The organism is Paenibacillus typhae (genome assembly GCF_900099765.1).
Lineage (GTDB): Bacteria > Bacillota > Bacilli > Paenibacillales > Paenibacillaceae > Paenibacillus_AQ > Paenibacillus_AQ typhae.
The window spans coordinates 57,672-115,342 of record NZ_FNDX01000007.1 but is presented as its reverse complement, the minus strand read 5'-3'; the positions used below and the strand labels follow the sequence as shown (position 1 = coordinate 115,342).

Annotated in this window: 48 protein-coding genes and 1 pseudogene (2 of these 49 cut by a window edge); 34 read left to right on the top strand and 15 right to left on the bottom strand. The window is 52.6% G+C overall.

Features of this window, described 5'->3' with window-relative positions; all coding sequences use genetic code 11:
* From BLR64_RS08735 to melA, 6 genes are all read left to right on the top strand, one after another.
* A protein-coding gene (locus BLR64_RS08735; protein WP_090713747.1) for a sugar ABC transporter substrate-binding protein crosses the window boundary here: on the top strand, positions 1-1,197 show its 3' portion. The gene continues 129 nt to the left of window position 1, outside the view; the window shows 1,197 of its 1,326 coding nt (coding positions 130-1,326); the start codon falls outside the window, past its left edge; it ends in the stop codon at positions 1,195-1,197.
* A gap of 116 nt (positions 1,198-1,313) precedes the next feature.
* A complete protein-coding gene (locus BLR64_RS08730) occupies positions 1,314-2,627 on the top strand; it encodes a sugar ABC transporter permease (protein ID WP_090713746.1) in 1,314 nt (437 codons plus the stop codon).
* Positions 2,624-3,469 carry a sugar ABC transporter permease gene (locus BLR64_RS08725; RefSeq protein WP_198536436.1) on the top strand — a complete coding sequence of 282 codons (846 nt, stop codon included), beginning with the start codon at positions 2,624-2,626 and terminating at the stop codon, positions 3,467-3,469. The genes BLR64_RS08730 and BLR64_RS08725 overlap by 4 nt, the downstream gene beginning before the upstream one ends.
* Positions 3,470-3,568: 99 nt before the next feature.
* Positions 3,569-5,623 (top strand): methyl-accepting chemotaxis protein, encoded by a 2,055-nt coding sequence (locus BLR64_RS08720; protein WP_090713745.1) that lies wholly within the window; start codon positions 3,569-3,571, stop codon positions 5,621-5,623.
* Positions 5,624-5,820: 197 nt separating this feature from the next.
* Complete coding sequence (locus BLR64_RS08715; protein ID WP_090713744.1) at positions 5,821-6,747, top strand: AraC family transcriptional regulator; 927 nt, start codon at positions 5,821-5,823, stop codon at positions 6,745-6,747.
* Positions 6,748-6,855: 108 nt separating this feature from the next.
* Complete coding sequence (gene melA / locus BLR64_RS08710; RefSeq protein WP_090713743.1) at positions 6,856-8,361, top strand: alpha-glucosidase/alpha-galactosidase; 1,506 nt, start codon at positions 6,856-6,858, stop codon at positions 8,359-8,361.
* A 69-nt stretch (positions 8,362-8,430) separates the two neighbouring features.
* Here melA and BLR64_RS08705 read toward each other — a convergent pair whose 3' ends face one another.
* From BLR64_RS08705 to BLR64_RS08680, 6 genes are all read right to left on the bottom strand, one after another.
* On the bottom strand, positions 8,431-9,012 hold the full coding sequence (locus BLR64_RS08705) for a DUF2812 domain-containing protein (RefSeq protein ID WP_090713742.1): 582 nt from the start codon (positions 9,010-9,012) through the stop codon (positions 8,431-8,433).
* Entirely contained in the window at positions 9,009-9,338 is a 330-nt protein-coding gene (locus tag BLR64_RS08700; protein WP_090713741.1) for a PadR family transcriptional regulator, read from the bottom strand. The genes BLR64_RS08705 and BLR64_RS08700 overlap by 4 nt, the downstream gene beginning before the upstream one ends.
* Before the next feature lie 150 nt (positions 9,339-9,488).
* Positions 9,489-10,649 (bottom strand): sporulation protein YhbH, encoded by a 1,161-nt coding sequence (gene yhbH / locus BLR64_RS08695; RefSeq protein WP_090713838.1) that lies wholly within the window; start codon positions 10,647-10,649, stop codon positions 9,489-9,491.
* Positions 10,650-10,758: 109 nt separating this feature from the next.
* On the bottom strand, positions 10,759-12,444 hold the full coding sequence (locus BLR64_RS08690; RefSeq protein WP_090713740.1) for a COG1361 family protein: 1,686 nt from the start codon (positions 12,442-12,444) through the stop codon (positions 10,759-10,761).
* Entirely contained in the window at positions 12,441-19,169 is a 6,729-nt protein-coding gene (locus BLR64_RS08685; protein WP_244157645.1) for a DUF7507 domain-containing protein, read from the bottom strand. The genes BLR64_RS08690 and BLR64_RS08685 overlap by 4 nt, the downstream gene beginning before the upstream one ends.
* Positions 19,170-19,342: 173 nt before the next feature.
* On the bottom strand, positions 19,343-19,987 hold the full coding sequence (locus BLR64_RS08680; protein WP_090713739.1) for a methyltransferase domain-containing protein: 645 nt from the start codon (positions 19,985-19,987) through the stop codon (positions 19,343-19,345).
* Positions 19,988-20,152: 165 nt separating this feature from the next.
* On the opposite strand from BLR64_RS08680, the gene BLR64_RS08675 reads away from it, so the two are divergent.
* Both BLR64_RS08675 and BLR64_RS08670 read left to right on the top strand, forming a co-directional pair.
* A complete protein-coding gene (locus BLR64_RS08675) occupies positions 20,153-21,745 on the top strand; it encodes an amidohydrolase (RefSeq protein ID WP_090713738.1) in 1,593 nt (530 codons plus the stop codon).
* 126 nt (positions 21,746-21,871) lie between these two features.
* Positions 21,872-22,762 carry a hypothetical protein gene (locus BLR64_RS08670; RefSeq protein WP_090713737.1) on the top strand — a complete coding sequence of 297 codons (891 nt, stop codon included), beginning with the start codon at positions 21,872-21,874 and terminating at the stop codon, positions 22,760-22,762.
* Between the two features lie 95 nt (positions 22,763-22,857).
* Here the strand turns inward: BLR64_RS08670 and BLR64_RS08665 are convergent, their stop codons facing one another.
* Positions 22,858-23,319: a hypothetical protein gene (locus BLR64_RS08665; protein WP_090713736.1), complete on the bottom strand. Its 462-nt coding sequence runs from the start codon at positions 23,317-23,319 to the stop codon at positions 22,858-22,860.
* Between the two features lie 173 nt (positions 23,320-23,492).
* Between BLR64_RS08665 and BLR64_RS08660 the strand changes: the two genes are divergently transcribed.
* Complete coding sequence (locus tag BLR64_RS08660) at positions 23,493-23,870, top strand: DUF423 domain-containing protein (protein WP_090713735.1); 378 nt, start codon at positions 23,493-23,495, stop codon at positions 23,868-23,870.
* Between the two features lie 74 nt (positions 23,871-23,944).
* Here BLR64_RS08660 and BLR64_RS08655 read toward each other — a convergent pair whose 3' ends face one another.
* Positions 23,945-24,481, bottom strand: coding sequence for a hypothetical protein (locus tag BLR64_RS08655; protein ID WP_090713734.1), 537 nt, complete (start codon positions 24,479-24,481; stop codon positions 23,945-23,947).
* Positions 24,482-24,687: 206 nt separating this feature from the next.
* Between BLR64_RS08655 and BLR64_RS08650 the strand changes: the two genes are divergently transcribed.
* From BLR64_RS08650 to BLR64_RS08605, 10 genes are all read left to right on the top strand, one after another.
* Positions 24,688-24,990 carry a YunC family protein gene (locus BLR64_RS08650; RefSeq protein WP_090713733.1) on the top strand — a complete coding sequence of 101 codons (303 nt, stop codon included), beginning with the start codon at positions 24,688-24,690 and terminating at the stop codon, positions 24,988-24,990.
* 263 nt (positions 24,991-25,253) lie between these two features.
* Complete coding sequence (locus tag BLR64_RS08645) at positions 25,254-25,718, top strand: Dps family protein (RefSeq protein ID WP_090713732.1); 465 nt, start codon at positions 25,254-25,256, stop codon at positions 25,716-25,718.
* Between the two features lie 253 nt (positions 25,719-25,971).
* Complete coding sequence (locus BLR64_RS08640) at positions 25,972-26,547, top strand: DUF1802 family protein (protein ID WP_090713731.1); 576 nt, start codon at positions 25,972-25,974, stop codon at positions 26,545-26,547.
* Between the two features lie 232 nt (positions 26,548-26,779).
* Positions 26,780-27,562 carry a Fe-S cluster assembly ATPase SufC gene (sufC, locus tag BLR64_RS08635; RefSeq protein ID WP_090713730.1) on the top strand — a complete coding sequence of 261 codons (783 nt, stop codon included), beginning with the start codon at positions 26,780-26,782 and terminating at the stop codon, positions 27,560-27,562.
* A 30-nt stretch (positions 27,563-27,592) separates the two neighbouring features.
* Positions 27,593-28,894, top strand: a complete 1,302-nt coding sequence (sufD, locus tag BLR64_RS08630; protein WP_090713729.1) for a Fe-S cluster assembly protein SufD — start codon at positions 27,593-27,595, stop codon at positions 28,892-28,894.
* Positions 28,891-30,117 (top strand): cysteine desulfurase, encoded by a 1,227-nt coding sequence (locus BLR64_RS08625; protein ID WP_139171933.1) that lies wholly within the window; start codon positions 28,891-28,893, stop codon positions 30,115-30,117. The genes sufD and BLR64_RS08625 overlap by 4 nt, the downstream gene beginning before the upstream one ends.
* Positions 30,104-30,541 carry a Fe-S cluster assembly sulfur transfer protein SufU gene (gene sufU / locus BLR64_RS08620; protein ID WP_090713728.1) on the top strand — a complete coding sequence of 146 codons (438 nt, stop codon included), beginning with the start codon at positions 30,104-30,106 and terminating at the stop codon, positions 30,539-30,541. The genes BLR64_RS08625 and sufU overlap by 14 nt, the downstream gene beginning before the upstream one ends.
* Positions 30,542-30,559: 18 nt before the next feature.
* The gene (gene sufB / locus BLR64_RS08615) at positions 30,560-31,957 is read left to right on the top strand and encodes a Fe-S cluster assembly protein SufB (RefSeq protein WP_068720503.1); all 1,398 of its coding nucleotides are present in this window, start codon (positions 30,560-30,562) and stop codon (positions 31,955-31,957) included.
* Between the two features lie 775 nt (positions 31,958-32,732).
* Entirely contained in the window at positions 32,733-34,508 is a 1,776-nt protein-coding gene (locus BLR64_RS08610; protein ID WP_090713727.1) for an ABC transporter ATP-binding protein, read from the top strand.
* A complete protein-coding gene (locus tag BLR64_RS08605) occupies positions 34,498-36,372 on the top strand; it encodes an ABC transporter ATP-binding protein (protein WP_090713726.1) in 1,875 nt (624 codons plus the stop codon). The genes BLR64_RS08610 and BLR64_RS08605 overlap by 11 nt, the downstream gene beginning before the upstream one ends.
* Before the next feature lie 222 nt (positions 36,373-36,594).
* Here the strand turns inward: BLR64_RS08605 and BLR64_RS08600 are convergent, their stop codons facing one another.
* The 3 genes from BLR64_RS08600 to BLR64_RS08590 form a co-directional block, all read right to left on the bottom strand.
* Entirely contained in the window at positions 36,595-36,843 is a 249-nt protein-coding gene (locus tag BLR64_RS08600) for a DUF7667 family protein (protein ID WP_090713725.1), read from the bottom strand.
* 208 nt (positions 36,844-37,051) lie between these two features.
* Entirely contained in the window at positions 37,052-38,092 is a 1,041-nt protein-coding gene (locus tag BLR64_RS08595) for an HD-GYP domain-containing protein (RefSeq protein ID WP_090713724.1), read from the bottom strand.
* Between the two features lie 89 nt (positions 38,093-38,181).
* On the bottom strand, positions 38,182-38,895 hold the full coding sequence (locus BLR64_RS08590) for a molybdenum cofactor biosynthesis protein (RefSeq protein WP_090713723.1): 714 nt from the start codon (positions 38,893-38,895) through the stop codon (positions 38,182-38,184).
* Between the two features lie 137 nt (positions 38,896-39,032).
* Between BLR64_RS08590 and BLR64_RS08585 the strand changes: the two genes are divergently transcribed.
* The 9 genes from BLR64_RS08585 (at position 39,033) to BLR64_RS08545 (ending at position 47,627) form a co-directional block, all read left to right on the top strand.
* On the top strand, positions 39,033-40,475 hold the full coding sequence (locus BLR64_RS08585) for a bifunctional metallophosphatase/5'-nucleotidase (RefSeq protein WP_090713835.1): 1,443 nt from the start codon (positions 39,033-39,035) through the stop codon (positions 40,473-40,475).
* Positions 40,476-40,550: 75 nt separating this feature from the next.
* Positions 40,551-41,378: an undecaprenyl-diphosphate phosphatase gene (locus BLR64_RS08580; RefSeq protein WP_068720489.1), complete on the top strand. Its 828-nt coding sequence runs from the start codon at positions 40,551-40,553 to the stop codon at positions 41,376-41,378.
* 96 nt (positions 41,379-41,474) lie between these two features.
* Entirely contained in the window at positions 41,475-42,575 is a 1,101-nt protein-coding gene (locus tag BLR64_RS08575; protein WP_090713722.1) for an HD-GYP domain-containing protein, read from the top strand.
* Between the two features lie 272 nt (positions 42,576-42,847).
* Positions 42,848-43,984 carry a radical SAM/CxCxxxxC motif protein YfkAB gene (gene yfkAB / locus BLR64_RS08570; protein ID WP_090713721.1) on the top strand — a complete coding sequence of 379 codons (1,137 nt, stop codon included), beginning with the start codon at positions 42,848-42,850 and terminating at the stop codon, positions 43,982-43,984.
* A gap of 18 nt (positions 43,985-44,002) precedes the next feature.
* On the top strand, positions 44,003-45,361 hold the full coding sequence (locus BLR64_RS08565) for a hemolysin family protein (RefSeq protein ID WP_090713720.1): 1,359 nt from the start codon (positions 44,003-44,005) through the stop codon (positions 45,359-45,361).
* Positions 45,362-45,547: 186 nt separating this feature from the next.
* Entirely contained in the window at positions 45,548-45,772 is a 225-nt protein-coding gene (locus BLR64_RS08560; RefSeq protein ID WP_244157644.1) for a spore coat associated protein CotJA, read from the top strand.
* A 4-nt stretch (positions 45,773-45,776) separates the two neighbouring features.
* On the top strand, positions 45,777-46,046 hold the full coding sequence (locus BLR64_RS08555) for a spore coat protein CotJB (RefSeq protein ID WP_090713718.1): 270 nt from the start codon (positions 45,777-45,779) through the stop codon (positions 46,044-46,046).
* 33 nt (positions 46,047-46,079) lie between these two features.
* Positions 46,080-46,649 (top strand): manganese catalase family protein, encoded by a 570-nt coding sequence (locus BLR64_RS08550; protein ID WP_068720477.1) that lies wholly within the window; start codon positions 46,080-46,082, stop codon positions 46,647-46,649.
* Positions 46,650-46,796: 147 nt separating this feature from the next.
* Positions 46,797-47,627 (top strand): serine/threonine protein kinase, encoded by an 831-nt coding sequence (locus BLR64_RS08545; RefSeq protein WP_090713717.1) that lies wholly within the window; start codon positions 46,797-46,799, stop codon positions 47,625-47,627.
* A 61-nt stretch (positions 47,628-47,688) separates the two neighbouring features.
* Here BLR64_RS08545 and BLR64_RS08540 read toward each other — a convergent pair whose 3' ends face one another.
* Complete coding sequence (locus BLR64_RS08540) at positions 47,689-47,904, bottom strand: hypothetical protein (RefSeq protein ID WP_425262168.1); 216 nt, start codon at positions 47,902-47,904, stop codon at positions 47,689-47,691.
* 184 nt (positions 47,905-48,088) lie between these two features.
* Positions 48,089-48,631: pseudogene (locus BLR64_RS08535) on the bottom strand (NADPH-dependent FMN reductase).
* 330 nt (positions 48,632-48,961) lie between these two features.
* Here BLR64_RS08535 and BLR64_RS08530 point away from each other — a divergent pair.
* The 4 genes from BLR64_RS08530 to BLR64_RS08515 all read left to right on the top strand — a co-directional run bounded on the left by BLR64_RS08530 (position 48,962) and on the right by BLR64_RS08515 (position 52,889).
* The gene (locus BLR64_RS08530) at positions 48,962-49,900 is read left to right on the top strand and encodes an aldo/keto reductase family protein (protein WP_090713715.1); all 939 of its coding nucleotides are present in this window, start codon (positions 48,962-48,964) and stop codon (positions 49,898-49,900) included.
* 20 nt (positions 49,901-49,920) lie between these two features.
* Entirely contained in the window at positions 49,921-50,943 is a 1,023-nt protein-coding gene (locus tag BLR64_RS08525) for an SDR family oxidoreductase (RefSeq protein ID WP_090713714.1), read from the top strand.
* A 72-nt stretch (positions 50,944-51,015) separates the two neighbouring features.
* Positions 51,016-51,681, top strand: a complete 666-nt coding sequence (locus tag BLR64_RS08520) for a class I SAM-dependent methyltransferase (protein ID WP_090713713.1) — start codon at positions 51,016-51,018, stop codon at positions 51,679-51,681.
* A 209-nt stretch (positions 51,682-51,890) separates the two neighbouring features.
* Positions 51,891-52,889, top strand: a complete 999-nt coding sequence (locus BLR64_RS08515) for a CapA family protein (protein WP_415841043.1) — start codon at positions 51,891-51,893, stop codon at positions 52,887-52,889.
* 570 nt (positions 52,890-53,459) lie between these two features.
* Here the strand turns inward: BLR64_RS08515 and BLR64_RS08510 are convergent.
* Both BLR64_RS08510 and BLR64_RS08505 read right to left on the bottom strand, forming a co-directional pair.
* Entirely contained in the window at positions 53,460-54,293 is an 834-nt protein-coding gene (locus tag BLR64_RS08510; protein WP_090713711.1) for a carbohydrate ABC transporter permease, read from the bottom strand.
* Positions 54,293-55,183 (bottom strand): carbohydrate ABC transporter permease, encoded by an 891-nt coding sequence (locus BLR64_RS08505; protein ID WP_068720454.1) that lies wholly within the window; start codon positions 55,181-55,183, stop codon positions 54,293-54,295. The genes BLR64_RS08510 and BLR64_RS08505 overlap by 1 nt, the downstream gene beginning before the upstream one ends.
* Before the next feature lie 297 nt (positions 55,184-55,480).
* Here BLR64_RS08505 and BLR64_RS08500 point away from each other — a divergent pair, with 297 nt between their 5' ends.
* Entirely contained in the window at positions 55,481-57,229 is a 1,749-nt protein-coding gene (locus BLR64_RS08500) for a sensor histidine kinase (RefSeq protein ID WP_244157643.1), read from the top strand.
* A 4-nt stretch (positions 57,230-57,233) separates the two neighbouring features.
* Positions 57,234-57,671, top strand: the beginning of a protein-coding gene (locus BLR64_RS08495; RefSeq protein ID WP_090713709.1) for a response regulator transcription factor. It continues 1,209 nt past the right edge of the window; the window shows 438 of its 1,647 coding nt (coding positions 1-438); its start codon is at positions 57,234-57,236; the stop codon falls past the right edge of the window.

Genomic DNA, 57,671 nt, shown 5'->3' with positions numbered 1-57,671 from the left:
GCCACTAACGCACCTGCTACAAACAGCAGCGAGGCTGTAACTGACGAGGTATTACCTGAAGAAGGCGCATCGCTGGTTGTATGGGAAAGTAAAGAAGAGAGAGTATTCGCTGAAGAGATCGCCAAGCAATTTACCGAGAAATACAATGTCCCGGTTAAGATTGAAGAGATTCCGCCGCCAGACCAGGTGGGCAAGCTGACTCAGGACGGACCTTCCGGACTGGCTGCAGACGTTATCCTGATTCCGCATGATAACCTTGGTAAAGCTGCAAGCGCGAGCCTGCTGCTGCCAAATGATATTTTTGCCGAGCAGACCAAAGCTGAAAATACCGAAGCTTCCATCGTAGGCTCTTCCTATGACGGTGAACTGTACGGATACCCTAGAGCGGCTGAAACTTATGCCCTCTACTACAATAAGACACTGTTGCCTGAAGCACCGAAATCCTTTGATGACGTTCTGGCCTTCAGCAAAACCTTCACAAACAAAGACCAGAATAAATATGGCATCATGTGGGAAGTCGGCAACATGTACTATGGCTATACCTTCATTGCAACTACCGGCGGCTACCTGTTCGGTAAAGACGGCACTGACAAGGATGACATCGGCCTGAACAACGAAGGTGCTATCGAAGGTCTGACTGCATTCGCCAAGATCAAAGAAGCACTGCCGGTCAAGAGCGGTGATATCAGCGCCGACATCAAGCGTGCCCTGTTCACCAGCGGCGACGTAGCGATGGACATCACAGGTCCTTGGGAACTCGCAGCGTACAAAGAAGCACTTGGCGATAACCTTGGTGTTGCTCCGGTTCCGACTATTAACGGCAAACAGGCGATTACTTTCTCCGGTATCAAAATTTTCGGGGTTAACGCTTATACGCAATATCCGAACGCAGCCAAGCTCTATGCACACTTTGCTTCCAGTAAAGATGCACAGCTGACCCTGAACAAGATGGTCGGTTCCATTCCTACCAACAACGAAGCACTGGCAGATCCGCAGATCACAGGCGACCCTTATTTATCCGCCTTTGCTGAGCAGGCCAAGAGCTCGCAGCCAATGCCGTCCATCCCTGAAATGGGTAATGTATGGGCTCCTGTAAACGCAGCGCTTCCGGAAATTTGGGATAACAACGCTGATCCAAAAACAGCAATGGACAAAGCCGTACAGCAGATTAAAGATCTTAACAACGGTGCCCAGTAATACCCTGAATTCGTAACAGTGAACAACCAATAGCAAACTGTGGAATGAATCGCCCGCCGAAACTTCACCGGCGGGCAGTTTCCTGAATTCCGCGCGGAGAGGAGAACGGAAGGGAAATGCAGCGACACCGTACGAGAGCCGCAATACTGTCGACCATATTTATGGGATTGGGACAAATATACAACCGCCAATTCATCAAGGGTCTTATCTTCTTAGTAATAGAGGCGTTAGGCCTAATCTATTTTATCAATAATCTTGGAAGAGCTATTTGGGGCATTACCACACTGGGAGATACTCCAAACCGTCTTGAAAAAGTAAATGGAATTGCCAAAATGGTCGCAGGTGACCACTCCATCTTCATTATGATTGAGAGTCTGATTACTCTCCTGTTTTTCATCATTATTCTGTTTGCCTGGTTTATAAACATTAGAGATGCTTATAAGATCGGAGCGGCACGTGATGCCGGTCTTGAGTCCAATACATTCAAGCAAACGGTCAGATATATTCTGGATTATAAGTTTGCCCAGACGTTTCTGATTCTGCCCAGCGTAGGCATATTGTTCTTTACGATTATGCCGATTATCTTTATGATCATGCTGGCGTTCACCAACTTTGCTGCACCGGATCATATTCCGCCTGCCAAGCTGGTTGACTGGGTCGGTTTTGAAACCTTCCGCAATCTGCTGTTCCTGAAAACATGGAGCGAAACCTTCTATGGCGTATTAACATGGACGATCATCTGGGCGGTGCTCTCGACGGTTACTACATACTTCGGCGGCGTGCTTGTGGCGCTGCTGGTTAACCAGAAGGGGATACGCTTCAAAGGCTTTTGGAGAATTATTCTGATTGTACCGTATGCCGTTCCGCAGATGATCTCGCTCCTGCTTATGCGCAACCTGTTCAACGGGCAGTTCGGTCCGATCAACCAGTATCTGGGATATTTCGGACTTGGCGGGCTGCCGTGGCTGACTGACCCGTTCTGGGCAAAAGTGACGGTCATCCTCGTTAACATGTGGGTAGGGATACCAGTTTCAATGCTGCTGGTTATGGGTGTGCTGACTACCATTCCGCGTGATATGTATGAAGCTGCTGAAGTAGACGGTGCAACAAACTATCAGAAATTCCGGATCATTACCCTACCGATGATTCTGTTCTCAACCGCACCTACACTGATCATGCAGTTTGCGGGCAATATCAATAACTTTAACGCCATTTACCTGCTGACAGGCGGTGCCCCGGTTAACGGTAACTACCAATATGCCGGCTCAACCGACTTGCTGGTTACCTGGCTCTATAAATTAACGGCTGACCAGAACAAAAATAATATGGCTTCCGCAATCGGGATTATCATCTTTATCATTGTGGCCGGATTCTCCCTGTACAATTACCGCCGGACCAAGTCATTTAAAGAGGAGGATATGATCCAATGATCGGACGCAAATTCGCGAATATCGTACGCCTGGCTGCAAGCTATATCATTCTGATTGTTATGGCGGTTGTAGCGTTGTATCCGGCTCTGTGGATTCTTCTGGCCTCTTTCCGGCCCGGTAAATCCCTGTACAGCAAGACGCTGATCCCTGAGCAGTTCACTCTTTCTCATTACAAAGAGCTGTTTACTTCAGATGTTTACATGTTTGGTACCTGGTACACCAATACACTGAAGATTGCCGTATTTTCCATGCTGATTGGTGTTCTGCTGACGCTGCTAACAAGCTACGCTCTGTCAAGATTCCGGTTCAAAAGCCGCAAGACCACGATGTCAACACTGCTGATTCTCGGGATGTTCCCGGGTTTCATGAGTATGATTGCCATCTACCTGCTGCTGAAGCAATTCGATCTGCTTGATACGCATCTGGCTCTGATTATTGTGTATGCGGCGGGAGCGCCGCTGGGCGGAACGCTGATTGCCAAGGGCTTCCTGGATACCATACCGCGTTCGCTGGATGAAGCGGCACGTATTGACGGTGCGAGCAATTTCGGGATCTTTATCCGGATTATCCTGCCGTTATCCCGTCCGATGATCACTTATATGGCGCTGACCCAGTTTGTCGGCCCGTGGGTGGACTTCATCTTCGCCAAGCTTGTTCTGCGGACCAAGGAGAACTGGACCGTTGCTGTAGGTATGTGGGATATGGTCAACAGCCAGCAGAATTCGAACTTTACACTGTTCGCTGCGGGCGCTGTAATGATCTCCGTTCCGATTATGATCCTGTTCGGCTTCCTGCAACGGCTGCTGGTTGACGGTCTGACCGCCGGTGCCAGCAAAGGATAAATTCAGCAATTTAGAGCATTCCATGAAAACAGGGTACACCTTTATGCGGTTTAGTAAGGGGGTACCCTGTTTATTTCTGTTATGAGGAGAGGGAGCTCGATGAAACGGCCGCGAAATGTGCAATTGAAATCGGTAGGCGTAAAATTGTTTGTTATTCTCTTCGGTACCATTGTCCTGCTGTCTTCGATGCTTGGACTTACCTCTTATTATGCAGCCAAAGGCATTATTACGGATGAAGTAGCAGCAGCCTCCTCGCAGTCCATTGTTCAGGCAGCGGACAAGCTGGATTTTTTGTTTGCAGAATATGAAGCACTCTCAAGACAGTTTGCAGTTGATTCTACGCTGAAGGCCGATATGGAGCTTGTTAATGATCCGGCGGCCGGAACGGTAGCCAAAGTAGCAGCCGAGGACCGCATACGCCGCAAGCTTGATTCGGTAAAAGGCTCAGACGACCGGCTGATCGCCATACGGCTTGTATCCAGAAGCCTGGTGGATGCGCAGTCCTACAAATCGGCCGGAGTAAGTGCTGTTCGTGACGGTGAGGATATTCAATCAAGAATCAAAAAGATTGACGAAGGTAAGGGTCAGCCCGTCTGGTTCCCGGTACTGGATAAAGGGTTCTTCGGAATGTATAGCGAGTCATCCATGACGATGGGCCGCCTGCTGCGCAATATCCAGAACCCGGCTGCCGAATATTATATGCTCATTGAGATTAAGGGAAGCGCCTTGACGGATGTGCTGTCCAACCTTCATATCGGCCAGTCCGGAGAAATCCGTATACTGGACCCGCAGGGCAGCATTGTTTATGGAAGAGACAATGCGCTGCTTGGACAGGCCTCATACATACAGGCTGCCGCTGAACCACAGGACGGGCAGGAACAATCCTTTACAGCCAAAGATGAGCAGGGCAAGTCCCAGCTTGTAGTCTTCCAGCCGCTGGCTACCGGAGGATGGACCCTTCTCGGCTATGCCCCGGTCAGCGATTTCACCAAATCCGCTGATAAGCTGCTCTATATTACCTTGGCTGTAGTGCTGGCAGCAGCTCTGATTGCACTGCTGATCGGTTATATCCTTGTTCGCCTGATCGGCCGCCCGCTCGGCAAGCTGGCCAGGCTGATGGAAGAAGGGGAGCGGGGCAACCTGCAGGTCCGGACGAATTTCAAAGGCCAGGATGAGATTGGGCGTCTGGGCCACAGCTTCAATAAGATGATGGAACAGATCTCCCTTCTGGCCGGCCAGAGCAGCAGATCGGCAGCAGAAGTGCTGGCAACCTCGGAGCAGCTGGTGAGAGCATCCGGCGCAACCTCCAACCATGCAAAAGAGGTTGCGGAAGCAACCGGGGAAATTGCGCAGGGGGCAGCCAGCCTGGCAGCTGAAGCTGAAGCCAACAACCGGAATGTGGAGCTGATGGGCGCCAAGATGCAGGAGGTAGCCGGAATAAATTCCATTATGGACAGTACGGCTGAGCGGGTATTGACGGTCAGTGACCAGGGAGCCGGGCTGATGCGGACGCTGGTCAAGCAGAGTGAATCCACGGTCCAGATGATGAATCTGATTCAGGAGAACTCTGCTATGCTGCAGGAGAGCACCCATCTGATCCGCAGTATCCTGAGCCCGATGATAGCCGTCAACAAGCAGACGAATATTCTTGCGCTGAACGCTTCAATTGAAGCGGTCCGAGCAGGGGCGGCAGGTAAAGGGTTTATTGTCATTGCCGATGAGATCAGGGGCCTGGCGAATCAGTCCAATCAATCCATCCAGTCGGTCTCCAGAATAACAGAAGAGATCAGCCGTCATATTGAAAATACAGTAAAGGTCGTAAGCGAGGCAGGCCCGCTGTTCCGGGAGCAGATTACATCCGTTCGGGAATCTTCTATTATATTTGAGAGTGTCCGGACGGAAATGGAAGCATTCTTAGAACTGATCGGCCAATCCTCTGCCTCCGTCGCCGAGCTGGGCAGATTCCAGCGCCAATTCGGTGAGTCGATGGCCAGCGTAACTTCAGTTGTGCAGCAGACCAGCGCATCCACAGAGGAGGTGGCTTCGATGTCGTCGCAGCAATTTATCGTCAGCGAGGAGCTGGTTGCCCTTTCGGCGAAGCTGGAGGAACTGGCAGAGAATCTGAAGCAGTCACTGGTTTCTTTTGAAGGCTGACTATAGTAGAGCCGAGATCCGCTCCACCAGCTGCAGATAAACCTTGCAGCTAAAATACAACAAGCCTTTGTCGCCGTTACTGTTACGGAGACAGAGGCTTGTTTGCTGACTAAGGGTTATTGTATTGTACAAAGTACAGCTTAGTTTAGCGGTATATCCGCAAGGACCGGCTGCAAAGATGGAAAGGAGTGAACAGCATGAATGAGCTTAGCGGGAGTCTGTTTCAGCAGTCTCTGCTGGAGAAGGAGTACAGCCCGTATTTTTTTGCTTACTATTATAAGCAGTGGGATCAATATACAATGCCATTTCATCAGCATAATTCAACTGAAATAATGTATGTTATTTCGGGAAGCTGCGCGGTCGATGTCCGGAGTGCTGCAGGTCATGAGGAGCGGTTCAGATTGAAGCGCAGTGAGCTGATTATGCTTGACGCCAACGTCCCGCACCGGCTGATCGTTGAACCGGGCAGCGCCTGCCGGATGCTGAATGTCGAGTTTGGCTTTGTCGAGCACAAGGGAGTTGCACCGTCACTCAGCAGGCTGGCCCGGGAGGAAGGAGAACTGGCCGATTTTTTGCGAAAACCGTTCATCAGCCTTGTGCTGTCTGATCCGGAGGAAGTCTTTCATGTGCTGAAAGCGCTGGTGCTGGAACTGGACCAGTATGGCAAGGAGGGAGGCAGCCTCGTTCAGCTGCTGTTTGCTGAGCTGCTGCTCCGGCTCTCCAGGCTGCACCGCGAACGGCTGATAGCCAGCCAGCAACCCTCCCAGCTCTATGTACGGCGGGCCATTGAATTCCTGCACCAGAATTATGACCGCAGCATTCAGGTCAAGGAGGTCGCGGCGGCCGTCAATGTACATCCCGGTTATCTGCACCGCATTTTCAAGGCGCAGACAGGTAAGACACTGACGGATTATCTCAACCTGCTGCGGATGGAGAAGGCCAAAATGCTGCTTGGACAGAGTGAAATTCCGGTGGCCGAAATTGCCGATTATGTCGGAATCAGCAGCAGGCAGTATTTTCATCTGCTGTTCAAAAAGTATGCCGGCGTCACTCCGGTTGAATACCGTAACTCCATCGAACGTTATTCCTGGAGTGATATCAGCTCGTTTACAGATGAAAGGTGAGAATTGTTGACAGTCTAAAAGTAAACTGGTCATGATATTGGTTACGCTTCCGTTAGTCTCCTTGCTACAATGGACAGGTAGAATAACCTTTAACGGAGGATGATAACGATGTCTTTTAAAGTGACCTTTATCGGGGCAGGCAGTATCGGATTTACCCGCGGACTGCTGCGCGACCTGCTTACTGTAGCGGAATTCCGCAATATTGAAGTATCATTTACGGATATTAACGAACACAATCTGCAAATGGTGACCGAGCTATGCCAGCGGGATATCACAGAGAACGGCCTGTCGATCCGGATCAAGCCCACCACTGACCGCAGAGAGGCGCTGAAGGATGCCAAGTACGTATTTTGTACAATCCGTATGGGCGGACTTGAGGCTTTTGCCACCGATGTGGATATTCCGCTGAAGTATGGTGTTGACCAATGTGTGGGCGATACGCTGTGTGCCGGCGGCATTATGTACGGGCAGCGCGGAATTGCCGAAATGCTGGAGATCTGCCGTGACATCCGTGAAGTGGCTTCGCCGGATGTGCTGCTGCTCAATTACTCCAACCCGATGGCCATGCTGACCTGGGCCTGCAACAAATACGGCGGCGTCCGGACGATTGGCCTGTGCCACGGTGTACAGCACGGACATCACCAGATTGCCGAGGTCTACGGGCTGGAGAAATCAGATGTGGACATTATCTGTGCCGGCATCAATCACCAGACCTGGTATATCTCGGCGAAGCATAAGGGCAAGGATCTGACAGCAGGCCTGCTGGAAGCATTCGAGAGTCATCCGGAATACAGCCGGACAGAGAAGGTGCGGATTGATATGCTGCGCCGGTTCGGTTACTACAGCACGGAATCCAACGGCCACTTAAGCGAATATGTCCCATGGTACCGCAAACGCAGCGGCGAAATCATGGACTGGATTGATCTCGGCAGCTGGATTAACGGCGAAACAGGAGGTTATCTGCGGGTATGCACGGAAGGGCGTAACTGGTTCGAGACGGATTTTCCGAACTGGATGAAGGACCCTGCACTTGCGTATACACCGGAGAACCGGGGGGAGGAGCACGGCTCCTATATTATTGAAGGGCTTGAGACAGGCCGGGTCTACCGGGGCCACTTCAATGTTGTGAACAATGGCGTAATCGCCAATCTGCCTGCAGATGCTATTATCGAAGCTCCGGGGTATGTGGACCATAACGGCATCTCGATGCCGCTGGTCGGGGATCTGCCGCTTGGTCCGGCTGCGGTCTGCAATGTCAGCATATCGGTACAGCGTCTGGCGGTTGAAGCAGCGGTGCACGGGGATGATCAGCTGCTGCGCCAGGCGTTCATGATGGACCCGCTGGTCGGGGCAGTCTGCAATCCCAAGGAAATCTGGCAGATGGTCGATGAGATGCTAGTTGCCGGGGAGCAGTGGCTGCCGCAGTACAAGACGGCGATTGCCGCAGCGAAGGAACGCCTGGCTTCAGGCAACCTGATCCCTACCCGTACAGACAACGAAGGAGCAGCACGCCTGAAAGTGAAAACAGTAGAGGAAATGCAGCAGGACCGCGATGCCGCCAATAAAAATGCCGGTGAATCCGACAAGGGCAAGGACCGCGAGAAGGTGCATTAAATCAAATAGAAGGCCGGGAGCAGGGGGAAAGTCTGCTTTCGGCCTTTTTTACATGAGAGAATTGAAGTCTTACTCCCGGATCAGCTGGTCACTTTGCAGTCTGGAAATCTTTTTGCGGATAGATCTGCCCATCGAAATAAAGAATAAGGACAGAACGATGAGCAGCAGGCCCATGACAAAGTTGATTCTGTTAAGGGCAGTGGGGTTGTTCACGAACATCAAAGCGATATTGAAAAAGCCGATAATCAGCTCCATCACCGCTAGCGACATCCACAGGCTGTGAATCCGTTTATAATGTTTGATTTTGGAGTCAATATCGGAATATATGGTGAAGGCGCCTTCGGATGCTTTTCTCCGGAAGATAACCCAGCGCAGGTTGCTGTAGTTTAATGTGCCCCATAACCATTTCCCCGTAGGTACAAGCTCTGCCCCTGTCTCTTTCATAAACTGCAGGTATTCGGCAGCCTCCGGCGCCTTCGGATCTTCCTTCAGCATTTCGATGCGGTAAATATACTCTCCCTTGCCGCTTTCCTCGAAGGTGTACCTTGCCCAGGAGTATTCGCTAAGCGCGAGCCCATTGGCAGCCATCTCGTTCAGCCATTCCTCTTCCTTTTCAAAATCACTGAAAAATCTGCGTTTTACGAGACTCATTCCGGGTCCCCTCCTATAAGCTTTCTGCCGTTCGCCAGCAGTTCGTCAAGTCTGGCCATTTCAGTCCGGACAGCAGTCCGGCCGTCCTCCGTGATTCGGTACTCCTTCTTGCGGGAATCCTGCTCCCCCTGAAGCAGCTCGATCCAGCCACGCTCCACCAATGTGCTCAGCGCCCCGTATAATGTGCCTGCGCCCAGCTCAACCCGCTCATTGCTCAGGAGCTTCACGTTCTGCATGATGCCATAGCCGTGCATCGGGGTGAGCAAAGATAAAAGTATATAATATACGCCTTCTGTTAAAGCCCCGTAATCTTTATTGTCCGGCACTCCGGATCACCTCTTTCCTGATATACCGTCAAACGTTATATCGTCAACCGATATAAATACTGTATCGTCTGCCGATATAGATGTCAACAGGCAATAGCACAGCAAAAAAACCTCATCCCTGGAGGGAAGAGGTTTCAGGTATGCCTAAGCTTACTTTACCGGGCTTCTTTTACCAAAAAAGGTCTTGAGCGCCTGGTACACTTCTTTCTTATCCTTGATGACATAATGCATGAACTGCTCCTGCTTCAGATGGCGGTAGGCGGACATCAGTGTGCTGCTGCGGTTATACTGGTTCACTTCGCCGTAACCGAACATGTTGCTGCGCTTCAGCAGCTCGCCGATCAGCTTGACGCAGCGCTCATTATCGGAGGTCAGGTTATCCCCGTCAGAGAAGTGAAAAGGATAGATGTTATATTTGGCCGGCGGGTACCGGCTGTCGATAATCTCAATCGCCTTCTGGTAGGCCGACGAACAGATTGTACCGCCGCTCTCGCCCCGGGTGAAGAAATCATGCTCACTGACTTCCTTGGCTTCGGTATGATGAGCCAGGAAGACAATATCGACCTTCTCGTACTGGCGGCGCAGGAAGCGGGTCATCCAGAAGAAAAAGCTGCGGGCGCAGTACTTCTCGAAGGTGCCCATCGAGCCCGAAGTGTCCATCATTGCAATAATAACGGCATTGGAGTGAGGGACCGTGACATCATCCCACGTTTTATAGCGCAGGTCATCGGGGCTGATGCTGTGGATGCCCGGCCGGCCGCTGCTGGCATTGCGCCGCAGATTCTCCAGCAGGGTGCGCTTCTTGTCGATGTTCGACATCATGCCCTTCTTGCGGATATCGTTGAACACAATCGACTTGACCTCAATTTCTTCCTTATCCTTAGGGGCAAGATGCGGAAGCTCGAGATCCTGAAACAGAATGTCCTCCAGATCCTCCAGATTGACCTCCGCTTCAATGGTGTCCTGGCCCGGCTGATCCCCGGCCTTGTCACCCTTGCCCGGCTGGGGGGACTGGGAGTCACGGCCGAGGACATCCCCCACCTGGCTGTCTCCGTCCCCCTGGCCGACATGTTTCTGCTTGCGGAAGTTATAGATAATCCGGTATTCATCCAGACTGCGGATCGGCACCTTTACAATCTGCTTGCCGTCAGACATGATAATGTTCTCTTCGGTAACGAGGTCGGGCAGATTATCCTTGATGGCTTCCCTTACCTTCTGCTGGTGACGCTCCTGATCCTGGTGGCCCTTACGGTGAAGGGACCAGTCTTCTTTTGAGACAACAAATGCATACGGCTCCGGTGATTGCGGCAGGATGACCACCTCCCATGAAATATAAATCAGTCCCTTCACAAGCCTTAGTTCCGCTGAAAGGGTTGTAACTAAAGTATATTCATGGGGATGGGGGATATGTGAACTGTCTTTATTCACTGATCTCCTCAATGATAAGACGGTAGCTGTTGGATATGGCTTCGCCTGAATAGCGGCGGTCCTCAATGGTATACACATACAGCGCGGTCGAATTGCCCTGAAGCGTATTGCCCATATAATCGATATTGATTTTGACCCTATAGGTCAGATGAACCGTCTGCCCCGGCTCAAGGACTCCCAGCTGCACAGTGCCGCTATAGGAATTGCCCGGTACCGTGACCGAGCTGACAGTGACAATATCCGGATCAATGACCGTGCCCTGCGGCACAATCCGGATCACTGTTACTTCAGCAGGATAATTGCCGCTGTTGGTTACATGAATGCTGAATTCGGCAATGCTTCCGTGCTCGACAACCGGCGGATCACCGCTCATTTGAATCGAAATGATCGGCGCATAAAGCAATGTAGTGACTGCATTGGACCGGGAATTCTGTCTGACGCTCCTCCCGTCCGGAAGCGTGTAGGTATACGTGGCATTTCCCTGGTTCCGGATGGCCGGCAGCTCCCGGATATCGGTGGCAGCAGGTACAGCTGCGAGAAATGCTACATGAACGGCTGCTCCCGGTCTTACCGTACCGAGCAGAACGCCATCCCCAGGCCGCACTCCCGGACGGGGAACTCCGTTTACCTGTATACTGTCCCAGATAAACAGGGTGCCAGCGGGTATGGTATCGGTTAGCACGGCTTCCACTGCAAGATTGCCGCTGTTCCGGACCGTAAATTCATAGCGGAGATTGTCGCCCGGAGTTGCGCTATGCCGGTCTACCTTCAGGCTCACATGGATTCCTGCCTGCACAATTGTAACCGTTACTGTGTTGCTCACCGCTTGTTCCTCAACATCATTCACGATATAAGAGAGCGTTGCGGGGGTAACAAGGACAGAGCCGGGCGGCACTGCACTGACCCGTACCCGGAAGGAAATCTCCGCCGCGGCTCCAACGCCGAGTGTACCCAGCGGTATTCCGGCAGCCGGGTCCGCCTCGGGAGAGTATACTCCACCTGCAACTACGCTTCCGGGAATAAACACCGCTCCCTCCGGGACTGGAATGACTGCGGTAATACCACCAAGTGACAGTGTCCCCTCGTTTCTCAGCAGCAGGGTATACGTAAACACATCCCCCACGAAGGTGGTCGTGGTGCTTGCAGTAAGCAGGACGGAGAGCTGGTAGGATAGCAGCGGTACCGCAACAATATTGGAGCGGATCTCCCCCTGCACCATTCTGCCGCCCGGGGTGGAGAAGGAATATGTGCCGGTTGCGGCATTCTGCAGCTCAAGGGAAGGCGGAAGCGAAACCACGATAACCTGAAAAGCGACCGTAACCTGGCTTTGCGGTGCAACCTTATCAAGCGGAATTCCGCCCTCTGGAGATACGCCGGGCAGCGGGACGCCGTCTCTTATGACACTGTTGGCAATAAATGATACTCCAGCGGGCAGGGCGTCCAGAACGGTAACCAGAGCAGGGAGATTGCCGCTGTTCCTCGCCGTGATAGTATAAACCAGTGTTTCCCCAAGGGAAACACTGGTTTTGTCTGCACTTTTGACCAGTGAGAGAACAGGACCAACAACCTGTGTATTGACGGTATTGGAGAAGGTGATCCCGTCATTCCCTGCTGCTGAGCTGAACAGCACCATGGATTGATTCGTCACGACGGGCTGCAGATTCGGGCCTGGTGTCATACCTCAATTACCTGTACCTGGAAGGTAACGGTCACTGAAGCGCCTGCGGCAATCGTACCGATTACAATACCGGCTGCAGGGTTGGCATTTGGACGTTGAACACCGTCGACGGCCACGCTGCCTATTACAAACTGGCTGCCGGCCGGAATCGGGTCAACCAGCACGACATTATTTACGGCGACAATGCCGTTGTTGGTTACCACAATGGTGTAGGTGATAAGGTCACCGACTACCGCATCAATTGCCGGAGTACTCTTAACTGCTGTAACATCCGGAGAAGAGACCGGAATGACGAGCACGTTGGAGAGCGAGGAACCGGAGAGCAGACGTCCGTCCGGCGGAGTAAAGGTGAAGCTGGCGGCTGCCTGGTTGACGAGCTGCTGCGGTGACGGCAGGGAGGCAACTGTTACCTGTAGAGTTACAGTTACAGTAACGGTAGCTCCGGGTGCAACTGTACCCAGCGGAATTCCCGAGGTAGGGTCAATTCCCGGCTGCGGTACGCCGTTGATCAGGACACTGTTCGGCACAAGTGCAGCTCCCGGCGGAATGGCGTCGGTTACGGTAACATCAGCCGGCAGGTTGCCTGTGTTGCTCACATTCAGGAAGTAAGTGACTGTATCGCCGACAGTTGCGTTAGCTGTATCTGCACTCTTAACGACATTGATGAACGGCTGGAACACCGGTGTGATCAGGTTATTGGAATAGGAAGCACCGGAGAAAGCACCGGAGGTGAAGCTTACCGAAGCCTGGTTGTTCAGAACAGTGCTGGCAGGCAGGGCATTTACCAGAATGTTAAAGGTAACGGTGGCCGTTGCTCCCGGTGCAATGGTGCCGATGGCAACACCATTGGCCGGATTGGCTCCCGGCACCGGAGTGCCGTCTACGACTACGCTGCCGGTAATAAAGGAAGCGCCTGCCGGTATCGGGTCACTAAGCACAACGTTGTTGATCGGCGCGATCCCGTTATTGGTGACAGCGACCGTGTAAGGGACGGTGTCGCCGATGACGGCATCAATGACGCTGGTGCTTTTGACAACGGCAACGTTGGGAGATGATACTGAAATCAGATTAATGTTTGAAGAAGCGGTCTGGTTAAAGGTACGGCCGTCAGGCAGCGTATAAGCTAGAGAAATAACAGCCTGGTTGCTGAGCTGCTGGCTCGGCGGCAGCGTATCAATCAGCACGGAGAAGGTGACGGTCAGCGCTGCTCCGGCAGCAATGGTTCCGAGCGGAACGCCTGTGGCCGGATCGCTGCCCGGCACCGGCAGGCCATTGATCAGCACACTATTGGCAACAAGTACAGTGCCGGCAGGTATCGTATCCGTCAGGGTGCCCGTTGCCGGGTAATTCCCTGAATTATTGACGGTAACCGTATAGGTGATGGTATCACCGACCGTTGCATTGGTGACGTTGGAGGATTTGACGGCAGCGACGATCGGCTGATAGACCGGTGTAGTGACGATATTGGAGAAGGCGACATTGGCAATCGCTCCGGAAGTGAAGCTGACGGAGGACTGGTTGTTCAGCACTCCCCCCGCCGGAAGCGAGGTGACGTTGACCGTGAAGGCGACCGTGACCGAAGCGCCTGGAGCAATGCTGCCGATGGTAACCCCGGTAGCCGGTGAGGCACCCGGACGCGGTACTCCGTCCACCAGCACACTGCCTGCTGCAAAGGTCGTGCCTGCCGGAAGCGCGTCAGTAAAGACGACATTGTTAACCGCAGCGATGCCGTTATTGGTCAGCACCACTGTATAAGTAATAGAATCGCCGACTGTGGTAGCAGTAGTAGTTGTGCTCTTGACCACGCCAAGATTCGGATTGGATACCGGAATGGTGAAGGTATTCGACAGGGCCGACCCGCTGAGTGTCCGCCCGTCCGGCAGGGTAAAGGTGTAGGACGCTGTCCCCTGATTGACAAGAAGCTGCGGCGACGGCAGTGAGGTGATAACAACCGAGAACTGCACCTGTACGCTTCCGGCCGCAGGAACGGTTCCGGCGGCGATGCCGGTGGAAGGATCGGCCTGCGGCAGCGGCAGGCCGTTCACCAGCACGCTGTTAGGAACAAAGGTTGTGCCGGCCGGGATATTATCGGTCACGGTCAGAACAGCCGGATAGTTGCCTGTGTTGCTTACAGTCAGGGAGTAGGTCACCGTATCGCCGACTGTAGCATTGGTGGTACTGGCACCCTTGACGATAGCGATATTCGGCTGAAAGACGGGTACGGCCACAGGATTGGAAAACGTCGAGCCCGAGAACACCCCTGATGTGTAGGTTACAGTTGCCTGATTATCAATGGAAGCATCAGCCGGTACGGAAGTCACCAGTACATTGTAGGTCACTGTTGATGAGGCGCCGGCCGCCAGTGTGCCGATGGACACGCCTGTTGCCGGATTGGCATTCGGGAAAGGCACTCCGTTAACAGCCACGCTTCCGACAACAAAAACAGTGCCGTCCGGCGTCGGGTCATTAAGCTGCACACTGTTGACCGGATCGATCCCGTTATTAGTAATGGTTACTGTATAAGGAATAGTGTCCCCGAGTGCGGCAGCGGTGAAGGTTGTGCTTTTTACGACTGCGAGGTTAGGTGCAGTTACAGCAATGGTTACTGTATTGGATGCTGCCGTACCGGTCAGCAGGCGCCCGTCAGGCGGTGTGAAGGTGAAGGTGGAGCTGGCCTGGTTAACTAGCTGCTGCGGGGTTGGCAGGGAGACGATAAAGACCGTGAAGCTGACCGTTACACTGGTACCGGGAGCGACGGTGCCGACCGCGATCCCGGTATCCGGTGCGGAGCCCGGCTGCGGGAAGCCGCCGACAATGACGCTGTTCGGGTCAAAGGTAGTCCCTGCAGGGATATTGTCGGTCAGGGTCACGTTTGCTGCCAGATTACCGGTATTACTGACGACGATGGTATATATAATTGTATCGCCGACTGTTGCATTTAGGTCGTTTGCGCTTTTTACTAGTGAGATCTGCGGCTGTATGACCGGGGTAGTGGTCACATTGGAGCTGGATGAACCGGAAAAGACCCCGGAGGTAAAGCTGACGGTTGACTGGTTATTAATCTGTGAAGGAATCGGCATTGTAATCCTCACCTCGAATGTTACGGCAACTGATGCCCCTGGGGCCAGACTGCCGATTGGAATGCCGGTGGACGGAACTGATAGCGGCTGGGAGACGCCGCCCACAATTACGGTTCCGGGGATGAAGGCTGCATTCTCAGGCAGGGGATCGCTGAGAATGATGTTATTGACGGCGGCGATACTTGTGTTGGTCAGCACGGAGGTGAAGGTCAGGATGTCGCCTGTAACGGCATCAATGGCATTGACGCTTTTAACGACATTGATATTTGGTGCAGAGACAGGAACGGCGAGTGTGTTCGATGCGGTATTTCCTCCAAGCTGCCGCCCGTCCGGCAGGGTGAAGGTATACGAGGCTGCTGCGGTATTCAGCAGCTGCTGGTTCGGAGGCAGAGCTGTAACGGTGACCAGGAAGCTCACCGTAACGCTGTCGCCGGGGGCGAGCGGACCTACCGGCACTCCGCTCACCAGATTATAGCCTGGCAGCGGTGTACCGCCGACGATGACGCTGTTAGGCTCGAAGGTCACCTGAGGCGGAAGGCTGTCTGTCAGGTTCAGGGTAGCAGCGATATTTCCGGTGTTACTGGCCAGAATGGAGAAAGACAGGGTGCTGCCTACCGAAGCCTGAACGGCATTGGCGCTTTTGATAAGGCTGATTACCGGTATAAAGACCGGTGTATTGACCGTATTTGACAACGCGGTACCGCTGAATGAGCCGGCGGTAAAGGACGCGCTGGCCCGGTTGCCCAGCTGTCCGGACGGCGGCACAGAGGTTGCGTTGACCTGAAACGTGACAACCACGGTTGCACCTGCAGCGATGGTGCCCAGGTTTATGCCGGCACCGGGATTGGCAGAGGGTGCAGCGGCGCCGTTAATGGTTGTGCTGCCGGCCACAAAAGCGCCTCCGGCCGGAATCGGATCGGAGAGGACAACATTGTTAACCGCCACGCCGCTGGGATTGGAGACTGACACGGTATAGGTGATGTATTCTCCGACAGCAATGGCATTCAGGCTGGCGCTTTTCAGCAGATTAATGTTAGGTGCGGATACCGGAATGCTGACCGTATTGGATACGCTTGTGCCGGCAAGTGAACGGCCGCTGGGCAGCTGGTAGGTATAACTGCTGCTGCCCTGATCGGTTAGCACCGCCGGTGAAGGCAGCGACTGTACTGACGTCAGAAAGGTCACCGTTACAACCGCTCCCGGTGCTACAGATCCGAGCGGAATACCGGTGAGCGGGGAATCCGACGGACGGACGACGTTGTTCACAATGACACTGCCGGGTACAAAAGCCGATCCTGCCGGAATGTTATCACTCAGTGTGACGACTGCAGCAATATTACCCGAATTTTGCACCTGCAGCGTGTACAGGACATTCCCGCCGACGGTTGCGCTGGACGGGCTGGCGCTTTTGACTATCCCGATGACGGGCTGGAAGACCGGGGTCGTTACAATATTGGACTGCGTAATGGCGGTGAATGCCCCTGAGCTGTATGAGGCCGATGAGCGGTTTGAAAGCTGGGAGCCTGCAGGGACTGAAGTGACAGTAACCTGAAAAGTGACAGTGACGCTGGTGCCGGGGGGAATAGCTCCGATGCTGATCCCTGATGCCGGATCCGCTGCGGGCCGGGCTGAACCGGCGACAACAACACTGCCCGGGACAAAGGTGCTGCCGGCGGGTATCTGATCGGACAGGACGACACTGGTGACGGCAGCAATGCCGTTATTACTGATGACTGAGGTGTAGAGCAGAGTATCCCCTACAGCAACATCGGGCAGACTTGCGCTTTTGGCTACTGCCACGTTAGGCAGGGTTACAGGTATGGTCAGAGTATTTGAAGCGGCTGAACCGGACACCGTACGGCCGTCGGGCACCACGAAGGTATAGGCAGCGGTTGCCTGGTCCACGAGCCGGGGCGGTGACGGGAGGCTGTTAACGACAACCCGGAACTGCACAGTTGAGCTTCCTCCGGCGGCAATGGTGCCGATCGGAATACCGGCGGCCGGATTTCCGGCCACCGGTGTACCGTTTACGGTGAAGCTGCCCGGTACATAAGTGCTGCCCGCCGGAATGTTGTCGGTCAGTGTTGTGGCTGCTCCGATATTTCCGGTATTGTTAATTTGAATGGTATAGGTAATCTGATCGCCAACGGTTGCATTGGTGGTGTTGGCGCTTTTGACAAGCCCCAGCACAGGAGAGTATACCGGCAGAGAATTTGTATTGGACGGGATGACACCGGATACAACAGGACCGCCGGCCACGCTTTGAAACGTAAAGGCTGCATTGACGGTATTCGGAACAAACTGCGGGCTGGGCAGTGAAGTGACCCTTGCCTGGTATGTAACGGTCACAGAGGTGCCAAGGGCAAGTGAGCCTAAGGGAATACCTGCTGTTACATCGAAGGTAGGCCTCGAAACCCCGGCGACGACAACGCTACCGGCGACAAAGGTCAGACCGGCCGGCAAAGTATCCGATAGCACAACACTGGCGGCGCTGGCTGTACCGGTATTGCTGACGGTTACGGTGTATGTTACAGTATCGCCGACAATGGTTCCGGTTACGTTGGCGCTTTTGGTAAGACTGATCTTCGGTGCGTTGATATCAATCTGCAGGGCATTTCCGTTTACCACATAGGCATCACCGGAAGTCGTCAGTGTAAGCAGTGCGGAGGACTGGTTATTAATCAGCCTGGCTGACACATCAACATTCGTAATATCCCAGCCCTGACGGCCGCCGACAATGTTGCTGCCCGGGCTGCCGTTGGTCTGGTTGCGGTTGCCGAACGTTCCGGTGGTATTCAGCGCTCCGGCATCATTGTTAATCTGTGAGGCAAAAAAGTTGTTGGCAAAGTTATTGGGGCCGGACAGCGCAACCTGTGTAGCAGAAGTAGGACCGAATAATGCCTGATCACCGGAACGGTTGGCATCGCCTTCCTGTGCACTGAACAAAATGCGTCCGCCGAGCGCACCGGTTACAGGAGTGGCAAAGCCTGTAATGGTGGTGACCACAGGTGCTGAAGTCGATTGGACCAGTACAGCACCGGCGCGCAGCGACATATTGCGGAAAGGCAGCGACGGGTTCTGGTAGATGACGCCAAGGGTCCAGCCGGCATGGTTGGCTGTAGAATCACCGGAGATCACAATGGTGCCGACTACACCGGCTACGGTATAGGTTCCGGCTCCGCCGGCCTGAATGACGCTGGTTACATTATTTGAACGCACGTAGGCAGAGGCGCCGCCGCCCAGTTCAACCGTGTTGCTGGTGGCTGAATCCGGAGAGACACTGACCGTGTTGCCGGCAGGCGTTGTCAGCGAAACCGGATTATTAATGGCCGCGCTAAGATTGACGGACCCGTTAATATAGGAGCCGCCCCAGATCAGTTCTGCATACAGCACCGTACTTCCGGCGGGAATCGTCAAAATGGCGGAAGAGCTGTTATTCTGATACAGGCTGGTAGTTCCGGCAGGGTAAGTGCCGAAGGCAGAGGCCGTATTGATTGTAGTGAAGGCGCCTATACTGTCCTGTGTGCCTGGCACGCCAGCTGTATCCGAACGGCTTAACCCGAGTGTATTTCCTGTAAATGTAATAGCACCGGTTGCATTGATCGTAGACCGAACGACTAGAGGAATCTTTTTCACCTCCTTCATTGAATACTGCTGATAAACTGCAACGAAAAAAAAAGCAGACCGTCACCTGCAGAGACGATGTGCCATCTTTCTTGTGATATATTAGCCTATGAGGGAGAATGAGGTTACTTGTTTGTCCCTAGCAAAATTTTTAGTGAAACTCAGGATGGCTTCCATTCCGTGCGGCGGCTTTTCTACATTGGTTTCTCTCTAAGTCCGGCTAACCGTCTGCGTTCCAGGAGAACACGCGGCTCCGGATAGGGAGTACGGCTCATCGCTTCCAGCTCGGCATAGGTAATGTCCTTTTTGACCACAACGAAATGGTACATGATTTCATGGACGACATTTGCTTGCAGCGTTTTGAGGACATCAAGCTCCTCTACTTCATACAGCGACTGGTCAAAAGGATACTGATAGAACAGCTCCATCCGGAGCAGCCGGTAATCAAACGGAGGTGCGGGAGCCGGGTAATCGGGAACCGCCGGCGAAAGCGGGCCTGCAGAAGGCTGATAAAAGCTGCCCGTGAAATAGCGGGGGGTATACTCATCGAATTTCTGCTTGAAAAAAGGGTTGGAGCTGTGGGGATAACTATGCGCATATGGAGCCAGGATGCAGACAACCGCTTTATGGCAGCTGATCCGGTAAATCTCCGCCATTACCGACATCAGATCGTCCACGTACGGCAGAACGCGGCTGGCCATGACGAATTCTGCAGAGTTGTCCGGCAACGGAATTTCTTTATTAATATCACATACCATATCCACTCCGGGGTACGAGGTCCGGTCGATTCCCAGATAACCTGATTCTTTGGCGGAACCGCAGCCGATATCGATTTTCAAGGAAACCACTCCTTCGGGGGGATAAATAAGGCTCTTCACTATAGTATTATTTCCGCAGGCTCCTGCTTCCGGTAGATGCCTATGATGCGGGAAAGAAACCGTACTACAGCGCTTTTCTTCCTATTTAATAAGCAAAAGATTCCAAATATAAAGGAGCCGCTATAAATGACGTTAACCCTGTTCAAAAATGGAAACCTGGCCGCAGCAGGCTATCCCGGATATGATGCTGTACTCGCGGAGGACGGCTTCATCAGGGCTGTCGGTAAAGGGAGTGAGCTCTCCCTTCAGCTGTCCGGAAACCGGGCGGCAGTTATCGACTGGGACGGCGGGCATGTCCTGCCCGGACTTGTAGATGCCCATGTTCATCTGGGCATGCACGGGATGAAGCTGGACATGCTGGATTTCACGGGCATGACCTCCAAGGAGGAGATGCTGCAGGCCATTAAGGAGCGGGCGGCGGTTACGCCTCCCGGGGAATGGATTCTCGGCCTCAACTGGAACGAGAATGAATTCAGTCCTGCGGCAGCTCCGCATATATCGGAGCTGGACGCCGTGACCGGGGAGCATCCGGTGTTCCTGACCCGGACCTGCTTCCACGCTTTTCTGGGCAACAGTGAGGCATTCCGGCGGGCAGGCGTCACGGCTTCCACGCCTGACTGTGCCTCCGGCGCTTACGGCCGCGACAGCGGAGGCGAGCTGAACGGCTGGATCTACGAGGATGCCGTCCAGCCGTTCAATGCGGTTCAGCCGGCGCCGGATTATGCCGCCCTGAAGCAGGCGGTGCGCCGCGGCATCACGGACGCGCTGTCACTGGGGCTGACCGCGGTCCACACGGAGGACCTGCGTTTCCTGGGCAGCGTGGAGACGATGCTGCGCATTCACCGTGAGCTGCGGGAGGAGGGACTGCTGTTCCGTACCCATCAGCTGCTCTACTATGCCTATCTGCAGGAGGTGGAGCAGCTGAGGCTGTCCGCAGGCAGCGGAGATGAGTGGCTGCGGCTTGGCGCGGTCAAGCTGTTCGCCGACGGGGCGATCGGCGGGCGGACAGCCCTGCTGGAGCAGCCCTACAGCGATGCGCCTGAAACCTCGGGCATCGCGATCCATACCCAGGAGGCGCTGAATGACATCGTCAGCTCAGCCCGCAGGCTGGGATATCCGGTTGCGGTGCATGCCATCGGCGATGCGGCGGCCCGGATGACGCTGGCCGCAATGCGGCATGTGCCGCTCCAGCCGGCTGCGGCGCTCCCGGACCGCTTCATTCACGCCCAGGTGCTGAACAGCAGCCTGGTCAGTCAGATGCGCGACATGCGGCTGATTGCCGATATTCAGCCGCGGTTTGTGGCGAGCGACTTTCCATGGGTGCTGGACCGGGTCGGCCCGGCCAGAACCGGTTATCTCTACGCATGGAAGAAGCTCCTGGAAGCGGGCATTCCCTGCGCCGGAGGCAGCGATGCCCCGATCGAGCCGCTGAGTCCGTTCCTCGGGATGCATGCTGCCGTTACCCGCTGCAGACCCGGAGAGCATCATGAAGGCTATCTGCCTGAAGAGAAGCTTAGTTCGCAGGAAGCGCTCCGGCTGTTCACGGAGGGCAGCGCCGCTGCCGCAGGGGAATCATTGGAACGGGGGCGCATAGCGCCCGGTTACCGGGCTGACTTCACAGTTGCAGACCGTGATATTCTTACGGATGCAGAAGAGCTTCTTGAGGCTAAAGTGCGGATGACCGTAATCAACGGTGCTGTGGCTTACAGTGCCGGTTAAGCAGGCTCCTTCCGGAATCTGGGTGTACGGTCAGGAAACTGAACAAGTTTATGCAACCCTGCCGGAGGGTTAAACGTTAATAAGGGTAGACATTACTAAACCTGCAAAACTAAGGAGGCCGTCAACATGAGATCACAACGTTCATTACCGGCAGCCGCAGCCGTGGCTGTCCTGATGCTGGCCATTACGGCATGCGGCGGCCGGAGCCCGGCAGAAGCTCCCGGCGAACCCTCGGCAACCGTTGCCCCGGTCCAGACAGAGACCGCAGCAGCGTCACCTACTCCGGCACCTACTGCGGAGCCTGAGCAGGCCATTCAGGGGACAGGTACCTATATCGGCCAGATTGACAATCATTCCGTGGAGATAGAGACAGAAGAAGGCCCAACCGCATTTGAGCTGGGGGCAGGGACTGAAGACGCGCCTGCAGCGCTTGAAATGGATGATACCGTCATTATTGAATACGTGGAAAAACCGGTGGAAGGCGATCCTGCGGTCGTTCAGCGGGTCCTTTCTAGACTGGAGAAGGCAGCCGGCGGCGCAGGGTCCTCAGAAGCGGAGTTGCCGGCAACCAAAGTAATCAAGCTCACCCTCGAAGGCATGGAGGAGGAGAAAACCGCCAGTCTGGCCGAAGGAGACGGCTATTCCCTGTATGTCTTTGATATCTTCACCTTTGATCAGGCAGCCGGCAGGCTGGCGATGAAGGTGGACCCCGGGTATTATGCTGACATCACCAAGCTGCCTTCCGATTTCAATCTTGACGCACTGGAAGAGGAAGGCCGTGAAGCCCTTTCTGCCGTGGGAGAGGTTACGAAGCTGAGCCAGGAGGAGCAGGATCGCCGAATGTCCGGCGTAAGGCTCTATCTTACAGCGATGGGCTCCGGGCTTACCGACCAGTACATCGTCAAAGAGGTTGACGGCCAAGGCTATATCATCCGGATGAATATCCCGCAGCGCGAAGCTTCGGAAGGGTTCGGGCCGCATGTATATGCTTCACTGGATTCCCTTGTTAACCGTTAACAGCTTACAATGGCCCAAAAAGGCCGCTGCGGATTTATCCCCAGCGGCCTTTTTATATGCGCCAAACCTATGGCATACCGGAACAGGCCTGTGGATCAGGCACCGGCATTTACGAGCACAGTAGCGATCATCAGCATGAACAGGAGCAGAATGACGGCATTGATAACGGTACCGATAATGGCAAATACCTTTTTGCGCCTGCGGAGCGTAAGTCCGATAATACCAACAACTGCACCGGCTACATTGACGGCTGCCAGAATAAGGACCGTCAGTCCGAGCAGCATGATGGCCTGCGAAGAATCATTGATCACATCATTGCTGCTGCTGAGGATGGAGGAAGCCTGCATACCGGCGTAAACAAAGGAAATGGCATAGCCGACTACTGTAACCAGGGCAATCACGAAGGATGCGATCCCTGGTCCGGAATGCTTATAATCGCGTTTGTTCTCCTGATAGGCATATTCCGGGTTTGTTTCCGGCTGCATGCCTGCTGCGGCCGGAGAGAACTCCGGCGGATTTCCCGGAAGGTCGGTTTTGGGCGGATATTGGTGATCCATATTCAGCACTCCTCGTAAATGGGGTTGAAGATTCTATACCTTCCACTTTTTCACAACCCAGCTGTAAAAGCAAGGTTTAACGGGGAAAATTCCGGAAGTTGCCTCCAGCTGGAATTCACAGGCGCCGATAAGTTAAGATAAGATGAGCTTAATGAAGAGGAGTTGTGACTGCAATGCAGCGAAAATTTATGGCCTGGGGCGCAATTTTGGCCATGCTGTCGGTAATGATTGGCGCATTCGGGGCTCATATGCTGAAGACTGTACTTAGCAGCGACGATCTGGCCGTCTATGAGACAGGCGTTCATTATCACATGGTTCATGCGATTGGCCTGCTTGTGATTGCGGTACTGATAGGCCAATGGGGGGAAAGTACCCGGCTGCGCTGGGCCGGTTGGCTGCTTATAGCGGGAACTGTGCTGTTCTCCGGCAGCCTGTATGTGCTCAGTATATCGGGAATCACTATTCTGGGCGCCATTACTCCGCTGGGAGGAGTCTGCTTCATTGCCGGATGGGTCTGCCTGGCCTGGGAGGCCCTGTCGCGCAAAAGCTGATGTCACCCTAAGCAAACAGGCACCTGCCCGCGTCGCGGGAGGTGCCTGTTTGCTCTTTACAGTAAGGAATACCCTTACATAAATTCATCAATTTCATAAATTTTAAAGGTATACACTTGTTTTTCGTCGACATGATAGACACTGATGGTGGACGACGCTTCATCAAAATTCAAAATCCGGCAGGGCATGGAGACTTGGTTGCCTGGCCGGTTAGTCCGCAGACGGACCAGCTGATTGCTTTTAATATAATGACGGATTTTGGCAAAAGCGTCAGCAGACCCTTCGGAAGCGGATTTGGAAGCATTTGGCTTATCTGTCTTTTCAATTAACGGCTTCTCAATGACTGGCTTCTCATTCACCGGATTTGGCGGCAATTTAAACGGTACCGGCTGTGGTGACTCCTGATTCAGAGCCGCTTTGGCTGAGCGGAGCAGCGTATCGATGCTTCTTCCCAGCTCAAGTCCCGAAATGATTTTAAAGTCCGTAACCTTATCGCTGTTGTTCAGCATTTCAAGCAGATATTGCAGAGCAAGCGGGTTGGTACGGGCGTTAATCAGGATGTCGACGTTAAACAAATAATTACCGTCCGTATTTTGCAGTTTCTTGTCCATAAATCCCCCAGCTTTTTCATCAAATCAATTCGTTAAGCCAAGTAAACTATACCATTAAAATTCTAATAAGCATATACTTCTTTGTCCGGAGGAAGGAGTTGGGAATCAGGTATTCTATAGACCGCACTAGTCCATTCGTCCACACGCAGGCCCTTTGATACGCATACACATACATCGTGAATGTGATTATAAGGAGGAAATGCAAAGTGGTAACATTGGAGCCTGTTCAAGTAGGCGGTCATACGCTGGTTGGTGTCGAGGTCAAGCTGCCCAAAACAACCCTGCTGACTGTAAGCACAGACCGCGGGTATATAATGTGCGGAGCACTTGATGTAGGCCTGCTTAATGAGAAGCTGGGTGACCGCAAGATCATTGCAGCAAGAGCAGTGGGTGTGCGTACGCTGGCCCAATTGCTTGCTGCTCCGCTGGAGTCTGTTACTGCTGAGGCTGAGAAGCTGGGGATTGTTCCCGGAATGACCGGTGAAGAAGCGCTGCTGTTAATGCTCTAGACAGTAAGATTTTCCCTTTAAAATACAGCCTTGCAGGGGCCTTACTGGGCCCCTTTTATGCTGCCGGAACAAAAGCGGATAAGGCTGTAATACATGGTCATCCTACAAAGAGGAAAAAGCATGTCCGCTTACCTTCGCATGCTGTCGCAGCCGGTATGCTGTTGTTTCGTACCCGGGCATCAGGGGTACAATGAATATAGACAGCTGCTGCCGGAGGATGGACATGCAGCCGGCAAATTTTATAGACAAGGATGGGATCTGAAATGGCTAAAGCAACGAACAAAGTTGATACAGCTTCACTGGAACAAGTACTTAACCGTCAGGTGGCTAACCTGAACATACTTTACGTCAAGCTCCACAATTATCACTGGTATGTCAAAGGGGAGCAGTTCTTCTCCCTGCATGTGAAATTTGAAGAGCTGTATGACGATATTACACTGAAAATGGACGAAGTGGCTGAACGCTTGCTCAGTATCAAGGGCAGTCCTGCCGCAACGATGAAGGAATATCTGGAAATTGGTACAATCCAGGAAGCCACAGGCAAAGAGGACACCCGCGGTATGGTGCAGACCCTGATCGAGGACTTTGCCACTGTAGCGGAAGAGCTGACTGAAGGCATCGAGCTGGCTGAGGAGAGCAGCGACCAGCCGACAGCGGACCTGTTCATCAAAATCCGCACCGATCTGGAAAAACACCAGTGGATGCTCCGCTCCTTCCTGGGGGCGTAACACTGCGGCAATATAAAAAATGGATAATGGAATAGAGCCTCCCTTGCGGGCAATGTCATTAAGTTAAAGCGTCTTGATGACACAGCCCGTGCGGAGGCTTTATTTTTTTGCGGTAAATTATAATTATGGCTGTTACCGGCAGATATTTCTGCGGAAGGTGTGATCCAAGCAATTTGTAGATGGCTGCTGCAAGTTATATAATCCAAAGTAAACCTGCTATTAAGTACACGTAGACGGAAAGGGGAGACTGCACTTGAATATTAATCCTGTAGCGTTAAAGGAATGGGCTTCCGCTGTACATGCCCTGGCCGGAGGCCAGCAGATCATCCTGCTGCGCAAAGGGGGCATTGCGGAGGAGACCAGACGCTTTGAGCTGAAAAGCCACTCGTTCTTCCTGTACCCCACCTACGAGCATCAGCGTGAAGAGCTGCTTAAAGAATCTTACCGTCCGCTGGTCGCACAGACGCTGGCCGATGAAGCTGCCGGCGGGGGCGGAACCGTTTCGCTTGCGGCATATGCCGAAGCAGCTGACGATATTGAGGTCCGAGATCTGGAACAGCTGGAGCTGCTGTATCCGTTCCATATCTGGAGCGAGCAGCTTGCCGCCGAACGTCTTCGCTGGAAAGCCAAGGAACCGCTGCATGTCCTGCTTCTGCGGGTATATGTGAGCGAGGCTGCGGCAACCATACCTGTGCTGCCTGAATATTCAGGCTGCCGTTCCTGGATTGAACTGAAGGATGCGCCGCCGGAACAGCAATGGAAGCCGGTTCTTAGCGACAGTGAATTTGAGTGCCGGAGGTCGGAAATCCTGTCCGCGCTAGGGAGCTGACATGCTGCTGTTAACTGTCGGCTCATGTAAAATAGCTGTGAAAATTGCAAAGCAACATTTGTAAAAAGGCATGCTTTGTAATAAAATTAGTGAGAATCATTGATAATCATTATGATTCAGTTTATAATCATTACAATGTGATATAAAATATAATTGTGCTGGCAATCAGGGAAATCCTGTGACAATACAACTTTCTGATTTCGCAAATTGAATAGTGGAGGGAATATTAATTATGGCAGCAGATTTTGTCATTGAGGGACTGAAAGCGACGATTGAAGGAAAGGAAATTCTGAAGGGGATCAATCTTCAGATGAAGGGCGGCGAAATTCACGCCATCATGGGACCGAACGGTACCGGTAAAAGTACACTGGCTTCCGCACTCATGGGTCATCCCAAGTATGAGGTTACTGAAGGTACAGCCGTTCTTGACGGTGAAGACCTGCTGGAAATGGCGGTAGACGAGCGTGCACGTGCAGGCCTGTTCCTGGCTATGCAGTATCCGAGTGAAATTGCAGGTGTAACCAATTCCGACTTCCTGCGCAGCGCAATCAATTCCCGCCGTGAAGAGGGCAATGAAATCTCCCTGATCCGCTTCATCCGCCAGATGGAAGCGAAGATGAAGGAACTGGAGATGAATCCGGAATTCCTGCACCGCTATCTGAACGAAGGCTTCTCCGGCGGTGAGAAGAAGCGTAATGAAATTCTCCAGATGATGATGCTGGATCCGAAGATCGTCATTCTTGACGAAATCGACTCCGGCCTTGATATTGATGCTCTCAAGATTGTAGCGGAAGGCGTAAATTCGATGAGAAGCCCGGAACGCGGTTTCCTGGTCATTACCCACTATCAGCGCCTGCTTAACTACATCAAGCCTGATTTCGTGCATGTCATGATGCAGGGGCGTATCGTTAAATCCGGCGGACCTGAGCTGGCTGAGCGTCTTGAAGCAGAAGGCTACGAATGGGTTAAGGAAGAGCTTGGAATTGAAGACGAAACAGTAGGACAGGAAGCCTAAACAAAGACACCAGGAAGGAGGAAACCACTTATGACGACGCAAACCATTCTTCCGGTGGACGCCGAGCGGCTCAGCGAATTATCGCAGGGCAGCGGCGAGCCGGGCTGGCTGAAGGACAGCCGCCTGCAGGCGCTGGCTCTGGCAGCCGAACTGGAATTGCCGAAACTGGAGAAGACGCGGATCGACCGCTGGAACGTGAATAACTACGGAAGCTATAAGGCAAGCAAGCCGCTAGCGGCACTTAATGAAGCACCTGCGGCGATTGCTGCGCTTATTAAGGACCAGGAGGAGGGCAGCCTGATTATTCAGCAGAATTCAGGTGTGGTATATACCCGGCTGGCGCCTGAGCTGGCGGCACAAGGGGTAATCTTTACCGATCTGCAGACTGCGGCCAAAGAGCATGGCGATCTTGTTCAGCGTTATCTGCACAAGGCTGTGCTGCCGGGCGAGCATTCCATTGCCGCTTTGCATGCAGCGCTGTGGAACGGCGGTGTATTCCTCTATGTTCCCAAAAATGTGGTTATTGATACTCCGCTGCAGGCCGTCCTGCTTACCGATGATGCTGAAGCAGCGTTTGTTCCGCATATTCTAGTCGTTGCCGATACCAACAGCTCTGTTACCTATGTTGACAACTATGTATCTGACAAGACCGAAGCAGGCCTGCACAACGGTGCGGTTGAAGTGTTCGTGGGCGCTGGTGCCACAGTGCGTTATGCCACTGTCCATCAGCTCGGTGCAGACACAACGGATGTCACTTACCGTCGGGCAGTTGTTGAGAATGACGGCACAATCGAATGGATTGTCGGTGAGATGAACTATGGTGATACCGCCAGCGATACCAAATCGGTGCTCAAGGGCAACGGTTCCAGCTCGGACGCCAAAGTGATTGCTGTAGGCTCAGGCTCCCAGAAGCTGAACTATACTACTCAGGCACAGCATTTCGGCAAACATACGCCAAGTGACATGATCACCCGTGCGGTTATGCGGGAATCAGCCAATTCCATCATTAACGGAATTACTAAGATCGAGAAGGGTGCTACAAGAGCGGACGGCCAGCAGACTGAAAAAGTACTGATGCTGAGCCCGAAAGCGCGCGGAGATGCCAATCCGATCCTGCTCATAGACGAAGACGATGTAACAGCAGGCCATGCCGCTTCCGTAGGACAGGTCAATCCAGAGCAGGTGTATTACCTGATTTCCCGCGGGATTACTCGGCATGACGCAGAGAAACTTATCATATACGGCTTCCTGGCACCTGTCGTGTCGCAAATTCCACTGGAGGGACTGCGCAACCAGCTCCAATCTCTTGTGGAAAGGAAGTTAGGCCAATGATTAGCAGCAGTATCCGGGAGCAGTTTCCCATCCTGAACCAGAAGATTAACGGACATCCGCTCGTTTACCTGGACAGCGCGGCGACTTCACAGAAGCCGCGTCAGGTCATCGAAGCGGTCAAAGCCTATTATGAATGGGATAATTCGAACGTGCACCGCGGTGTTCATACCCTGGGCAGCCGGGCTACGGATGCTTACGAAGGCGCACGCGAGAAGGTAGCGAAATTCATTAACGCCCGCAGCGTCAAGGAGATCATATTCACCCGCGGAACAACAACCGGGCTGAATATTGTAGCTTCCTCCTATGGTCCTGCTGCAGTCGGCGAAGGTGACGAGATCGTTATTACCCAGATGGAGCATCACAGCAATTTCATTCCGTGGCAGCAGCTGGCCAAGCGGACAGGGGCTACCCTGAAGTTCATCCCGCTGCAGCAGGACGGAACGGTACGGCTGGAGGATGCGGAATCAACAATCACGGATAAGACCAAGATTGTAGCTATCGCTTATGTGTCCAATGTAATGGGTGTTACGAATCCTGTAAAAGAGCTGGCGGCCATCGCCCACCGGCATGGAGCAGTAATTGTAGTGGACGGCGCTCAGAGCACTCCGCATATGAAGGTGGATGTCCAGGATCTGGACTGTGACTTCTATGCGTTCTCCGGCCACAAAATGCTGGCTCCGACCGGCATCGGCGCCCTGTACGGCAAGAAAGCGCTGCTGGAAGCGATGGAGCCGGTTGAGTTCGGAGGCGAGATGATTGACGACGTCGGCCTGTATGACTCGACCTGGAAAGAGCTTCCGTACAAGTTCGAAGGAGGCACACCGATTATCGCCGGTGCTGTCGGCCTCGGGGCTGCTATTGATTTCCTGCAGGAGGTCGGGCTGGACAATATCCATGCCCATGAAATGAAGCTTGCCGCTTATGCGGAGCAGAAGCTCTCGGAGATCGGCGAACTGTCGATTTACGGGCCGCGCAACCGTCAGGTTGGCGTAGTTACCTTTAATCTCGGCGATGTCCATCCACATGATGTGGCGACCGTACTTGATGCCGAAGGCATAGCCGTGCGGGCCGGACATCATTGCTGCCAGCCGCTGATGCGCTGGCTGCAGGTCAGCTCGACAGCCCGGGCCAGCTTCTATCTCTACAATACCGAAGAGGATGTAGATGCGCTGGTTAAAGGCCTAATCAAGGCAAAGGAGTACTTCTCTTATGAACTTGGATGACCTGTATAGACGCGTTATTATGGATCATTATAAAAATCCCCGGAACCGCGGTTCTTTTGAAGACGATGCACTAAAGATTGAACTGAACAACCCGACCTGCGGCGACCGCATTACGCTGCAGCTCAAAGTAGAGGACGGCATCGTCAAGGATGCCCGGTACAGCGGTGAAGGCTGCTCGATCAGCATGTCGTCTGCGTCCATGATGACCGAGGCGGTCAAAGGCCAGACGGTCGGCCGCGCACTTGAGCTGGCTGACAGCTTTTCCTCTCTGATGAAGGGTGAAGATGCAGATTTCGGAGATTACGAAGATATAGAAGCCCTGTCCGGTGTAAATAAATTCCCGGCGCGGATCAAATGTGCCACTCTGGCCTGGAACGCGCTGCGCAAAGGAATCGAAACAGAAGAAGGGCACCAACAACATTAGAACAAGGAGGCTGACACCATGGCTAAGAAAGCGCCTGATATGGAGGAGTACCAATACGGGTTCCGTGATGAGCACAAGTCGATATTTCAGTCTGGTAAAGGTCTCACGGAAGAAATCGTCCGCGAAATCTCCGCAATCAAAAATGAGCCGGAGTGGATGCTGAACTTCCGCCTGAAATCGCTGGAGCAGTTCCGTAAAATGCCGATGCCTAAATGGGGCGGCAATCTGGACGAACTGGATTTTGACGATATTCAATATTATGTAAGACCTTCCGAGAAGCAAGGGAAGACCTGGGAAGAGGTTCCTTCCGAAATCAAGGAAACCTTTGACAAGCTGGGTATTCCGGAAGCGGAACAGAAGTTCCTCGCCGGGGTCTCGGCACAGTATGAATCCGAGGTTGTCTACCACAGCATGCAGAAGGATCTTGAGGATCAGGGCGTTATCTTCACCGATACAGATACCGCGCTGCGCGAGCACCCTGAGCTGTTCAAGAAATTCTTCGGCACGATCATTCCTCCTGCTGACAACAAGTTTGCCGCACTTAACAGTGCAGTATGGTCGGGCGGAAGCTTCATCTATGTTCCAAAAGGCGTGAAATGCGAAGTGCCTCTGCAGGCTTACTTCCGCATCAACTCTGAGAATATGGGACAGTTCGAGCGTACGCTCATTCTTGCGGATGAGGATAGCTTCGTGCACTATGTAGAGGGCTGTACAGCCCCGATCTACAGCACGAACTCCCTGCACAGCGCAGTTGTTGAGATCCTGTGTATGAAGAACGCACGTGTTCGTTATACTACGATCCAGAACTGGGCACCGAACATCTATAACCTGGTAACCAAACGTGCTGTAGCCGAAGAAAATGCCACTATGGAATGGGTTGACGGCAACATCGGCTCCAAGCTGACTATGAAGTATCCTGCGGTTGTCCTGAAGGGACGCGGAGCCAAGGGTTCGGTATTGTCCATCGCGGTTGCCGGTAAAGACCAGCACCAGGATGCAGGCGCCAAGATGATTCACCTGGCACCTGACACCACATCGACCATCGTCTCCAAATCGATCAGTAAGCACGGCGGCAAGGTAACTTACCGTGGTCTCGCTTCCTTTGGCCGTCAGGCTGAAGGCGCCAAGGCAAATATCAAGTGCGATACGCTGATCCTGGATAACCAGTCCACATCGGATACGATCCCGTACAATGAGATCATGAATGACAATGTTATTCTTGAGCATGAAGCTACGGTATCGAAGGTATCCGAAGAGCAGCTGTTCTATCTGATGAGCCGCGGCCTGACTGAGGCTGATGCTACACAGATGATCATCATGGGCTTCATCGAGCCGTTCACCAAAGAGCTGCCGATGGAATATGCGGTCGAAATGAACAGACTTATCAAATTCGAGATGGAAGGAAGCATCGGCTAAACCTGTACTTATAGGAACCTGTGCTCCGCACCTGATGCCTTAAAAAGTGTCCGCTGTACTCTGACATTCTTATGTCTGAGACAGCGGACACTTTTTTATTGAGAATAAGGTTTGTAATAACATTTGCTGATAGGCTGCTGAGAGAGGAGCTTGGCTGTCGCCTTAAGCTGATGAAAGTTAACCGTTAACTGACGTAAACTGGAGTTTAAGCGTCTGATTTTCCGGAATATTGCCGAGGAAATAACGGTAGCCAAATTTATGGGTTAGCGCTATGTCAACACTACTGAAGGCATAAAAAAATAGTGTTAGGTATTACTTCTGATCATTTTGCCAAAGAATCATACCTGTTAACGTTTTGTTAAGTTGGAATATGTAAAAATATGTATTTTGTTGTTTGTAATTTGCTATTAAAAAGTCGTTGGATTTTGTAAAAGCTAAATTGAGCAGCATTTGGGAGGAAACAGGAGCAATTAAAGATATGGCAGTTATAATAGCCCGGGTTAAGCCTGATTTAACCGGAAAAAACCTGAAATATGCTCATTTCTCCCCTTTGCCGCTTTAAAACATGGGTGATAAACTGCATAAAGTCCCTAAATTGAAAGCGCTAAAAATATGGCTTGCGATGTGAGGTTTGCATCGCAAGCCAACTGTATCTTACAGACCGCGCCGGGATTGCAGGGACGAAGAGTATGCTTACAGAGAAGGCGTTATTTCGTACAGCCAGGTGTGCACACGGAATATAGCTCTACCCTGTAAAGCTTTAAGGAGGAGAGACATGGATGTTCTCAGGCAACTGCGGGGCTTTTACCGGGAGAAGCTGCATTATTTGATTCTTTCGATTATTGCTTTGGCCGCCGCAACTGCAGTGGGGCTTATAACCCCCAATTTACTTAGAAGACTGATTGACGATGTAATTGTTCCCCTGAAGTTTGCCGAGGTGCCGGTACTGGCACTCAGCGTTGTAGCTGTAGTATTTGTAAAAGCCTGCCTGCAGTTTGCACACGGATTTTTTGGAGGACGGCTGGGTAACTTTTTGGCCTACCGCCTGCGCAATGCCTGTTATGAGAAGCTGCAATTCCTGTCTTTCCGTTATTATGATACCGCCAAGACAGGCGATCTGATGTCCCGGCTGACCGGGGACCTTGAGGCAATCCGTAACTTTATCGGATTCGGCTTCGCCCAATTGCTGAACGTATTCTTCATGGTGCTGTTCGGCTCTATTATGATGTTCAGCATCAATTGGCAGCTCACGCTGATTACACTGATTACGATGCCGTTTCTGGCAGCTGTAGCCTTCCGATTTGAATCGCGGATTCATCCGGCCTTTCAGGAGATGCGGCTTGCCCTGAGCTCCTTGACAACGGCTGTTCAGGAGAATATCACCGGTGTGCGGACGGTCAAATCTTTTGCCAGAGAGGCTTATGAGGTTGAGAAGTTCTCCCACCGTAATGAACGTTATAAGGATAACCAGATTTTTGCCGCTGAGCTGTGGAGCAAGTTCTTTCCGGTAATGGAGCTGCTGGCTTCGGTCAGTATTGCCATTCTGCTCGGTGTAGGCGGTACGCTGGTCATAAAAGGGCATATGTCGCTGGGCGAGCTGGTAGCCTTTTTCAGCCTGATCTGGTACATTATCGGTCCGGTATGGGGACTTGGCTTCCATATCAATAACTATACGCAGTCCAAAGCCTCCGGAGAACGGGTGCTCGAGGTGCTGAACCAGCAGATTGATGTGCAGGATAAGGCAGATGCCCTTACGCTGGAAGCTTCCGCGGTGAAAGGTGAAGTTGTTTTCGATCATGTAACCTTTGCTTACGGCAACAAAATGCCTGCGGTCAAGGATATTCATTTCGAAGCACAGCCAGGGGCGGTAATCGGCTTCCTCGGCGGAACCGGCTCTGGTAAGTCAACGATTATCCAGCTGATGATGCGTGCTTATGATGTGAATGAAGGCAGCATCACGCTGGACGGAACAGACATCCGGGAGTTTAATGTTCGAAGTCTGCGTTCACAGATCTCAACCGTGTTCCAGGAGACGTTCCTGTTCTCCTCATCCATCCGCAACAATATTGCCTACGGCCTCAAAAATGTAAGCATGGAGGAGATAATCCGTGCAGCCCAGCTTGCCAAGGCCCATGATTTTATTATGGAGATGCCGGAAGGCTATGATACGGTAGTCGGCGAGCGGGGGATGGGCCTCTCCGGCGGCCAGAAGCAGCGGATTGCCATTGCCAGGGCACTGCTGAAGAATCCGCGGATTCTGATCCTCGATGATGCGACCAGTGCCGTCGATATGGAAACGGAGCATGAAATCCAGGCCGGCTTCCAGGAGGTTATGCGCGGGCGGACCACGCTGATTATTGCCCACCGGATTTCCTCGCTGCGCCATGCCGACCAGATCATTGTGATGGATCAGGGGCGGATGGTTCAGAAGGGTACGCATAACGAGCTGATTGAGATCCCGGGGCCTTATCAGGATGTGTACCGGATTCAGTATGCCGATTATCTGGCCAGGACGCAGGGAAGAGGGGAGGGGACGGAGCATGGAGCTTGAAAAGAAACAAGCGGCGGGGGGACCTGCCGGCAAACCGGGTAAACCGGGCAAGGCTGCTGCAGGGCAGCTCCTTGAGGAGCGTTTTGTATACAAGGACGACGACCAGATCGACAAGGCGTTTGACTGGAAGCAGTTCACGCGGCTGTTCGGCTATATGAAGCCTTATGCCAGGCAGATGCTGCCTATCGTCTCGGTACTGATGATTCTCGGTACGGTAACGAAGCTGACCGTTCCTTTTTTGACGAGTATGGCGATTGATAAGGCGATTGCCCCCAAGGAAGGAAGCCCCAGCCTGACCCTGTTGTATACATTAACGGCGAGCGTAATTGTGCTCTATCTGATTCAATGGATCGCCGGAGTATACCGGATCAAATATACGAATGTGATCGGCCAGCGGGTCATTTACGACCTGCGTTCAGATCTGTTCCGGCATATCCAGAAGCTGTCGTTTAACTTCTTCGATAAAAGACCGGCGGGCTCCGTGCTGGTACGGGTGACCAATGATATTAACTCCCTGCAGGACCTGTTCACGAACGGGGTCGTTAATCTGATGATCGACTGTGTGCAGCTTGTCGGGATTATGGTTATTCTGCTGCTGATTAACTGGAAGCTGGGACTGGCCGTAATGATTACTGTACCGATCATGTTCCTTGTTTCCACCAAGCTGCGCCAGAAGATCCGGATCGCCTGGCAGGATGTGCGGATGAAAAATTCGCGGATTAACTCCCATTTGAATGAGTCGATTCAGGGCATCCGGGTTACCCAGGCGTATACGCAGGAGCAGGAGAACATGCAGTATTTTGACGCGATGAATATGGACAGCCGCAAATCATGGAATAAGGCTTCGGCCATGAACCAGGGGTTTGGTCCGATCATTGAGGTCACGGGCGGTATCGGCACTATGATTCTGTTCTGGTTCGGGGCTTACCTGATTCAATCGGGCGATCTGACCGTCGGTTATCTGGTTGCCTTCAGCACCTATGTCAGCAACTTCTGGGACCCGATTAACCGGCTGGGCCAGATGTACAACCAGCTGCTGGTAGCCATGGCTTCCTCCGAGCGGATATTCGAATATCTGGATGAGCAGCCTGCGGTTCAGGATAAGCCGGATGCGAAGCCGTTGCCGAAGATACAAGGGGACATCCGCTTCAAGAACGTCGTGTTCGAATATGAAAAAGGCAGGGCGGCGCTGAAGGGCATCTCGCTTGACGTCAAGGCAGGCCAGTCCATTGCGCTTGTCGGGCATACCGGCTCAGGGAAGAGCACCATCATCAACCTGATCGGGCGTTTCTATGATATTAAAAGCGGTGAGCTGACGATTGACGGTCAGGACGTGCGTGAGGTCCAGCTGCAGAGTCTGCGCGAGCAAATCGGGATCGTGCTGCAGGATACGTTCATTTTCTCGGGGACGATCCGCGACAATATCCGTTTCGGACGGCTGGATGCAACCGACCGGGAGGTTGAAGAGGTAGCCAAAGCAGTGGATGCGCATGAATTTATCATGAAGCTGCCGCGCGGCTATGACACTGAGGTAGAGGAACGGGGTAGCGCCTTGTCGATGGGGCAGCGCCAGCTGCTCTCCTTTGCCCGGGCGCTGCTGGCGGACCCGCGGATTCTGATTCTGGATGAAGCGACCGCCAGCATCGACACCGAGACAGAGATCAAAATCCAGGATGCGCTCAAAATCCTGCTGCAGGGACGGACCTCCTTCATCGTAGCCCACCGGCTCTCGACGATCCGCCATGCCGACAAGATTGTCGTGCTTGATCACGGTGAAATCAAGGAAGAGGGCAATCATGCCGAGCTCACCGAACGCGATGGTATTTATAACGGATTAATTGAAGCGCAATTCCGCTTCCTATAGCTAAAGACAGCAGCAGCCCGTTCCTGATTCCAGGATACGGGCTGCTGCTTTATGTTAACTCTGTACAGGAAGAGGAGGCAGGCAGCTCCCTGCCGTGCAGCCCTTCCCATTCTGTCCAGGGCATGATCTCAAGCTCTACATCATTGCTAACATTAATATGGGCTTCGAAAAGGCCTGTAATCATTATAATAAAACGAAATCCGCCATAATTTCAAACCACTGCTATTTACGGCGCCTGCCTGCTTTGCCGCTTGTCCGCACTTCAGCCAGCTGTGCCTGAATCTCCTCCTGCCATAACGCATCCCCGGTCTGTTCTGCAAGCTGTTCCTCCATATTCAGCCGGCTTATCTCCCAGCAGTAGACGCTATTAGCGTGCAGGCAGTGCTGTTGCTCTGTTAGCTCTGCCGGCGTAAGCGGACGCATGCAGCTTATCGTATACAGCTCAGCCAGCCGCTGATGAATCAGTAGCATCACTCCACCTCCAGTTTTTGTGCAGCTGTCTTAACAGCCTCGCCAGAGAAACAGGAGTTCAAACAGCTGTACAAGCCATATAAAGTAAGATCCCTGATGAACTGAATCAGTATATAGATTGAACCTGATACTTTAACTTAAGGGGCAGGGGGAAAATAAAAAAGACTCCAGCCGCCGGCAGCAGCTTAGGGAGCCTCTCCTCTCGTGCTTATTCCATGTAAATTTCTACTACGGTAATATGGCGCTCACGGGAAAGATCAACAAATTTACTCTCAATCTGCACCAGCGGACGGAAGACATCAAGGGGATTGTTCATAATAATAACCCCCATGTCACCTGTGCTGAGCAGCACCTTTTTGTTAATAAAATTGGGCATCAAATGCTGGATAAAGGCCTGTACATGACTGCCGTTCAGCTTGCCGAAGCTGAGGGAATTAAGTTCCCGCAGGACGGAGATGAACTCCTGCTTCGACTGGTAGGCCCGCTGGGAGGTCATCGCACTGTAAGTATCGGCAACGGCTGCAATCTGGGCATAGGGATGGATCTCGGATTTGGTCAGATTGTTTGGATAGCCGGTGCCGTCATCCCGTTCATGATGCTGCAGGGCAATAAGTGCTGTAAAGGGGTCGTCCATGGAGCTGCGGATAATTTCATTGCCGTAAAGTGTATGTAGTTTGACTTCTTCATATTCCTGAGGGGTAAGCTTGCCCGGCTTCTGAAGGATGGCCGGAGAAATCTGGCAATTGCCGATGTCGATTAAATATCCGGCCCGTGCGATCTCATAACACTCCTGCTTGGAATATCCGAGCCATGATGCTATATAATAGGAAAGCATGCCAACCTGCAGGGAATGATTATAGGTATAATTATCTTCCCTGTCCAGCAGCATCAGCAGCGTTACTACATCTTTGTGCTTGTCCAGTGCCTGCAGGGTAGGCTGAAGAATGTCATCTACCACGGACTGGTTGAAGCTCCCTTTGCTCAAAGCTTCCAGATACAGTGACTCAAAGCCTTCTATACTGCTGTCAAAGCTTGCATTTACAGTCTCTATAACGGGAGATCTGCCGGTGTGAATGACGATGTTCTCCCGGGCATCAATATCAACGTAATCAACGCCGTGCTGTATCAGCCTGGAAATTTCTTCAAGCCGAAGGCGCGATCCTTTGGATAATACGTGTAGGCCTCTTGAACTAAAGGTATCCGACCGCAGGTAATCACCGGCTTTAAGATCCATGACGTGTACTCTCAATGCTATGCCACCTTACTAATAGTAATTTGTACCCAGTTGTACCCAGCATAGCAACAAAGACGGAATTATTCAATGGTTTTACCGTAAGGTTACAGGGATTTATACGCTTTGGCTTTCGGGTCAGAGCCGAGCCAGACCTCACCGGATTCATTGATATCCTTCTTCCATACCGGTACATCGGCCTTCAGCTTCTCGATGGCATAACGGCTTGCTTCATAACAGATGTCACGGTGGGCGGCGGAGACGGCGATGATGACACTGGCCTCCTTAAGTCCTACCAGGCCTGTCCGGTGTGCAATTGCGCAATTAGCATTCCACCGGCTCCGGACATCGTTGCCGATTTCCTGCAGCTTGGCAAGCGCCATGGGAGTATAGGCTTCATAATGAAGGGCTGTAGTCAGCTGGTCTCCGGTCATTTCCCGGGTCGTACCTACGAATACAAGGGAAGCGCCGTGGTTCTGATCGAGCACCTTATCCAGCAGTGCTTCTGCATTCAGAGGCCGGCCGGTAATGATAAACATTCCGTCGGCCGTCTCTCCGTCCGCAACTGCAGGCTCCCCTCCTGATACCGGCGGGATCAGTGCTACTTCGGAATCTTCAGTAACAGGTGTTTCATCAGGCGCATATTCGTGGTCAATGGCTACGAGTGAAGTATGGATCTGCTGTGCAGCCTCAGGATAAGCAGCGGCCAGCAGCGCCTTTAGTCCGCCTGCGGTCAACGGGGCTTCGGGTGCCTGGAATTTCAGGCTGGATGCGCTGAACAGCTCGGCCAGGCCGGCGAACAGGCGAATGTTGATCTGCATTGTTCATTTCACCTCGGGGTTGTAATAATGATTCCAATATACCATAATGCCCCTGAAAATGTTATGCTAGGCTACATAAGATTACATGCCTGCCGCTTCTGCCGGAACGGCTTATAGAAGGAAGGGAACTAGTGCTCATGGAGTCTGTACCGCAAAGACTGACAATCCTGCATACCAATGATATACATAGCCATTTTGAGACGATGAGTCCCATTGCCGCCGGAATAGCCGGGCTTAAAGCTGCAGCAGGTGAGGAAGCAGTACTGCTGGTAGATATCGGTGACCATATGGACCGGGCCGCTGTAGAGACGGAAGGAACAATGGGTCAGGCGAATATAGATATCATCAATCTGACCGGGTATGACGCGGTAACCATCGGCAATAACGAAGGGCTGACCTTTTCGCCGGAAACGCTGGCCGCCATATTCTCAGGGCTGCAGTGCCCCGTAGTATGCTGTAATTTTCTTGATGCCGCCACCGGGCAGCCTCCGCAATGGATGAGGCAGCATGCCATTGTGGAGAAGAACGGCATCAGGATCGGCATAACCGGGGCTACAGCTGCGTTCACCTCCTTCTATTCACTGCTGGGGTGGGAAGTCATGGAGCCTGAGGAGGCGCTTCGTGAGCAATGCCGTCTGCTGGCTCAGCAGGCGGATATTGTAATCATCCTTTCCCATCTGGGGCTGCCGGCAGATAAGCTGCTGGCTGAGCGTCTGGATGGCGTGCATGCCATTCTCGGAGGCCACACCCATCATCTGCTGGAGCAGCCGCTCCTGATTAACGGAACCGCGGTCTGCGGAGCCGGGAAATTCGGCCGCTATCTGGGCAGACTGCAGTTTGAGCGGCCTGAAGCCGGCAGGCCGTTCAGACTGGTCAGCGGCGGCTGCGTTGAACTGGATCAGCAGCTGACCGAGTCCGTTATCGCTCCGGCGGCTGCGCTCCATCTGCAGCAAGGGCGTGAGGCGCTTGAGGAGACTGTAGCGATCACCGGCCATGAGCTTCAGCTCGATCTGCTCGGTGAATCGCCCTTCGGCAATCTGCTGGCCCAGGCAGTTCGCCGGTTTACAGGCACCAGACTGTCGCTGGTCAATACGGGCCAGCTGCTCGGTCCGCTTCCGGAAGGCAACATAACAGCAGGTATGCTGCATTCGCTGTGCCCGTCACCGATCAATCCCTGCATTGTAAAGCTTAAGGGCAGAGACATCCGGACGGCACTTGTGCAGAGCCTGACAGAAGCGTTCTGCCTGAAGCCGATATTCGGTTACGGCTTCAGGGGAAAGGTGCTCGGCAGCCTGGCTGCCGACGGATTAAAAATCTTGTACGACCCTGCTGTGATGCCTTATGATAACAGTATTGCAGTTTTTGTCGAAGGGGAGCCGCTGGAGGACGAAACGGAATATGAGGTCGGTACTCTGGATATGTTCACCTTCCGTTCCGGCTATGAGAGTATTGCGAACGGACGTAATCCGGTTTATCTGGTGCCACATTTTCTGCGCGATCTGCTGCGGATGGAGCTGCAGCGTCCTGGAAGCCTGGAAGAAAGCGCCGGTATCCGCTGGTTAGACAGAGGCGCTTTATAGCTTTTCTTACATAAGCACATAACAGCACAGGCAATAACCAAAAAGCATTGTTCATTTTTCTATCAGGAGGAAGCTATGGATACAATTACAGCAATAATTCTAGCTATAGTAGAAGGAATTACCGAATTTATTCCGGTATCTTCTACGGGCCATATGATTCTTACTACCAAGCTGCTTGGCTTTGATGAACAGTCGCCGATTATGAAGACCTATGAAATTGTGATTCAGCTTGGCGCCATTCTGGCCATTGCACTGGTCTACCGCAAACGTGTGCTGGATCTGCTCGGCATCGGACGCAGTAACCGGGGCAGAGGCGGCGTAATGCCGGCCTCACGGCTCAATCTGATTCACGTAATCCTTGGGATTGCTCCGGCGCTGGCTGTAGCTTTTTTTGCCCGGGACTTTATTAAAGGCCTGTTCGGAGCCACTACGGTGCTCTGGGCGCTCGTTGCCGGCGGGATACTGATGATTGTGGCGGAGTGGTGGAACAAGCGCAAATCGCGCGTGACTGCGCATGAGCTGGATGACTTGTCGTACGGCCAGGCGCTGGCCATCGGTCTGTACCAGATTATTTCAGTGCTCTGGCCGGGATTCTCCCGTTCCGGTTCAACGATTTCAGGCGGTATGCTGAGCGGGGTAAGCTATAAGGCGTCAGCCGATTTCTCCTTCCTTATTGCCATTCCGATTATGTGCGCTGCATCCGGCTATGAGCTGCTGGATTCTTACAAATATTTCACCAAGGATACCATCTGGGATTTTGCGATAGGCTTCGTGATTGCCTTTGTGGTCGCTTATGTCGTGGTGGTACTATTTATGAAGCTGATCCAGAAGATCAGACCGACGCATTTTGCCATTTACCGTTTTATACTGGCAGCCGTTTTCTGGCTGTTTATTATGCGCTAGCCCAGGTTCGTTCTAGATAACGGTATAGACACAGAATGCATTTATAGCTTTAGAAACAGAATAGCAATTTACCGTTAAAGGCAGGAGTGAGCCAAGGTGCGTTTAGTATCCGTGAATCGGCTTCAGTCGGGGATGAAGCTGGGAAAAAAGATTTACAATGATGAAGGGCTGGTTCTGCTCGCTGACGGGGTAGAACTATCGGATGCGTTAATCAAGCGGCTGGCCAGGATCGACATCGGCTATGTCTATATAGAAGACGCCAATACAGATGATGTCGTGATCACCACATTGCTGCATGATGAAACGCGTAACCAGGCGCTCAAGGTAATCCGTAACCAGTTCCAGGAGATGTCCAGCACGTCTGGTATTACCAAAGGCTTTTATCATCTGGACAAAAAATTCTCCAAGGTAATGGATTCCATTCTGGATGATATGTCCTCCCAGGAAGATCCTATGATTATGCTGGCGGATATGCACACAGCGGATAATTACCTGTATGTCCATTCGCTTAATGTATGTCTCTATACACTTGTCCTTGGCATTGCTTACGGCTACAGCAGAGAAGAGCTGCGCGTGCTCGGTCTCGGTTCGCTGCTGCATGATATCGGCAAAACCCAGATTCCGGTCAAAATCGTTCAAAAGCCCGGCATGCTTAGCGATGAAGAATTCCGCCATATGCAGGCCCATACGGAGATCGGCTACCGGATTCTCAAGGATGAGCCTAACATCCCGCTGCTCGCGGCGCATTGTGCACTGCAGCATCATGAACGTATTAACGGCACCGGCTATCCGCGCGGGCTGACCGGCCCGCAGATTCATGAATACGCCAAATGGCTGGGTGTCGCTGATTCTTATGATGCGATGACCTCTAACCGGATCTACAAAAAAGCGATGCTGCCCCACCAGGCGGTTGAAGCGCTGTATGTCGGTTCCGGTACCTTATACGAGCAGAAGCAGCTTGAGCTGTTCAGAGACCGGGTGGCGATCTATCCCCTCGGGCTGACAGTGAAGCTGAGTACAGGGGAAAGCGGTATTGTTGTGAAGATTGACCCCAGCATACCGCACAGGCCGGTAGTGCGGGTGATTACGGGTCACGAAGGTGAACCGGTTACGCCATATGAGATTGATCTGGGCACCGCGCTTTCCGTAGTGATTTCCGATGTCTCGGATGACGACGAGCAGGCGAAGCCCACCTGAATTGCAGAAATTGCGGCAGGAGGCTTCGCACGAAGCGTTCTGCCTTCCAGCAGCGAGGAGCGAATAACAGGCAGCCGCAGTTGTGCGGTTGACAAGGCCTGTTATTCGCCCCGCTGTTTTTCATTAGGAGCTGTTTAGCGATACACCGGCATCCACAGGCTTCGGAATATGCAGTTTTTTTGCCGGGCGTGGTATGATAAAGGGTAAGCTGCCTATCTTTTTCATTTATTTGGGTTAATAATAAGGAATACGTATTAAAGGAGCAAGCAAAAATGAGTATATTAGAACCTTCATCAAGAATAATAAGGGAGCTGTCGCCAAGCTATGATCCTTGGGATCCGATTACTTCACTTCGCCAGCATGGACAGCATGTACTGACCAGTGTGGAGATGACGGTTACTAATCTGTGCAATATGCGCTGTGAACACTGTGCGGTCGGTGACAGCCTCACCATGAAGGAAGGGGAAATGCTGCCGCTTGCCAATATGCTGAAGCGCCTTGACGAAGTGGAGCATTTGCAAACCATAAGCATTACCGGGGGAGAGCCGATGTTCCGTGCTTCTACCGTGGATAACATTATTGTACCGCTGCTGAAATATGCACATGAGCGGGGCATCCGCTCACAGATTAATTCAAATTTGACGATGCCGTACGCCCGGTATGAGAAGCTGCTGCCTTATCTGGATGTTATGCATATCTCATTCAATTATGTAAACGGTGATGACTTCCATGAGGTCGGCTTCGCGAACAGCGGACATCCTGTTGCCAGGGAAGCCGCGTACCGGTTATATGACACAATGATTGAGAATTCCCGCCGGCTCAGTGAGGATGGTATGCTGATCTCCGCTGAATCAATGATCAACTACCGTACCCATACGAAGCTGCCGCAAATCCATAAGCTGATCGGTGACATGGGCGCGAGACGCCATGAGGTTCATCCGATGTACGCCTCAAGCTTCGCCTCCTCGCTGCCGGTATTATCGCTGAAGGAGATGGGGGATGCGATTCTTTCCCTGCTGGACGCCCGTGATCCGGATATGTGGATGCTGTTCGGCACGCTTCCGTTCTTCGCCTGCAGCTCTCTTGAAGAGGACCAGCAGCTGCTGCGCAGACTGCGGACAGAGAAGAATGTGACGCTGCGAAATGATCCGGACGGACGCAACCGGGTAAATGTGAATATGTTTACCGGCGATGTCTTCGTGACGGATTTTGCCGATATTTCCGCCTTTGGCAACATTGGCTCAAGCAGGCTGGACGATATCTTTGCCGACTGGCAGAGCAGCCATCCGCTTAATCAGAAGGTGAACTGCTTCTGTGATGCTGCGGGCTGCTGCGGCCCGAATCTGCTGGTAGCTGATATGTATTACCCCAAGGTCGATTTCAAATCAAGAAAGGCGATCACACTGTAGAATCGAGGCGTTGTTATAGTGCATACGGAATTTGACATAGGAAGCTTATTGCTTAATCTGGTTCTGGTTCTGGTGCTTGTCTTGTTAAACGGTATATTTGTTGCTGCGGAGTTTTCGCTGGTGAAGGTCAGACAGTCCCGTCTGACCCAGCTGGTGAGTGAGGGTAACAAGATGGCCGGATATGCGCTGAAGGTCAACAAGAAGCTGGATGCGTACCTGTCTGCTACCCAATTCGGAATTACGCTTGCCTCCCTCGGGCTGGGCTGGATCGGGGAGCCGGCGATCTCGGAGCTGCTGGTAGAGCCGCTGATGTTTCAGCTCGGCGTTACCGACCATACTTTAATTTCTACGGTGTCGGTTATAGTCGGATTTTCCATTATCACTTTCTTACATATTGTACTGGGGGAGCTGGCTCCGAAATCCCTGGCGATTCAAAAAACAGAAGGCTCTGCGCTGCTGCTGTCTGCACCGCTGATGTTCTTTTATAATCTGTTTCTTCCGTTCATCTGGATTCTGAATGCTTCCGCAAATGCGCTTCTTAGACTGGTTGGCGTGGAGCCTGCCAGTGAAGCTGAAGCTGCCCACTCGGAGGAGGAAATACGCATCCTGATGAATCAGAGCGCCAAGAGCGGGGTTATTGATCAGGATGAAATGAAGCTCATGGATAATATATTTGAATTCTCGGACCTGCTGGCCCGTGAAGTCATGCTGCCACGTACCGATATGGACGTGTTGTACAGCAATCTGTCGCTGGAAGAAAATATGCGGATTATAACGGAAACCAAGCATTCCAGATATCCCGTAGCCAATGAGGACAAAGACCGGATTATCGGCTTTATTCACATCACCGACCTGCTGTTTGCCCCGCTGGATCAGCAGAATGATCTGGCATCGCTGGTACGCCCTATCCTGAATGTACCGGAATCTATGGAGATTAGCCATGCCCTGCGGTTAATGCAGAAGAATAAAGCCCAGCTGACGCTGGTGGTTGATGAGTACGGCGGAACGGCCGGCCTGCTGACTGCCGAGGATATTCTTGAAGAAATCGTCGGCGATCTGCATGATGAGTTCGAGAATGAGCGTCCAGAGGTTGAACGTAACGGGGAATATATCTCCGTGGACGGGCGGATGCTGATTGAGGATGTCAATGACCTGACCGGTGTAATCATTGAAGACGAAGAGGTCGATTCCATAGGCGGCTGGCTGTTCAAGGAGCTGGAGGGCAACCCGTCGAAGGGTAAAAATATTGTTGTGGGCGATGTAACCTTTGAGGTGGAGGAATCGACCCGGCTGCGGATTACCAGAATCAAAATCCACCGGGAGAATCCGCCCGAGGCGGAAGAAACAGACAGCGCTGCGGACGAGTTAATAGAATAATGCGGCTTCGCTTGAAGCCGCTGCCGGTAAGAATAAGCCGTACTGCTGCACACAGGTTTTGTCCTGGTGCGGCGGTGCGGTTTTTTTTGCCATGAACGTTCTGATTGATTGGCGAAGTCTCATACAATAGCTACGAAGAGATCTTAGCCAGAATTGAGGTAACAACCAATGAGGAGGGGAACGCTATTGAACTCCCAGGAGCGCGTATGGGCCACTTACCGCGGACCGTTTGATCCTTGCCCGCCGGTGCCATTCAAAACGTATGTTGTACCGCCGAACCAGTATGTTAACTTCCAGCCGCCGGGCCTGCCGCAGTATCCGCTGCCGGAAGCCCTGAGGGCGGGGACTTTATGGCCGGCTTTTTACAGTCCTTACGAATCCAAAGCCGGAAAAGGGAAAGGGGGCATCTAGTCCGATGGAGCAGCCAAAAGCATGTGAGCCGCGTTATTATGAAATGCTGGAGCAGCTGCAGGTGCTCGACTTTGCACTAGTCGAGCTGAATCTGTATTTAAATACCCATCCGGAGGATCTAAAGGCAATTGAGCAGTTTAATCAGCTGACCCAGGAGCGGACCCGGCTGGCCAATCAGTTTCAGGAGCTGTACGGGCCGCTGCAAAATTTCGGGCGGGCGTACTCCAAATGTCCGTGGGAATGGAACCAGAGCCCATGGCCCTGGCAGGTGTAGCGTTATCATAACGTATAGGAGGGAGGCTCCCGGATGTGGATTTATGAGAAGAAGCTGCAGTATCCGGTTCGTGTCAGCAAATGTGATGTAAGGATGGCCCGCTACCTGATGGAGCAATACGGAGGCGCTGACGGGGAACTGGCCGCAGCACTGCGCTACATGAATCAGAGGTATTCGATTCCGGATAAGGTGATCGGCGTGCTTAACGATATTTCGACAGAGGAATTTGCCCACCTCGAGATGATTGCAACCATGATCTATAAGCTGACCAAGGATGCCTCTGTGCAGGAGCTGGAAGCGGCAGGCCTGGGACCGAATTATGCACAGCGTGATCACGCCCTGTTCTACCAGAATTCAGCCGGGGTTCCGTGGACCGCCAGCTATATCCAAGCCAAGGGTGATCCGATCGCAGACCTGTATGAGGACATTGCCGCTGAAGAAAAAGCCCGGGCTACATACCAGTGGCTGATTGACATGACGGATGATGTGGACCTGCAGGACAGCCTGAAATTCCTGCGCGAGCGGGAGATTATCCACGCGATCCGGTTTAAGGAGTCCGTGCAGATCCTGATGGAGGAGAAGGACAAGAAACGGATCTTCTGACCCCATGAGGCCAGGTAGAATACGGGAAGCCTGGAGAACATGTCCCGCCAAATACACACCGGCATATTGATGCCGGTGTATTTGGCGTACCCGGGTTCGATATGTTAACCTTATTCCATATCGCGACAGGACGGGAGATGGAGGACAATGGGGTTGGTGGCGGAGCGCTTGCGCGGATTTATACGGGCCTGGCAGGATTACCCGCTCCCGGAGGGGAAGCTGATCGGCGGACGTTACATAATACAGCATCTGCTCGGTGAGGGGAGCTACGGGCTTACCTATTGCTGCCGTGATACTGCAGACGGGGAACTCTATGCGCTGAAGCAGTCCAGACCCAGCAAAAAAGGAGCGGGACGGATGCTGCTTGAGAAGGAGTACAGGATCCTAAAGGCTATGGATCATCCCAGAATCCCCGCATGCCGGGATTATCTGGAGTTCAAAGGCTCGAACTGGCTGGCCAGTGATTACATTACAGGAAAAACGCTGGAGGACCTGATCTTTGATGACAAGCTTGTCTACGGGGAGCGGGACTGCCTCGAAGTCATTCTAAAGCTGGCAGAGCTGGTCATACATGTCCATTCGCGTGGATACGTCCATCTGGACCTGCGGATTCCTAATGTTATTTTGCGGGAGGAAGACCTGTATCTGATTGATTTCGGCCTGGCAAAAAGGATCGGGGAGCAGGAGGATTCAAGCGGTCCGGATGCCGCCTTGCAGACGGTGATGCTGCCTGAGCGGATGCCGCCTGTGATCTCTTCGGATCTGTATGATATGGGGCAGCTGATGCTGTTTATGCTGTACTCTGCTTATGAGCCTGAACGCGGGAAGCAAGAGCGGAGCTGGCGGGAGGAACTGAAGGTATCGCCGGATATGCTGATGCTCCTCAACCGGCTGCTTGGAGAACATGCCGAACCTTATGCGGATACTGCGGACTTTGTCCGGGATGCTGAGGCAATACATCAGGGGCTGCTGAAATAATAAAGAGGCGCCTTCAGCTTGAGCATGAAGGCGCCTCCTGGACCATTCCGGCAGCAGGCTTCTAGCTGGAACTGCCGTAACGGTTTTTATAATATTTATGGCCGCTTCCGCCGCGGTGCGCATCGGATGACGAATACCGCTTATATCCGCGGCTGCTGCTTGAATGTCTGCCGTAAAATGGCCTCCCTTTGTGGCTGCTTGAGTATTTACGGTGTCCGCCCGGCCTGGAATGTTCTACAGAATGCAGTACCTTGCCAAGAAGTTTTCTAAGCATCATGTTTCCTCCTTATAAGATATATTGTGCGTATAAGATATTCTTACTCTTTTATTACCCTTAAGTACGCCATGATTAGATTAAGGTTTCATGAGAATTTTTTCATTTAACGGCGTTAACAACAGCAAACAGCCGCTCCCGGTGAGAAGCGGCTGTTTGCTGCATTTTTGTTAGGGCTACGATGATATTACTGGCGCAGTGTCTTCAGAGCACCGCTCCAGGCCAGCACTTGATCGAGCATCGCATTGACGTTCGCTTTGTGCAGATCAGCCGGCTTGAAGACTGTGCCGTTCTCAAAGTCCGTGAAGAGGGAGAGAAGCGGATGTACCCGGACGTCAGCTACCTGAAGCTCTCCGAGAATTCCCCGAAGATGTTCAGCTGCGCGTGCTCCGCCTGCCGAACCGTAGCTGACAATCCCGGCAGCCTTGTTGTTCCATTCATCCCGGGCAGAGTCAAGCGCATTCTTGAGTGCTCCGGTAATGCTGTGGTTGTACTCCTAGGCGATAAAAACAAAGCCGTCCAGAGTAGCCAGCTTGGCGGCCCAGGCTGCGGCAGGGGCATAATCATCGCTTTCCCCCAGCAGCGGAAGCTTAAAGTCGGCAATATCCACAATCTCATAGTTGGCGTCTCCGCGGGCATCTGCAATGCCTTTGACCCATTCCCCGACTTGCGGGCTTACACGGCCCTTGCGAGTGCTTCCCAGAATAATCCCGATGTTTAATGTTGTCATTTGAAATTCCTCCTAAAGTAAGTGTATTGGATTTCGTGTTGATCTTTATGAAAATTATTATAGCATATTACTTTTATAAAGCAAGTGTAATTTTGAAACTAAATATCGGACTAATGTGGAGAGACAGATTTTGCTTTCAGTCTGGCTGATACCCTCATATATAGCTATGCCCGGTTTCCCGTCTGCAGATTACCGTTAGCTATCATAAAGGGGCTATTTTTTTCAAACAGATAGAAATTCCCAGCAAACTGGTCTAAAATAACAATGTGCAACGGAAATACCGGTTCACACTCGGGCCGGATAAAGAGGAACTGGGAGGAGAAGTGTGGAATGAAGTACCGCAGATTAGGCGGATCGGGGCTGAAGGTCAGTGAAATCAGTCTGGGAAGCTGGTTGACGTATGGCGGATATGTGGAACGGGAAAATGCTGTCAGAGCTATTGAAACCGCTTACGGTTTAGGCGTGAATTTTTTTGATACGGCCAATGTGTATGAAAAAGGTGCGGCCGAGAAGCTGCTCGGTGAGACGCTGCGCGGATTTCCCCGCGAATCCTATGTCCTGGCCACCAAGGTTTACGGCGTTATGGGAGACGGTCCGAATGACCGCGGCCTGTCACGCAAGCATATTACAGAGCAGTGCCATGCCAGCCTGAAGCGGCTGGGGGCAGACTATGTGGACATTATGTACTGCCACCGTTACGATCCGGAGACACCTATTGAGGAGACGCTGCGGACACTGGATGATCTGGTCCGTCAGGGCAAGGTGCTATACGTCGGGGTAAGCGAGTGGACGGCTGCCCAGATGACGGAGGCGCTGGCTGTTGCGGACCGGTATCTGCTCGACCGCATTGTGGTCAATCAACCGATTTACAACATGTTCGAACGTTATATAGAAAAAGAAATTATTCCGCTAGGCGAACGCAAAGGGATTGGACAGGTTGTATTCTCGCCGCTGGCTCAAGGTCTTTTGACCGGAAAATACAGCTCGGCGGAGGACATTCCTGAGGGCAGCCGGGCCTCCAGGCTGGAATGGATGCGTAAAGGGGTTACGGAAGAGAAAATCGCCAAGGTGCGGCAGCTGGGTAAAATTGCAGCAGAGCTGGATCTTTCGGTCGGCAATCTGGCCCTCGCCTGGATACTGCGGCAGTCTAATGTAGCAAGCGCGCTTGTCGGTGCAAGCCGGCCGGAGCAGGTAGAGGAGAATGTGAAGGCTGCAGGTGTCGAACTGAGCGGTGAAGTCTTGTCGCGGATTGACGAAATTATTGCCTAAAGAGAGAGGAGCAGATACAGATGAAGGTACTTTTTATCGGAGGCACAGGATTAATCAGCCAGGCCGTATCCAGGCTTGCAGTGGAACAGGGGATTGAGCTGTATCTGTTTAACCGCGGGGAGCGCAGTGAATTCGTACCTGACGGGGCGGAGGTAATCCAGGGAGATATCCGCGATGCGGCGGGGGCGGCAGAAGCACTGAAGGGCTACGAGTTTGATGCTGTTGTAGACTGGATTGCCTTTACACCGGAGCATGTGCAGACCGACATTGAGCTGTTCGCCGGCAAGACGAAGCAGTATATATTCATCAGCTCTGCCTCGGCCTATCAGAAGCCGCAGCAGAGCTACCTCATTACGGAAGAAACACCCCTGGCCAATCCTTACTGGCAATATTCCCGTGACAAAATCGCCTGTGAAGAGCTGTTGATGGAGGTACACCGCACCAGTGCCTTCCCTGTCACCATTGTCCGGCCTTCACATACTTACGGTGTTACTGCTATTCCGGCAGCGCTGACCAGCTGGCAGCATCCCTGGTCACTGGTGGAACGCATCCGCAAAGGCCAGCCGCTGGTCATTCATGGTGACGGTACTTCACTCTGGACGCTGACGCACAATACAGACTTTGCCAAAGGCTTCATTGGCCTGCTGGGAAATTCCGAAGCGATCGGTGAGGCGATCCACATCACCTCCGATGAGTCACTGAACTGGAACCAGATTTATGCAGCCATCGGAGAAGCTGCGGGGAGAGAACCAAAGGTGGTGCATATCTCGACAGATTTCATCGCCGCCCATACGCCGGCGGGAACAGCTGACGGCCTGATCGGCGACCAGGCGGTAAGCAGTGTGTTCGACAACAGCAAGCTCAAACGGCTGGTGCCGGAGTTCAGCGCTGCGGTCCCTTTCGCCGAAGGGATCAGGAGGTCGGTTGACTGGTTCGAAGCCCGGCCGCAGCTCTGCACCGTGGATACGGAATGGTCCAAAATGCTGGACATGCTGATCAGCAGACATGGAGTTGATGCCAAGCTGCTCTCTTATTACGTGTAACAGCATATGGCATGAATCAGGGAATAGTGAATATACTCTCACTACCGAAACCCGTAAAAAGGAGCCCTGGCCATGCCGACACATCCCTATGTCTCCCGTTTCTTTGTCCGTTCTGATGCCCGCCGCGACAAGCTGATTTATGAACTGCCGGATTCCTGGTGGAGCCGGCCTTATGAATATGAATGGTGTACCAACTTTGTCTCTCCCCATGATGTAGTGCTGGATGCCGCCTGCGGCATTTCCCATCCGCTCAAGTTCTATCTTGCCGGCTTCAGCGCCGAGGTGCATGCCTGCGATGTGGATTCCCGGATCATATCTAAGGAAGCGATCATCCGGAATATTGAAGAGGATATTGGCGTAGAGGCAGCCCGCCTGGTCATGGCCAGAAGGACGACGAGCCTGCATCTTGCCCAGGCGGATCTCACCTCCCTGCCCTATGCGGATGAGAGCTTTGATACGATTTTTTGCATTTCGGTGCTGGAGCATTTATCGCTGAATGATACGATTCTGGCCATACAGGAATTCCACAGGACCTTGAACGGGGAGGGGCTGCTGGTGCTGACCTTCGATTATCCGACCGTCAATCTGCCGGTGATGAATGACATGCTGCTTCAGGCCGGTTTCCAGTACTGGGGTGAGACAGATTTCAATCTTCCGGAGGATGCGCTGCGGACGGATCAGTGGGGCGGGCTGAGCTGCTTCCGGGCAGTGCTGAAGAAAGCGCAAAGGTATAGATGAACTTGAAGATCGGATAGTGGAGCTGCTGTAGGACCCGAAGGTTCAGGTTCAGCAGCAAGGGCCGGGTTTGGCATTCTTGCGTTCACGTTCTATGGCCGGGACTTTTTGCTCTTTTAGATAACCGACGCTATCCGTTATAGTTGATAGATATCTTATCAAAAGGAGTAAAATGAGTGCGCAGAGCAACCCTGTTTATTCTATTATTCTTTCTGCTGATTCCTGCCCCGGCGGTTTGGGGCGGAGCGTCCAAGGCGCAGCCGGCAGACCGTATTACTCTTACATTTGCCGGGGATATTCTGCTGGACGGCTTCGTAGGGGAGCAAATAGCGAGGTACGGGGTTAATTTCCCGTTTGCGAAGGTAGCTCCTGTCCTGCAAAAAGCCGATCTGGCCTTCGCCAATCTGGAGACACCTGTATCGGTGCGCGGCCAGGCGGCAGAGAAGACCTTTGCCTTCCGCTCCAAACCGGAGACGCTCGGCGGATTAAGCTATGCGGGCATTGACGGCGTAACACTGGCGAATAATCATATCCTTGATTACGGCCAGAATGCGATGCTGGATACACTGGTCCATCTGGACAGGAACAAGATCGGCCATACCGGAGCAGGCAGCAATATGGATCAGGCTTTCAAGCCGTATGTCAAAACAATCAAAGGCAAGCGGATAGCCGTGCTTGGGGCAAGCCGGGTGCTGTCCGGATCTTCCTGGCATGCCGGAAAAAATACACCGGGTGCCGCTTCGGCCTACACGGCTGAGCCGCTGCTCGGTGCCATCAAGAAATCCGCCAAAGACAATGACTATACCATTGTATATTTGCACTGGAACGAAGAGTTCGCGGATTATCCGGAGAAGTATGCCCGGACGCTGGCCAAGCAGTTGATCGACAGCGGCGCGGACATCATTCTCGGTGCACACAGCCACTGTCTGATGGGAATCGAGTATTACAAGCATAAGCCGATCTACTATTCGCTGGGTAATTTTGTGTTCAACAAATCGACGCGCGGCGGAGAGAAGACCGTGCATACGATGCTGGCTGATTTCACCATTACAAGTTCGGGGATTACCAGCCGGATCACTCCGCTCAAGATCATCGGCGGACAGCCGAACTTCATGGGCGCTGCGTATAATAAGGAAGCGATCATGAAGCTGAACAAGCTGTCGTTCAACGCGAAGATTGCTGCGGATGGAACGGTTAGTGAGAAGCTGTGAACGGGGAGTTGGGAGCAGGCGGCGGGGAGTGAATGACTGAATTTAACCGCATGGTTTATTGGTTTGCCAGTTGATGCTGGCAGTCTGCGCCGTCTGATCTTTGAGCACATATTACGGCTTGTACGTACGATCACTCCTCCTGACTGTTTATCTAGTTGGATTTTCGCTACTTAATTCTCTGAGTTCACGGAAAATTTAGTGAATAGGTGGAAAAAAGCATCTTATCTCGGGCCAAAACCCTCGCTTAGAGCAGAATCGGCAATATTAAGTGGCGTTTTTCCAACTAGTCTATTTGTAAAGGTGTTCTGACCGGAATTAGGTGGCGATTTTCCACTTAGTTTAATCAGCGACTCTCTATGTAGTAGCCTAAGGTACTAGTGCACTCGTCAGGAAGTTCAACCATCTGTTGTCTGGTGTTCTAACTTTGCCAGAGCCTATTTACAAACTAGCATTTTAAACACAGCACACCCCACAGCCTTCGCGGCTATGGGGTGTTTGCTGTGTCAGTCATGCGGCATGGGGGTGTTTTACGGCGTCTTCAGGCAGAACCCTGCAGCAAGGCCAACCAGATCAGCCCTTAACCGCCCCGGCGACAACGCCTTTCACAATATACTTTTGCAGGAAGATGAATACGATGATGGACGGGAGTACGGCCATTACCATAGCTGTCATTGCATACTGCCAGTCGGAGGTGTACTGTCCGACGAAGGTGTAGGCGGCCAGCGTCAGCGTCTTGGTATCCGGTGAGCCGTTGACCATGAGCAGCGGGAGCAGGAAGTCATTCCAGATCCACATCACGTCGATGATAACGATGGTAGTCGTTACCGATTTCAGCAGCGGGAAGATGACACTGAAGAACAGGCGGAAGCCGGAAGCCCCGTCGATCGTGGCGCTTTCATCGATTTCCATTGGAATCCCTTTAACAAAGCCGTGATAGATAAAGACGGCAAGCGGTGCGCCAAAGCCCCAGTAGAGCAGGCCCAGTCCCCAGGTGCTCTCGGACAGGTTCAGGTTCTTGGCCGTCTGCAGCACGGTCAGCATGATGGACTGGAACGGAATCAGCATCGGCATAATGCAGAGGAAGTAGATAACGCCGCTCCATTTCGTTTTGGTCCGGGCCAGCTTGTAGGCGGCAATGGAGGAGACGAACACAATCCCCAGCAGCCCTAGCCCGGTAATGATGAAGTTGTTCAGGAACAGCCGCGGATAGTTGATGAATTCCCATACATAAGAGTAGTTGGCAAAGGTCAGCTTTTGCGGCAGGGCAATCACGTCGGTCATGACCTCGCTGAAGCTTTTGAACGAGTTGATAATCGTCAGGAACAGCGGATACAGGAACAGCAGGGAGAGGAGGACAAGCACAACCTCAAGTATAATTTTGCCGGTCTTGCTGTTGGTATTCATTATGCCTCCACCTCTCTTTTCTTGAAGAATGTAAGCTGGATCACGGTAACGATCAGAACCGCAACGAACAGGATAAGCGCTTTCGCCGTACCGTAGCCGTACAGGTTATTCTGGAACGTATCACGGTAAATGTCATAAGCAATACTGTAGGTGGTTCCGCCCGGACCGCCTCCGGTCAGCGACAGGATAACGTCGAATACTTTAATGGAGTTGGTCAGCGCCATAAACACCGAGATGGTAATGGATGGTGCGAGCAGCGGCAGCGTAATGCTGAAGAACCTTCTCAGCGCCCCGGCACCGTCTACAGTTGCAGCTTCTTTAAGATCCTCAGGTACGGACTGCAGACCGGCGATATAGATTACGAGATAGAATCCGATCGATTGCCAGATGGATACCCCTAATATGGATATGAAGGCCAGCCCCGGCGTTCCCAGCCAGCTCAGGCCGAAAATGCCCCAGCCGGTGCTCTCGCCAAGCGAGTTGAAGCCCTGCATAAAGATGAATTTCCAGATGAAACCAACGATAACCAGACTGAGAATGTAAGGAATGAAGAAGGCCGCTCTCAGCCATGAGGTAGATTTCAGCTTCATATCGAGCAGCACGGCCAGCAGAATAGCCAGCACATTGACGATGACGATGTAAAGCACCGCATATTTAATCGTAAACCAGGCCGAATCGGAGAAATTGGTATCTCCCGTAAAAATCTGCTTGAAGTTATCCAGCCCGACGAACTTCGGATGCTTGGAGATCCCGTTCCATTTGGTCATGGAATAACGGATGGTCATGATAAACGGAACATAGAAGGCTACTGCGATACAGATCAGAACGGGGAGGGTGAAGAGCCCGAACTCCGTTTTCTCGCGCCATTTTCTGCCGAGTGATTTTAACATGGATGCACCTCTTCTGCTATTTATAGGGTGGGAGTTAAGGACCCCGCTTGCCACACTTAACCATTCCGGTTAGTCTATATTGTGTATTATAGGGCAGCGCCGTATACTCAGAAATGGATTTAAGAAGACAGTTAGGGGTAAAAAAGTGAACTGAAAGCGTAAAACAAAATTAGAGGCGGGGAGGCTTGCGCCATCATAAAAAACATCATACAAAAGCTGCTGGAGCCGCTCCTGGAGCGGGTTTCCCGCCGTCTGGCCAACAAGCTGATCCTGCTGTTCTCCATTATTATCATCCTCGTGGTCACATCGCTGACGTTCATCTCCTACGGGATGCTGCGCAAGGAATCGGTGAACAACAGCATAGACAGCACAAGCAACAACCTGCTGCTGGTCGGCCGCAATCTGGAGAGCTATCTGAACGGGATTGAGCAGCTGTCCCTGCCGCAGATCTCTTATGATGAATTCGCTTACGCGATTACGCATGAATCACAGGATTATGCCTCCAAGATGTATGTGGAGGATTATCTGAAGAATCTCTATTTTTCTCGCAAGGATCTGGAGTCCATCTATCTCTACATCATTAAGGAGCAGAAATATTATTACGTGACCAAGGAGAACTATAATATTACAGTCAGGGTCGCCGAGCATCCGCCGATTGATCATCTGACCTGGTATAAGCGTGCGCTGGCCAGCCCGAATAACCGGTCTTATCAGTCTTTTGTCAGCGGTAATGCGGAGAAGGGCGACTACAAGGTCAATACGGATGCAAGCTTTATGGGCTATCACCGGCTGCTGCGCTCAATTGCTTCCCGTGAGCCCCAGGCGGTGCTGTCGCTGTATTTCAACTCCAGTGTGGCGGATGAGATTATGAAGGACATTCCCTTCTCGGAAGGGGACCATCTGATGTACATCAGCCCGGACAATGAGCCGTACGTGGTGGATGATCAAGCGTTCTATGAGCGTACGGAAGAGGCGGATCTGCTGAATAAGCTTACAGCGGAGCAAGGCGGACAGGTGACCTGGTCGGACGATCAGGAGAAGTACCTCGTCATCTACGACATCAGCCAAAAAGAAGGCTGGAAGCTTGTTAAGCCTATTCCCTATAAGCAGATTTACGAAGCGGCGACTACGACGCGCAAGCTCAGCTATTCGATCGGGCTGCTCTTTCTGATGGCCTCTGTTATTCTGGTCGGCTTCCTGTCCAACCGGATTACCCATCCGCTGAAAAACCTGTCCCTGCAGATGAAACGCTTCAGCGCCGGCAGCTTTGAGGCGGAGGCGAGGGTGGAGGGCAATGATGAGATTGCCTATCTGTCACGGCATTTCAATAAAATGGTGGAACGTACCAACGAGCTGATAAATGAACGCTACAAGATGAAGATTGTTGAAAAAAACGCGGTGCTCAAAGCACTTGAAGCGGAGATCAACCCGCATTTTCTGTATAATGCCCTTCAGGCTATCTCGACCAAGGCGCTCAAGAACAATAATGATGATATCGTCGAGATGGTGGATAATCTGGCGCTTACCCTCAGGTACTGCATCAGCGGACGGGATGTTGTCCAGGCGAGCGAGGAGCTTAGGCATATTGAACGCTACATGGCTTTGCAGAAGGCACGGTTCGGCAGCCGGATGCAGGTGGTTTATGAATGGGAGGAGAGCCTGCTTACGCTGCGGATTCCGAAGCTGTCCGTGCAGACGCTGGTGGAGAACTGCATCAAGCATGCTCTCGAAAAGGTGTCGACCACCGTGACCATCCGGATTGAGGCGCATGTGACGCCGGTCTACAGTGTTATTTCGGTGATGGACGACGGGCCGGGAATGACGGCGGAGCGGCTTGGTGAGGTGCTAGGCTCGCTGCAGATTCAGTGGGATGAGGAGGCCGGCGGTACTGAGGCATCCGGGGAGGATGAAGGACATGAGAGCATCGGCCTCAAAAACCTGAATACCCGGCTGAAGCTGCTGTACGGTGAGGAAGCGGGACTGCTGATAACTAGTGAAGGAAACGGAACGCAAATGGATATTCTTTTACCGCGGGGAGGCCAATAACAACATGTATAGAGTACTGATCATTGATGATGAGGAGCCGCTGCGCGAAGCGATTCATATTCTGGGCGACTGGAAGGGGCTGGGGGTCGGCGAGGTGCTGGAAGCCAGCGACGGCAAGACCGGGCTGGACATGCTGCGCAGGGAGAAATTCGATCTGGCCCTTGTTGATATGAAAATGCCGGAGCTCAGCGGCAGCCAGCTGCTGCAGATTGCGGAGAAGGAATTTCCGGAGCTGCTGCTGATTGTCATCAGCGGCTACAATGATTTCGAATATACCCGGCAGGCGATCCGCTCCAAGGTGGTTGATTATTTGCTGAAGCCTGTGAACCGCGGCGATCTTAACAGTGCGCTGCGCAAAGCTGTAGATCTGCTTGAAGCCAGGAAGCGGGAGAGAAGCGAATTCATTGCGCAGAATATTACGCTGAATATGTCTGTGCCCAAG

Coding starts and splice junctions, on each gene's coding strand:
- BLR64_RS08730 (WP_090713746.1), top strand. CDS start 1,314: ATGCAGCGACACCGTACGAGAGCCGCAATACTGTCGACCATATTTATG.
- BLR64_RS08725 (WP_198536436.1), top strand. CDS start 2,624: ATGATCGGACGCAAATTCGCGAATATCGTACGCCTGGCTGCAAGCTAT.
- BLR64_RS08720 (WP_090713745.1), top strand. CDS start 3,569: ATGAAACGGCCGCGAAATGTGCAATTGAAATCGGTAGGCGTAAAATTG.
- BLR64_RS08715 (WP_090713744.1), top strand. CDS start 5,821: ATGAATGAGCTTAGCGGGAGTCTGTTTCAGCAGTCTCTGCTGGAGAAG.
- melA (WP_090713743.1), top strand. CDS start 6,856: ATGTCTTTTAAAGTGACCTTTATCGGGGCAGGCAGTATCGGATTTACC.
- BLR64_RS08705 (WP_090713742.1), bottom strand. CDS start 9,012: ATGAGTCTCGTAAAACGCAGATTTTTCAGTGATTTTGAAAAGGAAGAG.
- BLR64_RS08690 (WP_090713740.1), bottom strand. CDS start 12,444: ATGACACCAGGCCCGAATCTGCAGCCCGTCGTGACGAATCAATCCATG.
- BLR64_RS08685 (WP_244157645.1), bottom strand. CDS start 19,169: ATGAAGGAGGTGAAAAAGATTCCTCTAGTCGTTCGGTCTACGATCAAT.
- BLR64_RS08675 (WP_090713738.1), top strand. CDS start 20,153: ATGACGTTAACCCTGTTCAAAAATGGAAACCTGGCCGCAGCAGGCTAT.
- BLR64_RS08670 (WP_090713737.1), top strand. CDS start 21,872: ATGAGATCACAACGTTCATTACCGGCAGCCGCAGCCGTGGCTGTCCTG.
- BLR64_RS08665 (WP_090713736.1), bottom strand. CDS start 23,319: ATGGATCACCAATATCCGCCCAAAACCGACCTTCCGGGAAATCCGCCG.
- BLR64_RS08660 (WP_090713735.1), top strand. CDS start 23,493: ATGCAGCGAAAATTTATGGCCTGGGGCGCAATTTTGGCCATGCTGTCG.
- BLR64_RS08655 (WP_090713734.1), bottom strand. CDS start 24,481: ATGGACAAGAAACTGCAAAATACGGACGGTAATTATTTGTTTAACGTC.
- BLR64_RS08645 (WP_090713732.1), top strand. CDS start 25,254: ATGGCTAAAGCAACGAACAAAGTTGATACAGCTTCACTGGAACAAGTA.
- sufC (WP_090713730.1), top strand. CDS start 26,780: ATGGCAGCAGATTTTGTCATTGAGGGACTGAAAGCGACGATTGAAGGA.
- sufD (WP_090713729.1), top strand. CDS start 27,593: ATGACGACGCAAACCATTCTTCCGGTGGACGCCGAGCGGCTCAGCGAA.
- BLR64_RS08625 (WP_139171933.1), top strand. CDS start 28,891: ATGATTAGCAGCAGTATCCGGGAGCAGTTTCCCATCCTGAACCAGAAG.
- sufU (WP_090713728.1), top strand. CDS start 30,104: ATGAACTTGGATGACCTGTATAGACGCGTTATTATGGATCATTATAAA.
- sufB (WP_068720503.1), top strand. CDS start 30,560: ATGGCTAAGAAAGCGCCTGATATGGAGGAGTACCAATACGGGTTCCGT.
- BLR64_RS08610 (WP_090713727.1), top strand. CDS start 32,733: ATGGATGTTCTCAGGCAACTGCGGGGCTTTTACCGGGAGAAGCTGCAT.
- BLR64_RS08605 (WP_090713726.1), top strand. CDS start 34,498: ATGGAGCTTGAAAAGAAACAAGCGGCGGGGGGACCTGCCGGCAAACCG.
- BLR64_RS08600 (WP_090713725.1), bottom strand. CDS start 36,843: ATGCTACTGATTCATCAGCGGCTGGCTGAGCTGTATACGATAAGCTGC.
- BLR64_RS08590 (WP_090713723.1), bottom strand. CDS start 38,895: ATGCAGATCAACATTCGCCTGTTCGCCGGCCTGGCCGAGCTGTTCAGC.
- BLR64_RS08585 (WP_090713835.1), top strand. CDS start 39,033: ATGGAGTCTGTACCGCAAAGACTGACAATCCTGCATACCAATGATATA.
- BLR64_RS08580 (WP_068720489.1), top strand. CDS start 40,551: ATGGATACAATTACAGCAATAATTCTAGCTATAGTAGAAGGAATTACC.
- yfkAB (WP_090713721.1), top strand. CDS start 42,848: ATGAGTATATTAGAACCTTCATCAAGAATAATAAGGGAGCTGTCGCCA.
- BLR64_RS08555 (WP_090713718.1), top strand. CDS start 45,777: ATGGAGCAGCCAAAAGCATGTGAGCCGCGTTATTATGAAATGCTGGAG.
- BLR64_RS08550 (WP_068720477.1), top strand. CDS start 46,080: ATGTGGATTTATGAGAAGAAGCTGCAGTATCCGGTTCGTGTCAGCAAA.
- BLR64_RS08545 (WP_090713717.1), top strand. CDS start 46,797: ATGGGGTTGGTGGCGGAGCGCTTGCGCGGATTTATACGGGCCTGGCAG.
- BLR64_RS08540 (WP_425262168.1), bottom strand. CDS start 47,904: ATGATGCTTAGAAAACTTCTTGGCAAGGTACTGCATTCTGTAGAACAT.
- BLR64_RS08530 (WP_090713715.1), top strand. CDS start 48,962: ATGAAGTACCGCAGATTAGGCGGATCGGGGCTGAAGGTCAGTGAAATC.
- BLR64_RS08525 (WP_090713714.1), top strand. CDS start 49,921: ATGAAGGTACTTTTTATCGGAGGCACAGGATTAATCAGCCAGGCCGTA.
- BLR64_RS08520 (WP_090713713.1), top strand. CDS start 51,016: ATGCCGACACATCCCTATGTCTCCCGTTTCTTTGTCCGTTCTGATGCC.
- BLR64_RS08510 (WP_090713711.1), bottom strand. CDS start 54,293: ATGAATACCAACAGCAAGACCGGCAAAATTATACTTGAGGTTGTGCTT.
- BLR64_RS08505 (WP_068720454.1), bottom strand. CDS start 55,183: ATGTTAAAATCACTCGGCAGAAAATGGCGCGAGAAAACGGAGTTCGGG.